Source organism: Mycobacterium sp. Aquia_213 (genome assembly GCF_026625985.1).
Taxonomy (GTDB): Bacteria; Actinomycetota; Actinomycetes; order Mycobacteriales; family Mycobacteriaceae; genus Mycobacterium.
In genome coordinates, this window is the sequence record NZ_CP113116.1 from 5,547,554 (window position 1) to 5,605,030 (window position 57,477).

The following is a 57,477-nucleotide window of genomic DNA, read 5'->3' on the forward strand; positions in this document are numbered from 1 at the left end:
TCGGCGAGATCTACATGCGGCCCGCCCCGGGCAGCGCGCCGACATACCGGTACCTCGGCTCGACGGCGAAGACCCGCGACGGCTGGGACTCGCTGGGCGATCTCGGTTACTTCGACACCGACGGGTTCCTGTATCTGTCCGACCGGCGGGTCGACATGTTCACCGTCGGCGGCCGCAACGTCTACCCCGCGGAGATCGAGAGTGCGCTGTCGGCGCACCCGGATGTGTTGTCCTGCTTGGTCGTTGGCGTCCCCGACCCGAACGCCGGCGATCTGGGCCAGGTGCCCTACGCGCTGGTGCAGGCGAGCGACGACTCCACGCTGGATGCCGCGGGGGTGCAGGAGTTCCTGCGCGCCAACATCGCCGGTTACAAGGTGCCGCCCTCCCCCAACTTCATTGAATTCGTCGACACTGCCCTGCGCGACGACGCCGGCAAGGCTCGGCGATCGGCGGTCCGGGCCGAGATCATGGCGCGGTTGCCCGCCGCCGAGGCCAGCTGAACCCAGAAGGCATCAAGAATTCTCCAAGCGCCCGGCACCACGATCATGGCTATGCAGATCGAGCCATTGAGTACGGAGCTGATCGAACGTTATCTGCGATCGCGCCACTTGCGATTTTTCCGCAGCGACGACGGCGCGGAATTCATGTTGGTGCTGTCCAGCTACGAGCGGGGCAAGCTGCACGTGAACCTGCGGATCAACGGGTTGCGGCCCGACATCTTCGAGATCTCGGTCAGCCCCGCGGGCTACTACCAAGCCAGCGAGCGCCCGCGCCTGATGGAAGTGGTGAACGACTGGAATCGCGACAACCATTGGCCCAAGGCGTTTGTGCGGGAAACCGCGCAGCCCAGCCACGTCAGTGTGGTCGGCGAGAATGCGTACCTGCTGACCGACGGCATCCACCTGGCGGGGTTGGGGCACTTCATCAAGTCCACCGTCGAGTACGGCACCGACCTGATCGAGAAGATCGAGCAGGCCGTCAGCCTGCCGTCCGCGGACACGCTGGAAGAATGGATGGACCGCACCGGCTAGGGCGCTATCGCGTCCGCCTCGGCATCTATCTCCTGAGCAGCCGGCTTCTCGCGTTTCTCCCAGCGGCGCAACGCCTCTCGGCACGGCGACTCGACCAGGGCGTAGCTCACCGCCGCGATCGCGAAACCGAAGATCAGCGTCAGCACCAACACCGTCGGCATGTTGCCGGTGAACGGGAACGTCCCCACCACCGGGAACACCATGGCCAGGGTGGCCAGGTGCCAGATGAACAGGCCGTAGGACCAGCGGCCCAGGGTGACCATGCCGGCATTGCCCAACAGCCGATGCCCGGTGTCGATCCGGTCCAGCACCAACGGCGCGACCAATGCGAACGCGACCACCGAGCCCATCGAGGTCTTGACCGCGAACTGTGTCGCGGTCCCCGGAATCAATCCCTCCGGACCCGCCACCGGGGACGCGGCCACCAGAAACGCGGCCAGTGCGATGACGGCCATCAACACCCGCCGCCGCGCCAACCGGTGTGGCAGCCCGATCGGGCTGTGCACCCACTCGGCCAGCAGCATGCCCGCGGCGAACCAGGAGAAGAAGGCCGGCGGCCAGTTCATTGGGTTGCCGGATTCCGAATGTAACGGCAGCCAACCCCACGCCCAGCTGAGCACCGCCAGCGCGGCGATCGCCGGGACCCGGGCGCGCACGGGGATGCGGCGGGCCAGTAACGCCAGAATCGGCAACGCCAGATAGAAACTGACCTCGACCGAGAGGCTCCACATCTGGGTCAGGCCGCCGGTCAGGGTGAGCGGCACATAAATCTGGGTGAGTGTCAGGTTTGCCAGCCACACCGTCGGGCTGGCGTGATCCGCGTCGGGCAGCAGGGTGAGGATCACGACGACGGCCACCAGATAGGCCGGCATGATGCGGACCACCCGCGATCGCAGGTAGTGGCCGGTGAGCGGACGCGGTCCCAGATCCCGGGCCGCCGCCGCGTGGCCACGCCACAGCAGGAACCCCGACAACGCGAAGAACACCGCCACGGCGAGGCCGAAGCGGCCGAAAAGCCGGCCGTCGACCCCGCTGGAGTGTCCGGTCTGAAAGGCCACATGCGTAATGACGACACCCATGGCCGCGCAGGCGCGCATACCCTCGACAGCGGGCAGGAAGCTGCGGGTTCCGCCCGCCTGGTGGCTATCGGTCACGATCTCAGTCTGCCTGCGCTCTGTTACCTGCCTAATCGGGTACTGCTGTTAGGGTCGAACGGATTTGCCTAGAGCATTAGGGAGGGCATGGCCACGTGAACCGAGCGGTTATGTTGCGGTTCGCCGCATGCGGCATCATCGGACTCGGGGCCGCCCTGCTGATTGCCGCGCTGCTGCTGTCGACCTACACCACCAGCAGGATCACCAAGATCCCGCTCAACATCGACACCATGCTGGTCAGCGACGGCACCGGAACCGCACTCGACTCGGCGTCGCTGTCCACCGACCACGTCGTCGTCAACCAGAACGTGCCCCTGGTTTCCCAGCAGCAGATCAGCGTCGAGTCGCCGGCCAACGCCGACGTGGTCACGCTGCAGGTCGGCACCTCGCTTCGGCGCACCGACAAACAGAAGGACACCGGGCTGCTGCTGGCGATCGTCGACACCGTCACGCTCAACCGCAAGACCGCGATGGCCGTCTCCGACGACACCCACACCGGCGGCGCCGTTCAGAAGCCGCGCACTTTCGGCGACGAGAACCCGCCCACCACGATTCCGGTGCGCCACGACGGCCTGTCCTACCGGTTCCCCTTCCACACCGAGAAGAAGACCTATCCGTACTTCGACCCGGTCGCGCAGAAGACCTATGACGTCAACTACGACACCCAAGAGGACGTCAACGGCCTGACCGCCTACAAGTTCACCCAGAACATCGGTTACAGCGCCGACGGAAAGTTGGTGGCACCGGTGAAGTACCCGTCGCTGTACGCCGGCGACGAGGACGGCAAGGTGACGACGTCCGCGGCGATGTGGGGCCTGAAGGACGTGGACCCGGCCGAGCAGATCACGATGACCCGCTACTACGCGGCGCAGCGGACCTTCTGGGTGGACCCGGTCTCGGGCACCATCGTCAAGCAGACCGAGCACGCCAACCACTTCTTCGCCCGCGATCCGCTCAAGCCCGAGCTGACGCTGGCCGATTACAAGGTCACCTCCAACGAAGACACGGTGGAATCCCAGGTGAACGCGGCCCGCGACGAGCGCGACCGGCTCGCCCTGTGGTCGCGGGTACTGCCGATCACGTTCACCGCGGTCGGCCTGATCGCGCTGATCGGCGGTGGCTTGTTCGCGGCGTTCGGCCTGCGCACCGAGAGCGCGCTGACCGACCCCGGGCTGGACCGCGGCGACGAGGAATTCTTCGGGCGCAGCGGGCTCGAGGAACGGGTGCCCGGCGCCGAAGCCGAGACGGAGAAGCTGCCCGCGCAGCACTCCGAATCGCATGACGATCCGCCCGGGTCCGATCCGCCGCGCGGCGAGGCGCCCGAGCCGTCCGAACCGAATCCGCCCGGCCCGGCCGACCGGGACTAGCCCGCGGTTGCGCCGACGGTGACCGCACCATGGCGCCGGGCGGTGCAGTGGTCTCTTCCCGGATATGCGTTGGCCCTGGCGCTGCTGGTGGTTGCGCCGGTGCTGCGGCCGGGCTACCTGCTATTGCGCGACGCGGTGTCCACGCCGCGTTCGTACCTGTCGGATACCGCCCTGGGGTTGACCGCACCGCCGCGGGCGACGCCGCAGGATTTCGCGGTGGCGCTGGCCTCACACCTGATCGACGGCGGCGTCGTGGTGAAGGTACTGCTGGTCCTGGGGGTGTGGCTGGCGGGTTGGGGTGCGGCGCGACTCGTGGCCGCCGCGCTGCCCTGCGCCGGGACGCCCGGCCAGTTTGTGGCGATCACGCTGGCGATCTGGAATCCCTATGTCGCAGAACGACTTCTGCAGGGTCACTGGAGTCTGCTGGTCGGCTACGGCTGCCTGCCCTGGGTGGCGACGACGGTAGTGAGGCTGCGCACGGGTGAGGCCGGCTTTTTCGCGTTGGTGTTCTGGATCGCCCTGGCCGGACTGACCCCGACCGGGCTGATGCTGGCCGCGACGGTGGCGCTGGTCTGTGTCGCCGCCCCGGGTACCGGCCGGCCCCGATGGCTGTGCGCGGCAGCGGCGTTGGGTGCCGCGCTGGTCGCGGCGCTGCCGTGGTTGGTGGCCGCGGCGACGGGCTCGTCGTTGTCCACCCCCAAGGCGGCGAGCACGCTCGGTGTTCTTGCGTTCGCGCCGCGCGCCGAGCCCGGCCTGGGGACGCTGGCCAGCCTGGCCAGCCTGGGCGGCATCTGGAACGGCGAGGCCGTACCCAGTTCGCGGGCAACGCTTTTCGCGGTGATCTCGGCACTGGTGTTGCTGGGCGTGGTAGCGGCCGGGCTGCCGACGGTGCTACGCCGCCCGGCGTCGGTGCCGCTGTTGGCGCTCGCGGCGGTTTCGGTGGTGACACCGGCCGTGCTGGCCACCGGGCCCGGCCTGCATGTGCTGGCCGCCGTGGTCGACGCCGCACCGGGCCTGGGGGTGTTGCGCGACGGGCAGAAGTGGGTTGCGCTGGCGGTGCCGGGCTACGCCCTCGCGGGCGCCGGCGCGGTGGTGACGCTGCGGCGGTGGCTGCCCCCTCCGGCGGACTTCGCCATGGCGCTGGTCGGCTGTCTGGCGCTGATCGCGGTGTTGCCCGACTTGGCGTGGGGGGTGGGCGGCAAGGTCGCGCCGAGGCACTATCCGCCGGGGTGGGCGGCCGTGGCGGCGGCGATCAACCGCGCGCCCGCGCCGGTCGCGGTGCTGCCCGCGGGCTCGATGCGGCGCTTCGCCTGGTCGGGTCCGGCGCCGGTGCTCGATCCGCTGCCCCGCTGGCTGCGCGCCGACGTCCTGAGCACCGGAGATTTGGCGATTTCCGGGCTGGTCGTGCCCGGGGAGGGCAACCGTGTCCGCGCGATCCAGGAGATGCTGCTGTCCGGGCCCGATCCGTCCACGCTGGCGCCGGCCGGCATCGGATGGCTGGTCGTCGAATCGGACAGCGCGGGTGACATGGGCTCGGCCGCACGCACCGTGGGCGCGCTCACGCCGGTGTTCCACGACGAGGAATTGACGCTCTACCGGGTCGGCGGCAACGCCGCCGGGGCGCCGTCGGCTCGGCGTCAAGCCACCGTGGTCGCACACCTGGCGTGGCTGGGGCTGCTGCTCGTGGGCGGCGCCGGCGCGCTGGTCGCCGCGGTACGGCGCCTGGTTAGACCACGCCGCTGACGAACTCGCCGGCTTGGACGCCTTCGAGCACGGCGCGCATCGCGTCGGCGCTTTGCGTCCAGGAGAACTCGCCGCTGCGCGTCTGCGCCTTGACCCCGAGTTGATCGCGCAGCACCGGATCGCACAGCAGCTCTTCGAGGCGATCCACCAGCTCGGCGCGGTTGTCCACCAATACCCCGGTCACGCCGTCGACGATCGAGTCGGACAGTCCGCCCGACGATCGGTAGCCGATAGTCGGCACCCGGTGCTGTGCGGCCTCGACGACCGCCAGACCCCAGCCCTCCTTGCGCGACGGCAGCACATGCACCCAAGCACCTTGCAGCACATGGTGTTTGGTCACGTCGTCGACATGGCCGTGGAAGGTCACCGCGTCGCTGATGCCGAGGCTGCGGACATGGTCGACGAGCCGCTGGCGCCACCAGCCGTCGCCGACGATGTCCAGATGCAGTTCCGGCAGCCGCGGGCGCAGCTCGGCGACCGTTTCCAGGGCATCCTCAATCTGCTTGTGCGGCACCAGCCGCGAGAGCACCACCACTCGAGGCACGGCCGAACGCGGGCCGCACAGCGACTGGGCCGGCGCCTCGTCAAGGCCGTTGCGTACCACCGCGATCCGCTCGTTGTCCGCGCCCAGGGCGACCAGGTCGCGCGCCGACGGCAGCGACACCGTCAGGTACTGATTGCGCCGGTGCAGCCGCGGCGACAGCCACGACTCGACAAACCAGCCCAGCCGGCCGAACACCGGCCCGGCCACCGGCCACTGCTCGCGGTGGCAGTGGTGTACCAGCACCACCACGCGGCGCCCGTAAAGCAGCCGGGCGCAAAACGGCAAACCGTTCTGCGAGTCGACGACCACGTCGGGCCGCACGCGCCGCAGCGGTCCAAGCCCGAGCCGGGCCCCGGCCATCGCCAGCAGGGCCCACACATAAACCGAGTAACGCCCACCCGAGCGGCTGATCCGCACGCCGTCGACGACCTCGCGGCGCGGTGCGCCCGAATAGCGGGCGGTGCGCAGGGTGACCGTGACGCCGGACGCGGCCAGCTGCGCGCCGATGCGCTGCAAGTAGGCCTCGCTGCCGCCGCCCTGCGGGTGGCCGGTGTCGCGCCAGCACAACAGCAGTACCGAGCGCAGACCAGACATGAATAATCAGCCTAGCCCGGCGACAACAGGCACCCTGGGCATGGCGACGGTTTCGGTCACATTCGCCACACCAGCCTCTGCCTCGGGGATCGTTCGTTGTGCCCGCCTCCGAGCGACAGATCGATGGCCCAGGAGCGCGGGTCACACATTGTCGCTATGAGGCGGGCACTTTGGGTAGCTTCCGGCGACGACGCGGGCCGGCACTGCGTAGGGTTGCCCGGTGGCGGTGACCGACGTTTTTGCGCGACGGGCCACGCTGTCGCGCTCGGTGCGGCTGCTGTCGGAGTTCCGCTACGAGCAGCCGGACCCGGCCAGGTTCTACGGCGCGCTGGCGACCGATACCGCGGCGATGGTCGGCGATCTCTGGCTGGCCGCCCGCGGCGAACCGCCGGCCGGCCGCACGCTGCTCGACGTCGGCGGTGGGCCCGGGTATTTCGCGCAAGCGTTCACCGCCGCCGGGGTGCACTACCTGGGCGTCGAGCCCGATCCGAGCGAAATGCATGCCGCCGGACCCACCCCGGACCCAGCGACAGACTCGTTCGTCCGGGCGTCGGGCATGGCGTTGCCGTTCGCCGATGACTCGGTGGACATCTGCCTGTCGTCAAACGTCGCCGAACACGTGCCACGGCCGTGGCAGCTCGGCGCCGAGATGCTGCGGGTGACCAAGCCGGGCGGGCTGGCCGTGCTGTCCTACACCGTCTGGTTGGGCCCTTTCGGTGGGCACGAGATGGGCTTGACGCACTACCTGGGCGGCAAGCGCGCCGCCGCGCGATATGCCCGCAAACACGGCCATCGCGCGAAGAACGACTACGGGTCGTCGTTGTTCGCGGTGTCCGCCGCGGCGGGGCTGAGCTGGGCCGAGAACACCGGGGCGCTGCTGACCGCATTCCCGCGCTACCACCCGCGATGGGCCTGGTGGCTGACGTCGGTGCCGGTGCTCCGCGAGTTCGGGGTGAGCAATCTCGTACTGGTGCTCCAACCGCAAGAATGAAACATGTTCTCGTTTTGCGTCGGCTTGGGTAGGGTGGCGCCATGGGTGAGATTAAGACCGAATACGACAAGCTTTTCATCGGCGGCAAGTGGACCGAGCCGTCGACCTCTGAGGTGATCGAGGTGCACTGTCCGGCCACCGGCGAGTACTTCGGCAAGGCACCGCTGGCAGCGGCGGCCGACGTCGACGCCGCGGTCGCTGCGGCCCGCGCCGCTTTCGACAGTGGTCCGTGGCCCACGACTCCGCCGAAGGAACGTGCGGCCGTCATCGCCAACGTGGTCAAGCTGATGGAGGAGCGCAAGGAGCTGCTGAGCGCCCTGCTCGCCGGTGAGACCGGCCAGCCACCGACCACCATCGAGACGATGCACTGGATGGGCTCGATGGGCGCGATGAACTTCTTCGCCGGCCCGGCCGTCGACCAGGTCAAGTGGCGCGAGATCCGCAACGGCTCCTACGGGCAGACCATCGTGCACCGCGAGCCGATCGGCGTGGTCGGCGCGATCGTCGCCTGGAACGTGCCGCTGTTCCTGGCCGTCAACAAGCTGGGGCCAGCGCTGCTGGCCGGCTGCACCGTGGTGCTCAAGCCGGCTGCCGAAACCCCGCTCACCACAAACGCTTTGGCGGAGATCTTCGCCGAGGCCGGCCTGCCCGAGGGCGTGCTCTCGGTGGTGCCCGGCGGCATCGAGACCGGCCAGGCCCTGACGTCGAACCCGGACGTCGACCTGTTCACCTTCACCGGCAGCTCGGGTGTCGGCAAGGAGATCGGCCGTCGCGCCGCCGAGATGCTCAAGCCGTGCACGCTCGAGCTCGGTGGTAAGTCGGCAGCCATCCTGCTCGAGGACGTCGACCTGGCGTCTGCAATTCCGATGCTGGTGTTCTCCGGGATCATGAACACCGGCCAGGCCTGTGTCGGTCAGACTCGCATCCTGGCGCCGCGCTCGCGCTACGACGAAATCGTGGACGCGATAAGCACATTCGTGCAGGCACTGCCGGTCGGACCGCCGTCGGACCCGGCCGCCCAGATCGGGTCGCTGATCTCGGAGAAGCAGCGCGCCCGCGTCGAGGGCTACATCGCCAAGGGCATCGAGGAGGGCGCCCGGCTGGTGTGCGGCGGCGGCCGTCCCGAGGGCCTGGACAACGGATTCTTCGTCCAGCCCACGGTGTTCGCCGACGTCGACAACAAGATGACGATCGCCCAGGAGGAGATCTTCGGGCCGGTGCTGAGCATCATCCCATTCGACACCGAAGAGGACGCGATCAAGATCGCCAACGACTCCGCATACGGTCTAGCCGGCAGCGTGTGGACCAGCGACATCGCCAAGGGCATCGAGATCTCGGAGAAGATCCGCACCGGGACGTACGCGATCAACTGGTACGCCTTCGACCCGTGCTGCCCGTTCGGCGGCTACAAGAACTCCGGCATCGGCCGCGAGAACGGGCCGGAGGGCGTCGAGCACTTCACGCAGCAGAAGAGCGTGCTGATGCCGATGGGTTACACCATCGACGCCTGAGTTCTTTACGCCGAGCGTGCAGTTAGTTTCACGCTGGGCCGCGACCGTGAAGTTAGTTTCACGCTCGGCGACTAGCGGTCAGGTGGTCGCCGTGGGCATCGCGTGGGCGAACGAGTTGCGTTTATGCGGTCTATTCAGGCCGATCAGCAAAACGTGGCCGTCGCGTTCCAGGGTCACGGTGTCGAGAGCGGGAAGGATTTGCGCGGCAGGGCTGTTGTACGTGTGTGCCATCGCCTCAGCGAATCCCAGAACCCAGAATTATGCAATACACCATAATACTTATGGTTTGCTCAGCTTGGTGTTAGCCAAGATCAATGACCTAGGTCACACATTTGCCTGGTCTGCGAGTTTAGCTCCACTAATAAGTTGCTTAGTAGACCGTTGTCTTATATGATCCTCAGCATAATCATGAGCCGCCGGCTTCGGCGCATGAGAGCAGCACTAGGCCGGGAGAAATACCATGTGGATTATCGAACTCAATGTCGCCGGCTACCAATTCACGCGCGAGGTGCGCGACCTGAAACGCCCGTCATTCCGGTTCAGCCCGCGTAACATGCACTGGCCGGTATCGCGGCATTCGCACGCTGCATGACGTCCGCCCTAGGAGGTACGAGAGTGCCGACCACGAGCGACGTTCAGCCGGAACCGACGTCGACGAAGCGCGTCGGCACCCGCGCCAAGATGCTGGTCAGCGCCGCCGAGGTGATGCGTGAGCGCGGAGCCGCCGGCGTCACCATCGATGCCGTGCTGGCGCGCAGCGGCGCCCCGCGCGGTTCGGTCTACTACCACTTCCCCGATGGCCGCAATCAAATCCTGAGCGAGGCGCTGCGGTATTCGGGGGATTCCATCACCGCCACGATCGACGCCGCCGCCGATAAAGGCGCCCGCACGTTGCTGCGCGAGTTCATCGAACTCTGGGAGCGCCTGCTGACCGACGGCGACTTCCTCGCCGGCTGCCCGGTGGTCGCGGCCGCGATCAGCTCGGACGAAAGCGATCAGGACCTGACCAGCGAAGCCGGCCTGATCCTGGGCCGGTGGTGTACGGCATTGACCCGAGCGTTCGCGAAAGACGGCTTCGACGACGACGATGCCGCCTCGCTGGCGGTGATGTCGATTTCGGCGCTGGAGGGTGCGATCGTGCTGGCTCGCTCGACCCGCTCGGTCCGCCCGCTCGGCCAGGTCGGCGAACAGCTCGAATTCCTAATCAAGGCAAGGGAATTCGTTACCCGCAATGGGATGCCAGGCAAGCAGGACGGCTAATAGCCCCGGTTGAATCTCAGTCGCTCGCCGGAAGCGGCTTGACCTCTTTGAGCGCAAGCGCGGTCGCACCGATGCTCAGGCTGCCCGCGCCCGGCTTGGTCACCAGCACCTCGGCGCCGGCCTCGTCGACATAGCGCTTGCCCATCACGGTGCCCCCGGCGAAGGCCGGGTCGAGTTCGCCCGAGCGCTCACCACCGATCGGCACCATCGGCACACCACCGCAGCGCAGGTCGTCGAGGCTGTCGGAGCTCCTGACGACGATCACCTGGGTGTCACACACCTGGCTGGTGAGGCGGGTTCCGTTCTTGATCATGATTTTTCGTCCTCTGCTTACTGCTCGGCCGCTGCGGCCTGCAATCCTTCGATGATCTCCCGGCGAAGCACCTTGCCCGTGGGTGTGGTCGGCAGCTCGTCGCGAAACACTACGCGGTCGGGCGTACGCGAACCGCGCAAAGTTTTGCGTACGTGCTCCCGCAATTCCTCGGGATCGGGTTCGGCGCCGGGCCGCGGGACCACCACGGCAACGATCGCCTGCCCCCACTGCGCGTCTTCGACACCGACCACGGCGACGTCGCGCACATGCGGATGCTCGACCAGCACCTCCTCCAGCTCGGCGGGCGCGATGTTCTCGCCGCCGCGGATGATGGTGTCGTCACTGCGTCCGCCGATGAACAGGTAGCCCTCTTCATCCAGCATCGCGATGTCTTTGGTTGGGAACCAACCGTTTTCGTCGAGCACCGAGCCGATCCCGGTGTAGCGGCCGGAGACCTGCTCACCACGCACGAAGAGCTCGCCGGTCTCCCCGGCCGCCAGCACCTTGCCCTCGTCGTCGCGGATCTCGATCTCGATGCCGGGCACCGGACGGCCCACCGAACCGAGCCGCTTGACCGCGGCCACTTCCGACGCTGCCTGCGCCGCGCGGTGGTCGTCGGGCGTCAGCACCGCGATCGTCGAGCTCGTCTCGGTCAGCCCGTAGGCGTTGACGAAGCCCACCCCGGGCAACAACTCGAGCGCCCGGCGGACCAACGGCAGGCCGACCTTCGAGCCGCCGTAGGCCAGGTTGCGCAGCGACGTCAGCTCGTGGCCGCCCGCCTCGAGCACGGTGACCACGCGGTCCAGCATGGTGGGCACCAGCGTCGCGGTCGTCACGTGTTCGGCGCCGATCAGCCGCACCCATTCGCCCGCATCGAAGTTCGGCAGGTAGACCATCTTGCGGCCGGCGTACAGATTCGACAGCGCGGCGCCGACCCCGGCGATGTGATACGGCGGCACGCAGATCAGGGCCGCGTCTTGTTCTGCGGCCGAGTCGAATTCGACGGTTCCGGTGACGTAGCTGGTCAGGTTGTTGTGCGAGAGTTCGACGGCCTTGGGCTGCGACGTGGTGCCGGAGGTGAACAGCACGATCGCGACGGACTCCGGGTCGGGAAACGCGAGACCCTCAGTGGCGGGCTCGGCGCTGCGGGCGGCGGTCAGGAAGTCGTCGGAATCGATCACCCGCTTGGACGAATCGCCGACCATGTCCTGGTAGCGGCTGTCGACGATGACCAGGGGTTCGGGCAGTCGCCCGATCAGCGTCTGGATGCCCTCGGCGGACAGCCGGTAGTTGAGCGGGGTGAAGGGCAGCCCGGCGCGGGCCGCAGCGAAGATCAGCACCGGCAGCATCGCGCCGCCGACACCTACGTAGGCCACGTGCTGGGCACCCGATTCCGCGATGACACCCGCGCCGCCGTCCGCCAGATCGCTGAGCTCCTGCGTCGTCAGCCGGGTCTCCCCCGAGACGACGGCGGTGCGATCGGGGTTGCTCGACGCAGCCATCTCGAGAAGCAACGAAACGCTCATACTCGATCCCTCTGAATCCCAACCCTTTTGCGCCCTGATACGGACTCTACGAACATAGCGTATTACATCTGGTCTTAGGTGCCGGTCCACTGGGGAGCGCGCTTCTCGGCGAATGCGATCGCGCCCTCCTTCGCGTCGTTCGAGCCGAACACGGGAGCCAGCAGCTTGCCCTGCTCGGCAAAGAAGTCCTTCGGGTTCCAGCTGCGGGACTCGACGATGATCTGCTTGGTGACCGCCACCGCGAGCGGCCCGTTGGCGGCGATCTTTTCGGCCAGCTCGATCGCGGCATCCAGCGCCGACCCGGGCTCGGCCAACACGTTCACCATGCCGAGCGCGTGGGCACGCTCCGCGCTGAGGTTCTCCCCGGTCAGCGCCAGCTCCATCGCGATGGCCGACGGAATGCGCTGGGGCAGGCGCAGCAGTCCGCCGCCACCGGCGACCAGACCGCGCCTGACCTCGGGGATACCGAAGGCCGAGTCCTTGGACGCCACGATCAGATCGGTGGCCAGCGCAAGCTCGGTGCCACCGGCCAGGGCGTAGCCCTCGACCGCCGCGATCAGCGGTTTGGTCGGTGGACGCTCGGTGAAGCCCATGCCGCGGCCCTCAACGATGGGAAATTCGCCCCGGGCAAACGCCTTGAGGTCCATGCCCGCGCAGAAGGAGCCGCCGGCGCCGGTCAGGATGCCCACCGAAAGACCTGCATCGCCGTCGAGCCGGTCGACCGCTTCGGCCAGGCCTTTGGCCACCGCGAGGTTGACCGCGTTCTTGGCCTTGGGCCGGTTAATCGTGATGATCAGGATCCGGCCGCGTTGTTCGACCAGAACTTCGGGCTCGTTGGCTTCGTCAGTGCTCACGGTAGCTGCCCATCTCCTTCCAAATCGGTGGCATCGGTGGCATCGGTGCAAACCAGTGGCTGTTACCGATTGATGGTAGCGGCCGACGGAAATGCCATTGGCACCAGGAGAGAGTCGCGTTACCAAAAGTCGGGGTCGTCGCGGCAGCCGGACCGGTCAGGCCGGCGCCATCGCCGCCTCGACGGGCGTCAGCACTTCGGAAAGCCCTGCAGCCCTGCGTAATTCGATGAAGTCGGCGACCATCGCCTCGGTCACCTCGTGCGGGTCCTTGACGGTGGCCCCATCGGACAGCACCGAGATGTTGAGCTGATCGACGTAACTCCACACGGTGATGTTGAGCCCACTGCCTGCGGTCAACGGCCCCACCGAGTAAATCTCGGTGACCTGAGCACCGCCGACGCGGCCGCGCTCGCGCGGTCCGGGCACGTTCGAGATCGGAAGGTTGAGCACCTTGTTCTGGCCGTCGCGGCTGGAAGCCCAACGGAAAAACGACTCGGTGGCCAGCGGCGGCATGTAGTTCGACCATCGGCTGATCAATTCCGGTCCGACCAGGTGGAACGCCTCCTTGGCGGAGTTGGCGTTGTCGTGGCAGGCCGCCAGACGGGCCAACGGGTCGTCGAGGTCGGCCGGCAGCGCCACCATCATCCCGGTGAAGTAATTGCCCGAAATCCGATCCGGCGAGAAGTTGAAACTCGCCGGGACGGAGGCCAGCAGCGGTTCGGCCGTGCCGTCGTAGCGCAACAGCAAGGTGCGCAGCGCCCCAGTGGAGATGGCCAGCACCACGTCGTTGATCTTGACGCCTCGCTTTTTGCCGGTCTCTTTGACGTCGGCAAGCGCCAGGGTGGCCGTCGCGAAACGGCGTTCCGGGGTGATCCGGTGATTGAGGAAGGTGGGCGGCGGGGTGAAGGGCATGGTCAGCTCCGGCGAGAGCTTGCGTGAGCTGTGCCGGACCCGATTGACACCGCGCGCGGTGTAGCCGAACGTCCCCGGCAGCTTGCGGGCCTGGCGGAGGTGATCGAAGAATGCCGTGCGCACCAGTTGCGACTTGGTGGGTGCGGGGTCGGTGATCTGCGGACCGCTTTCCGGTGTGGGCAGCAGGTCCATGCCCCGGGCCATCAGGTTGGCCGACGCGACGCCGTCGGCGAGCGCGTGGTGGATCTTGCCGACGACCGCGACGCGGTTGTTGGCCAGGCCTTCGATGAAGTACATCTCCCACAGCGGACGGTCGCGGTCCAGTGGGGTGCTGGCAATGCGTCCGATCGCTTCGTCCAACTCGCGGCGACCGCCCGGCTCGGGCAACCGCATCTGGCGGATGTGGTACTCGAGGTCGACCTCGCAGTGCTCGCGCCACATCGGATGGTGGAACTTCCACGGGATGTCGACGAGCTGATAGGTGAAGGGCTCGAGCTTGTTCAACCTGGCCCCGATGACCTGGCGAAACGAATCGATGGCGAAGTCTCGGCGATCCGGGTCGATCTCGACGACTGCGACCTTGATCGTGTGCATATGCACGTTAGGGGTCTCGCTGTACAGCAGTACCGAGTCCCAGCCGCTCAGCCGTTTCATCGCTGCCCCTTCCCCTCAAGGGGGACCTTACTCAGCGACCGAGCTAGATGACCTCTTTTGACCTGATCTGCACCTTGGTGCGGTAGATCTGGTTGAGGAACAGCGAAGTCGCGTGGGCAGCCACCCCGGCGCGCTCGCCGTCGATCATGTCGAAGCCGTGTCCGGCGCCGGGCAACTCCAGGTACCCGACCATCGAATGCGACACCGCCCGCAGCCGCTCCACGAAGCTGCGCGCCTGTTCGACGGGGATGACGCTGTCCTTGCTGCCGTGAATCACCAAGAACGGCGGGGCATTCCGGTGTACACGCGCGATCGGCGACGCGTCCCGGTACAGCTCGGGGTGACGGCCGATGGACTTCTTGACCACCACCCGCTCCAGGAATTCGACGAACCGGTCACGCTCGGGGGTCGAGCGGTCCTCCCAGTCGTAGCGGCCGTAGATGCCGACCACCGCGTCCACCGAGCTGTCCGCGCCCTCCGGCAGCCTCCGCTCGAAGTCCGGGTCGTCGGGCGTGAGGCCGGCCAGCGCGGACAAGTGCCCGCCCGCCGAACAGCCTGCCACCGCAACGAAATCGCGATCACCGCCGAACTTGTCGACGTTGGCACGCGCCCACGCGATCGCGGTCTTGACGTCGGTGATGTGACGCGGCCACCGGTGATAGGGCGCGACGCGGTAGTCGATCGCCAGGCACACCCAGCCCTGCTCGGCCAGTCGCGACATCAGGGCGGTGCCCTGCATCATCGCGCGCCCGTGCACCCAGGCGCCGCCCGGGACGAAGATCAGCACCGGCGCGGGCTGGGCCGGCAGATCCTTGCGCCGCCAGACATCGAGCACCTGCGCCGGGTGGTCGCCGTAGTGCACCGCCCGGCGGTACAGATAGCGGCGCTGCCGCAACGCCTCCCAGATCGGCGGCGTCTTCTCGGCGACCGGCCATTCGGCGTCGAGGTCCGCGGCGGACACGACTCCGCGCAAGGCCGCGACGGACACGTCGTGCGTGCTTTCCCGGTCCCGGCGGCGTGTGTCGTTGATCCCCGGTGTCAGCAAGTCCTTCTTCAGGGCAGAGAAAGCCTCTGGCGCATGTCGCGCGCCCCAGACACCCATCGCGGTCACACCACCCAGTGGTTCCAGGTGCTTACCCACCACCGGTAGCGAAGCGCTGGCAACGCTTAATGCCAGCGCATAGTCGGCGGGACGGGCCCGCAGCAACCATTTCAAACAGGGTGTCATGCTTGGAACCCTTGCCGTCATGTAGGGGACTGTACCCCGAGCGCGTCAGGGGAAACTGACGTTTGCGTAGAAGTGCCGGAGATGGCCGGAAATCGCCCGGACAAATGTTTGCTAAATTGCCGGATTTACTTCCCTAGACAGGGTTCTTGGCTTCGCTGGGCGAGGCGCGCCGACGCGCCGCGACGAGCCGGATCATGTAGCAGATAGCGCTCATCCCGAACATCGCCGCGGTCAGCAGCAGCCACCTGCCCAGGAAGGGTTGCTGAGTTTGGCCGGTCGCCGCCAGGTAGGTGGGCCCGCCCTGCTCGATGATGCCGGGCAAAAAGATCAGTAGCGTCAGCCCAGCCCCCAAGGCCGGCACCCGAATGTAGTTGCGGGCGAGCACCTTTGGACGGCCGCGACCGGAATGCCGGCGCACCGACAACACCCGGTCGGCCAGAGCGTAGAGCGGGAAGAACAGCAGATCATGGACGACCACGGCGGCGGCGAACCAGACGGCGATGGACTGCCACCAGGTGCCGGGGTTCCACAGCGTCGCCGGTTTGAAGGTGGCCAGAATGTAGCCCATCAGTGCGAACCCGGACAGCATCGTCAGCAGATGCAGCGGATGCGATCCGTAGACCGCGGCGAAACGTGTTGAGAGTCTTGACATCTCAACCGCCTTCGAATTCGATGGCAGCCACCCATTTGGTGTTGTGCACACCCGGCAGCGCGGGCACGATGATCCGGGCCGGATAGCCGTGGTCCAGGGACAAGTCGGCGCCGTTGACCCGCAGCGCCAACAGCGCCTCCGGATCACGAATCTGGTTGGCCTGCAACGTCGCCTGCCCGAAGGCACCGCCTTGCTGCAGTGAGACAACCCGCGCCGAGCGCGGCGTGGGTACGCCCGCGATGCGGGCCAGCTCGGCCAGCCGGACGCCGCTCCAGGTCTGGACGGTCGACCACCCTTCGACGCAGGCGATCGGCAGGCGCGCGGTGGTCTGCGGCATACCGGCCAGCGTGGCGCGGTCCAGCATGACGTCGGCATGACCCCCGCGCAGGGCCAATGACCAACTCTCGCCGACACTTTCGCGGCTGATGCCCGCGGCGACGGCGGTCTTGTTGACCGGGAAATCACCCCGGCCCCGCCCGCGCGGCAGCAGCAGGGCGGCGCCGCGGGCCGCCCCGCCGACGGTCTGGCCGACGGTGAGAGCCGCGATCAGCAACACGCCGCTGCCGACCAGCGCCAGGGCGCCGCGCCTGCTCATTGTCGGTTCGGCCGGATCCGTGGCCACCAGGCCGTCGGGATCGGCCGGCTCCGGACGGGTGTCGGCACGGCTGGTGCGCAACACGTCGCGCAGCGCCAGCGACCGTAGTCCGGTGACCAGGCGAGGCAGCTTGACCGCGATGTGCATCAGGAATCCGGTGATGAAGACCCAGGCTCCGAAGTAGTGCGCGTCGTAGAAGCTGAACCCGAATATGTAGTCGTACTGGATGTTCAGCACTCCGGTGACGATCTCGAACAGGATCCCGCCGACGAGCAGCACCAGCGACCCTCGCTCCAGCAGCTGGGCGACCGATCGCGCCGGCGGCCAGACGAACAGCCGCGGGATCACCGACCACAACTTGGCCAGCACCACCGGGATGATCACCAGCCCAAGCCCGACGTGCAGGCCCTGGGTCAGCCGGTACAGCCAGGACGGGCGGGTGGGCCAGTCGAACAACGGCAGTCGCAGCCAGCCGACCTCCGCGGGGATGGCCTGGCCGAATTGCGGGGCGTAGGCGATGTAGGACAGCAGCCCCGTGATCGTGACGATCGGCAGTGCCACCAGTAGCACCAGCCCGAACACGGACGTCAGCCACGGGCCGCGCAGCGGGCTGCGGAACCGGGCACCCAGGCCGCTCACGGCGCCGCCAGACTCGCGATCACCCGGCCGCCGATAAGGCTCACGCTGGTCAACGTTAGACCGACTTGCGCCGCGAGGGTGGCCGCACTGTCCACCCCGACCGACGCCCAGCGGAACCAGGGCCCGACATCGCACGCCGACTCCAGGCGCACCCAGCGCGCGCGAATACCGATGGCGTCGGCGTCGAACTCTGCCACGCAGCGCCCACCGCGGCGCAGCAACTCCGCGGCGCGCGCCAGAATCCGCCCCGGGTCCCCGCCGAGGCCGACATTACCGTCGACCAGCAGCACCGTCTGCCACCGCCCCATGCCGGGCAGCGGCTCGAACACGTCGCTCAACAGGGCCGGCGCGCCGCCGCGCCCGGCCAGCCGGATCGCCGTCGCGGACCGGTCGATGCCGAGTGCGGGTATGCCGCGCTCAAACAGCCGCGCCACCAACCGCCCCGGTCCGCAGCCGAGCTCGATCGTCGGTCCGCTGCACATCTGGGTGACGGCTTCGTCGAAGACCTCGTCGAGGGCATCGACCAATCCGCCGTTCGGGGAGCACCGGGCGCCCAGCCAGCGATGCGCGGGCAGTACCCGAACCTCGCCGTCATCATGACGAATCCAACATCGCTCGCCGCCGAGCGCCCGATCGTAGAGATGCCCCAGCAATTCACGCCTTTCGCATCGCGTCCGACCAGGAAGTTGAAACCGCGCCCGCGCCACCCGCATGCTCATATGCACGGGTTACGCCAGCGTTTGGATCACTCCGATCGATACCCTCATCCGCTGTCCGCTAACCAAGCCGATCAAGCCCCGACGACTCGACGGGGCCTCACGGGGTTATTCGGAGCCGGGGCTGGCCGGGACGGGTACGGCGGCCGACGTTTCGGTGCGGCGGCTAGCTGTACTGCCCTGAGAGGTTAGGTACGCGGCTAGCGGGTGGTTGGCCGCCGAGTGCGGTGTGGCCGCGGTGGTGATTGTAGTTGTGGAGCCAGTCGGTGAAGGCGGCGCAGCGTTCAGTGTCGGTGCGGTAGGGGCGGGCGTAGGCCCATTCGTCGGCCAGGGTGCGGTGGTATCTCTCCACTTTTCCGTTCGTCTGTGGCCGGTAGGGGCGAGTCCATTTGTGGGTCACTGGTCCTAGGGCGTGGGCAAAAGGTGTTGAGCGGTAACACCCACCGCGGTCCGTCAAAACAGCGCTCACGGTAATGCCGGCTTCAGCGAACCAGGCCTGGGCGCGTAGCCAAAAGGCCGCCGCGGTCTCTTTGCGTTCATTGGCTAGCAATTCGGTGTAGGCCAGGCGGGAGTGGTCGTCGAGAGCGGTGTGCAGGTAGTGATAGCCGATCACGGGGTGATTGTTGCGACGAATGGGTGTGTGGGCCAGGGAGTTTCGTTTGCCGATGCTGCGCCCGTGGATGCGCCAGCCACCGCCATCAGGGATCTTGCCCAGTTTCTTGACATCAAGGTGCACGAGGTCACCGGGCCGTCGATGTTCGTAGCGTCTGATGACCCGGCCGGTAGCTCGGTCCAGCCAGCACAGTTTGGCCAGCCCGTAGCGGGTCAAAACCCGATGCACCGTCGAAACGTTCAGGCCCAGCAGGTAAGCGATCCGAGCCGGTCCCCACCGGCGGATCACGCGGACCTTGATGATCCGCCGCTCGGTGCGTGGCGGCGTCCGATGCGGACTGCGGTGGGGTCGTGAACTGCGATCGGCCATCCCGGCCTCGCCCAATTCCCGGTAGCGGCTAGCCCACCGGGCTGCAGTGGTGGCCGATACCTGGAACCGTTCGGCTGCCCGCCGCAACGGCCAACCGTTCTCAACGACGCAACGAGCCAGCCGCAGCCGACCGGTTTCTGACAAAGGGGCATTACGGTGGGACACGAAGACCTCCGAGGTGAGCAGTGCGTTCCTTAGACAGCTCGCACTTCACCCGGAGGTCTTCGTCATGTCACCACGCCACGCCGTCACCAACGTCCGTGGTCAGTACAGCTAGCCGTCGAACAAGAACCGTTCGAGCAACTCGTTCACGCGGGCCGGATGTTCCAGCGCCGCGAGGTGGCCGACCCCGTCGAGCACGGTGAAGGACGAACCGGGAATGGATTCGGCCATCGCGCGCGTCTCGGCCACCGGGAAGGTGGCATCTTCGACGCCGGCAACCACGTGCACCGGCGCGGCGATGCGCCGCAGCAGCGCGTGCTGATCGGGGCGAGCGGGCACCACGCTGCGCACCGCCCAGCTGCTCGAGCTGAGGTCGACACGTTGCAAGCTCGCACGTATCGTCTCGACGACTTCGGGTCGGGTGCGCAGTGACGTCGGCCCGAGGAAGCCGCGGACTACCGACCGCGTGAGCGGCGGTCGCACGCCCCCGAGCATCCCGGCCAACCGCAACATGGCCGCGTACTTGACCTTTTGGGGGAAACCGGCTTTCGACGCGGTGCAGTTCATCAGGACTGCGCGGTCGATGCGGTCTGGATGCTGAGCGGCGAAGGTGGCCCCGATCATCCCGCCCCAGGAGTTGCCGACGAAATGCGCCTTGTCGATGTCAAGGCCATCCATCAGGTCGACGACGCAGCGGGCGCATTCGGTAAAGCTGAACATCGCGCGCAGCGGCTCGCTGCCACCGTGGCCAGGGGGGTCGATGAGCACCAGGCGGTTGCTCGCACCGAACCGGGCCGCTTGGCCGGCCCACAAGTCGCCGGTCATCAACAGGCTCGGCCACAGCAGCACCGCGGGCCCGGTTCCCGGGCTGACCTGCACGCGGATCTTGCCGAGGACGGTGTCGACAAACCGCGGAACCAACGTCGTCACTTCGCCTCCATATCCATCGGCAAGCCTAGGCGCCGGCACGGCGCCGACCTTGCCGTACCGGCGGCCGACAACGCCGCTTTCCTTTCGGTAATACTGAACCGGTGCCGAACAGCGACGTTCACCCAGATTTGCGCCGGACCGCGCGCCTGGTCCCCCGCCGGATGGTCAGTCCCAGGACGTTGCGGATGATCCGTACCGCGCTGGCGCTGCAGGACCGTCGCGCATCCGGCTCCGCCGGCGACGTCGAGGTCATCACGCTGAGTTCGGGTGCCGGCGTTCGGCTGTTCCGTCCCGCCGGCGTCACCGAGCCGGCGCCGGCACTGCTGTGGATACACGGCGGCGGGTACGTGATCGGCAGCGCACAAATGGACGATCGGCTGTGTCGCGGGTTCTGCAGGAGATTGGGCATCACCGTCGCCTCGGTCGAGTACCGGCTGGCGCCCGAACATCCGTATCCCGCCCCGCTCGAGGACTGCTATTCGGCGCTGACCTGGCTGGCCGGGCTGCCCGCGGTGGACCGGACGCGAGTGGCGATCGGCGGCGCGAGTGCCGGCGGCGGCCTTGCGGCGGCGCTGGCGTTGCTGGCCCGGGATCGCGGCGAAGTCGCGCCCTTTTTCCAGGTGCTTGCCTACCCGATGCTCGACGACCGTAGTTCGGAGACCGCCGCAAACCCGAACTATCGCCTCTGGGACACCCGCAGTAATCAGTTCGGCTGGACCGCGTATCTGGGCGACGCCGATCCGGCGGTTGCCGTGCCGGCCCGCCGCGACGACCTCGGCGGTCTGGCGCCGGCGTGGATCGGCGTGGGGACACACGACCTGTTCCACGACGAAGACCTCGCCTACGCCGAACGTCTGCGGGCCGCCGGGGTCCCGTGCCAGGTCGACGTGATCCCGGGAGCCTTCCACGGTTTCGACATGATCGCACCGAAAGAGCAAGTGTCGCAGCGCTTTTTCGACAGCCAATGCGAGAATCTGCGGACCGCGCTGGCGCAGGCGCGCTAGTTCGCTGGGTAGGCGATAGCGCCGGCGATGATCGTCGCCGCCACCAGCCCGGCGTCCAGCTCGGCCAGCACCGTCGCCGGCGGCGCGGCCAACACGCATAGGTCACCCGGCTGTCCGACGTCGACGGACCTGGGCCGGCCCGGCCGATCGGCATAGCCCAGAAACATCGTCAAAGCTTCTGGCGCCGAGACACATTCGTCGCCACCGAGCACCACGCCGCTGGGCGTGGTGCGATACACCGCGGCCCGCATCGCCGCCCACGGGTCACCCCGACCGAATGGCATGTCGGTCGACAGCGCCACCCGTACCTTGGCTTTTCGCAGCGACGCCACCCGCCACAGCGCGGCGTGCTCGGCGGCGGGAATCTCGGCGAGGTATTGATCGCCGCGCTCGGCAACGAAGTTGGGCTGTGTCACCACGGTGACTCCGAGGTCGGCGAGGTCGGTCAGGTTGTCGTCGTCGACGACCGCGGCATGCTCGATGCGATCCAGTGGGTGGCTACCCGCGGCGCGCAACCCCGCGATGGTCACCACCAATTGAGCCGCGGTCACGCAATGCACGGCAACCGGCTGACCGGCGGCGTGGCGATCGGCGATCCATCCGGTCAGCGACTCCAAGTCGAGACGATCATCGTGCAGGATCTTCTTGCCCGGGGCCAGGAAAGACAGCTGCGGCCGGAACTCGCCGTGCCGATGCGCCACCAACAGCGACACCATGTCATGCGCGTCGAGATCCGGTGTGGCGTCGGTGACTCCAGTGACGCCGACCGCGGTGAGGCGCCGGCTGAGTTCGGTGAAGTCGCTATGGTGACGCTGCAGCGCCTCCGACCAGCGGTCGCTGGCGCGCAGCCGCCCGTCAGGGTGCTCGGCCATTCCGAGCAGCCGCAGTGCCGCCGAATTGAGGATCCACAAGGCGCCGCTGCGGTGCTGCACGCGGACCGGAACGCCGGGCACCATCGCGTCGAGCGCGGCCCGATCCAGCTCACCGGCAACGGATTCGTGGTAGCCGATCGCCCGGATCCATCCGTCGACGTTCGGTCTTGACTTCGATAGTTCTTGTGCTAGTTGGTCTTTCGTGTGGATTCGAGGCGGGCCCAGCATCAGCGAATCCATCGCGGAGGCGGCCGAACGCAGGTGCACATGGTGGTCGTGCAGACCGGGCAACACGGTCCCGCCGTGCGCGTCGAGCACGGTCTCCCCTCGTCGGGGTTCCAGGTGTTCGCCCATGTCCTCGATCCGCGCGCCGACACGAATGTCGGTCACCGTGCCGGCCAGCAACGTCGCTCGCTGAATCAGCATGAGAAAGAACGTCTTTCGGCGACCAAACGGCGTACGGCGTCGCTATCCGCGCTCAATTCGGCAGCGCGGCGGTGTGACGGCGGAGCCTGGGGCGGTGGCGCCGGGCATTCCGAGGGCGCCGCCGTCGTGGGCAGGCTCGCGTAGCCCGCGGCGATCCCCGCCATCGACACCTGGATCAACTCGCCGCCGCCCCGGGCCAGCGATTCGGCCACGGCCGAGGTTGCCTCCAGACCGGTGAGGGGATCGGCGATGGCATCCCCGCAGAACACCGGGCCCGCACCGACCAGGCCGCCGGCCACCGCGGCGTCGTCCCCGAAGGCGGACCGGGTGGGGTCCTGGTCATAACCGCTGATACGCAACCAGATTCGGCCCGCTCGCGGCGCGATGTGATCCACCCCCAGCCTGCGCCGGGCCAGCGCCGCGGGCCGCGAGCCCTCGATCACGATGTCGGCTACCGCGAGCAACTCACGCAGCTCGTCGGCCTGATGATCGAAATCCAGGCAGTAGGACAGCTTTTCGCCGTTCATCCAGTCGAAGAATTCGCGATTGCCCGCCCGGGTGCCGTCCGGGCGTTGCGGGCTTTCGACTTTGACGACGGTGGCTCCGGCGCGAGCCAGCAGCTGCCCGCACAGCGGACCGGCCCACATCGACGACAGGTCGGCCACCAGCAGCCCAGTGACGCCGGGCACGGGGCCGGGGGTGCACAATCGCTGTATCCGCGGTGGCGCGGGGGCGGCCTCGCCCAGGCCGGCCGCCGGAATGTCGAGCAGATTCGCCCGCTCAGTGATCGCGGACACCAGACGTGTTGCGGCCCAATGCTGCAGCGCCGGCCAGGGTTCGGCGGGCACCTCGTCGACTTCCAATAACGCCGGCACGGCGGCGATGTCGTCGGGGCGCGACAACGTGAGCGCGCACCAGCCGTCGCGCGCCGAAAGCAGCCGAGTGCCACCACCGGCCGCAATCCGCCCGCCGCGGCTCAGTCCGAGCAATCCAGCCCGCCCGGCCAGCAGCGTGGCGGCATCGACGGCGATACCGAGCTGACCTCCCACCGCCGTCGCGACCTGTTCGGCGCGGGCCAGCACCTCGGCGCGAGAGAAGTCCGGCGGCCCGTCGGGCTGGCCGGTCAGGCAGGCCAGCCCGCTGCTGCCCCACCGGGACGCCGCGTTGCTCACCTGAACCATTCTCCTCCGGGCTAGAAGTGCAGTGCGCGCAGTCGCCAGTCCAGCACGGCCCGGTCGCGCTCGTCGGCACCGTCACCGATCGCGTAGACCAGCGACCGAAGCCCCAGCACACCCCCATAGTCGGTGGACTCGGCCGACTCGACATGCAGCTCGCTGTACAGAGTGTCGCCCTCGTACACCGGCCCGGTGTGATCGCAGGACTCCCAGCCCAGCACCGTCCCCAGATTCGGCACCAGCCGGTTGGCCTGCGCGAAGGCCAGCCCGATAGTGTGACCGCCGTACACCAGCCGGCGCCCGCCGGCCCGCGAATCATGGTGTGCCGCGGCGATGTTCAAGGTCAGCCGGGCCAGTTCGGGCGCACTGCTGACGACGTCACCGGTGCTGTGCAGCACCGCGGGAGCCATGGCGGCGTCGAAATGCGGTCCGGGCACCCGCTTTCGGAAGACCTCGCCGTCCCAGTGCGCGGCCGGGGGAACAGCCGGCGGCGCCGCATCGGCACCGATGGTGGACAGATCGTCGGCCGGCGCGTTATCGGGATTGAAGTCCGGGCCGGCGGGCAACATGGCACAGCGGTAGAAATCGAGCACCAATCGATCGGCCTGGTCGATCGTGGTCATCCGCAACGCCGCCAGCCCGGTCGGCGCGCGGCCGGGCTTGGCCGAGTTGGCCCGCAGCCCAACGACTTCGGAGCGGGTGTAGAGGGAATCGCCGATGACCGGAAATCGATGGAAAGTCAGCCCGCGGTAGAACAGGTTGGCTTTGACCCGCTGGGTGACCAGCGTGCTTTGCCCGATGGCGACGTCGCAGACCAGCCCCGGATGCGCCAGTGGCCCGGCCGCGCCGGTCACCGCGGCACACAGGTCGGCGTCCAGGGCCAGGCGCAACCGGTCCCCCACGATCGCCTGATGAGCGGCGGCCATGCCCGCCGAGAGCGTCGCCACCGGTGCCCAGTCGAAGACCTGACCTCTCGACAGATCGTCGAAGTACGGCCCGCCTTCGCGAATCCCCGCATACCCGTTACCCGTCACAACGCAACATGCTGGCAGGCTGTCGAATCGGGGGTCAATGCAGGAGGGTGGTCACAGGTGGACGACGACGAAGACATGCTGGTCGCCACGGTGCGGGCGTTCATCGACCGGGAGGTCAAACCGACGGTCCGCGAGGTCGAGCACGCCAACACCTACCCCGAGGCGTGGATCGAACAGATGAAGCGGATCGGCATCTACGGCCTCGCCATTCCCGAGGAATACGGCGGATCGCCGGTCTCGATGCCGGGCTATGTACGAGTCACCCAGGAGCTGGCCCGCGGGTGGATGAGCCTGGCCGGCGCGATGGGCGGGCACACCGTGGTCGCCAAGCTGCTGACGCTGTTCGGCACCGAGGAGCAGAAGCGGACTTACCTGCCGCGAATGGCCACCGGCGAGGTGCGGGCCACGATGGCGCTGACCGAACCCGGTGGCGGTTCCGACCTACAGAACATGTCGACCACCGCACTGCCGGACGGCTCCGGCGGCTTGCGGATCAACGGCGCCAAAACCTGGATCAGCAACGCGCGTCATTCCGGACTGATCGCGCTGCTGTGCAAGACCGACCCGAATGCCACACCGCGCCATAAGGGCATCTCGATTGTGCTCGTCGAGCAGGGACCGGGTCTGACGATCTCCAGGGATCTCCCCAAGCTCGGCTACAAGGGCGTCGAATCGTGCGAGCTGTCCTTCGACAACTTCTCGGCACCCGCGTCGGCCGTACTGGGAGACCTTATGGGCGAAGGCTTTTCGCAAATGATGAAGGGACTCGAGACCGGGCGCATCCAGGTGGCATCGCGCGCCCTGGGCGTGGCCACCGCGGCGCTCGAGGATGCGCTGGCTTATGCCCAGCAACGAGAGAGTTTCGGAAAGCCGATCTGGAAGCATCAGGCCGTGGGCAATTACCTGGCCGACATGGCCACCAAGCTCACCGCCGCCCGTCAGCTCACCCGTTACGCCGCTGAGCGTTACGACAGCGGCGAGCGCTGCGACATGGAAGCCGGGATGGCCAAACTGTTCGCCTCCGAGATCGCGATGGAGATCGCCCTGAACGCGGTACGCATTCACGGCGGCTACGGCTACTCCACGGAGTACGACGTCGAGCGCTACTTTCGCGATGCGCCCCTGATGATCGTCGGCGAAGGCACGAATGAGATCCAGCGCAATGTGATTGCCGGGCAGCTGGTGGCCCGGGGCGGGATTTGAGCGCGGCACAATCTAGCGCTTGACCTCCGCTGGTGCGCTATATTTGCCTGACTTACGCACCAGCAAAGCGGCGCGGGAGTAAACCTGTTTGGACCGGAGGAACCCCAAGGAAGGCAGCTGCCATGAGTTATCCCCCAGGGCCGTACGAAGGTTCCCCCGAGTGGCAGGGCCAACAACCCGAATGGCAGGGCCAACCGCAGCAACCGGAGTGGCAGGGCCAGCCGCAGCAACCGGGCTGGCAGCAGCCGCAACAGCCAGGGGGTTGGCCGGCCCAGCAGCCGGCCGCGTGGCCGGGCCAGCAGGAACCGGATAACTACCTCGTCTGGGCGATTCTGTGCACGGTGCTGTGCTGCCTCCCGTTCGGCATTGTCTCGCTTGTCTACTCGAACAAGGTCTCCGGATTGTGGGCCCAGGGACGGGCCGCCGAGGCGCAGGAAGCGTCGAGCAACGCCAAGAAGTGGGCCATCATCGGCGCCATCGCGGGTGCTGTCACGTATGCGATCATCGTGATCCTGTACATCGTCATCGCCGTGGTGGCCGTGTCGAGTATTCCGTCGACGACCACAACCACCTTCGGCGGTTACTGAGCAATCGGCTGCGCGCCAACGTAAGTCGCATCGATTAGTCCCCAGCGCAGCGCGGTATCGACGCCGACCGTCCGACCGGACAACACCAGATAGGCCGTGCGCCAGCGGCCGATGCGCCGCGTCACGCTGACGGTGCCGCCCGCACCCGGGATCAAGCCCAGACTCAGTTCCGGTAGCCCGAAGAGCGAATCCTCCTGCGCCTCAACCCATCCGCAGAATGCGGCCATCTCCAAGCCGCTGCCCAGCACCCTCCCGTGGACCTCGGCGCGGCATGACCGGCCAAGCCTGGCGGTCAGCGCGTCGAGCGCCAGGGCGGGGCTGTGTCGAGTGCGGGCCAGGTGTGCGCTCGCGGGATCGACGAACGTGCCGAATTCGGCGAGGTCTCCGCCGCTGCAAAACGATGGGCCGTTGCCGCTCAACACAATCCCGGTCACCGACGGGTCTAGTTGCGCGACGGTCAGCGCCTCCAGCAGTGCGGCGCGCGCGTCGGTGGAAAACGCGTTGTGACGAAGTGGGCGGTTGAACCTGATCCTCAGGGTGTCGCCGTCGCGCTCCGCCTGCACCGGGTCGGCGATCTCGGGCATGCGGGCCGGACCGCGTTCGGCGAGCCAACGCGCGAACTCCGGGCCGGCCTGCAAGGTGGAGTAGGCGAGCGATTCGGTCACCACGCCGGGCAGCGCCGGGCCGTCGGCCACAACGGCGCGTAGCACGTCGTCGCAGACGCTGCTGGCCTGCGGCCAGTGCTCGCACCTGTTACGCAACTCGGCGAGCGTCTCGGGAACCGAATCGACGGTGATTGCCCGACGGTCGGCGCAGGGCTCCTCGGTCAGCGTGAAAGTCGCTGTTTCCAACCAGGATTGGCCCTGTGCGATCTCGGCGGCCGAACCGACGCCGACAATCACGCCGGGCGGGGATGGCAGCCCCGCCTCCGGTGCGTTCGACAGGTCGACCACGCGGAACATCGGTCAGACCGAATACTTCTCGATCAGCCCGTTCTTGTACAGCTTGCCGGTGTCGGTGCGCGGGAGCTGCTCCTCGAACGCTATAGAACGCGGGCATTTGAAGTGCGACAAGCGGTCTCGTAGCCACGTCATCAGCTCGTCGGCGAACTGGTCGGTGGCATCGGCTTGATCGACGGTCTGGACGGCCGCCACGACCCGCTGGCCCATCTCGTCGTCCGGCACTCCAAACACCGCGGCGTCCAGCACCTTCGGGTGAGTGACCAGAAGGTTCTCGGCTTCTTGCGGGTAGATGTTCACCCCACCGGAGATGATCATGTGGTGGCGCCGGTCGGTTAGGTACAGGTAACCCTCGTCGTCGAGGTAGCCGATGTCTCCGACGGTGGCCCAACCGTGCCGGTCCCGGGAGGAGGCGGTTTTTGTTGGGTCGTTGAGATATTCGAACGAAGACCCGCCTTCGAAGTAGATCTCGCCGGCCTGCCCGGGCGGCAACTCGTTGCCGTTCTCGTCGAGGATGTGCACGGCGCCCCCCATGGGTTTGCCGACCGAACCCGGATGCGCCAGCCAGTCTTCGGCGAAGATCAGCGTCGACCCGTGCGCTTCCGAAGACGCGTAGTACTCGTCGACGATCGGTCCCCACCAGTCGATCATCTGCTTCTTGATCTGGACCGGGCACGGCGCGGCGGCGTGCATCACCCGCTTCAGGCTGGACAGGTCGTACGAATCACGAACGTCTTGGGGCAGTTTCAGCATCCGGATGAACATCGCCGGCACGAACTGACCGTGCGTGATCTTATGCCGCTGGATCGCGTCCAGCGTCCCTTCGGCATCGAACTTCTCCATTACCACCGTGGTGAGACCCGCGCCCTGCACTGTCATCGACCAGACCGACGGCGCGGTGTGGTAGAGCGGCGCCGGACTCAGATACACCGTTTCGGTGTCCATCCAGAATCCGACCAGAGCCGACATCATGCCCGGCACCTGATCCGGTGGGAGGTGCGGCAATTCGCGTTTGATCCCCTTGGGCCGGCCGGTGGTGCCCGAAGAGTACTGCAGCAGGTCTCCCTCGATCTCGTCGTCGATCGGGGTATCCGGTTGATCCGCAACACATTCCGGGTACCGCTCCCACCCCGGTAGGTCGTCGTCGGCGATCAGCAGCAGCTCCGGTAGCCCGTTCGGTAAATGCTCGGCCAGGCCGGCGCAGGTGTCGCGCAGCGGCGCCGAGCCGATAATCGCCTTGGCGCCGCTGTTGTCGATGATGTAGGCCGCCTCCGCCGCGGTCAGGTGAGTGTTGATCGGCACGTAGTACAAACCGCTGCGCCGAGCCGCCCACATGACGGCGTGCATGTGCTGGTTGTTCTCCATCAGGATCGCGACGCTGTCGCCCTCGCGCAGGCCCGCCTGGCGGAACCGGTGCGCCAGCCGGTTGGCCCGTGCTTCCAGCTCGTCGAAGGTGACGACCGTTCCCGAGGGGTACAAAATGATCGCCGGTTTGTTGGCGCCGAGATAGGGGCGGATCTGCATGCGACGACTGTACCGCCGCCGAATTTGACGGGTGTCAAGTGGCCCGCCGACGGGGCCGCCGGCCGAAACTACCCGGCGTTCAACGCAGAAATTCCCGTACGGCCGACAAGAACGCGGCCGGTGTTTCCAGATGCGGCACATGGCCGGTGTCAGGCACCCCGACGAACCGGGCAGCGGGCATCCTGGTCGCGAATCCCTGGGCCATCGCGGCGATATTCCCTTTGGCGGCTTGCTCGTTGGGCGCGGTGTACTTCGCGCCCACATAGGTGCGGTCGGACAAACCGCAGACGAATAACGTGCGAGCGGACAGCGACGCGACGAAATCCACTGCGGGCTCGTTGAGCAGCATGTCGGTGGCCGCCGCCGAGCTTTGCACCCAGCGCTCGAACTCGGGCGAGGCTCCAATGGCGGTCCGCACCGCGACGAACGGCTCGATCAGCCGGGGATCCTTGTTCACGAAATAGTGCGCGAGGTACTGCCGGATCTGATCGGCCGTCGAGGACCGTTCGTCGGCCGCCCAGTCCTCATGCCCGACCTGCCGAATGAGGCCGCGCCGGTAGTCTTCGAGTCCCATCGGGTTCTCCAGCACCAGCGACGCCACCCGCGCGGGTAGCGCCCGGGCCATGTGCATGGCCACCAGTCCCCCGGTCGAATGCCCAATGACGGCAACAGAATTCACGTTGAGCGCACCGAGTAGCGAGTCCAGATGTGCCACCAGCGATTCCGCGGTCAAGGTCGATGGCTTGGTGGACTTACCCCAGCCGACCAGGTCGGGAACGATTGTCCGGTAACCCTGCTGGCGCAGCGCCTGGATCACGTCCTTCCAGTACGCGCCGAAGAAGTTCTTGCCGTGCACCAGCAGGACCTCGCCCCTTGGCTGCCCGCTCTCGGGCGCAATATCCATGTACGCCAGCCGCGCCCGCCGCTCCCACTCCGGTGCCTGACGATCGATCCACGTCGCCTGCGCGACGTGCGTGACGTCGAGATAGTGCACGGGGTACGGATACGAATAGCCCTCCAAGCCGATACCGAGGGTGTCGGCACCGGGCCACGGCACTGCTGGCTGCGCGTCGCGCGTCCCCGCGGGCGTGGTGTGGCAGCCGGAACCAAGCAGCCCCGCCGCCGCCACGGCCAGCGCACGCCGCCGATCAAAGATCACAATCCGATGATCTGCAGCGGGGCCCCCACCGTGCAACTCGCGCCGGTAGACGGGTCGGCCGAACTACCTCAGGCGGCGTCAGCCGTGCGGTGCCTCGGAGATCTTGCTGTCCGGCTTACCCAACGTTTGGCAGTAGGTCTGAGCCGACAGTCGCGTCGCGGAGATCTCCAAATTGGTCGGGTCCTGGCCGCTCTTGTCCTTCAGCATTTTGCTGATCTCGTCGTTCTGCTTCTTCTCGTCCTGGGTGGTGAAGTCCTTGCACTTGGTGTCGCCGCCGGTGTTGATCACCTGCGATGCCGAGCATCCGCTGAACAGAATTCCCGCCGCGGCAACCACAATCGTGAGCGCGGAAGTTGTCGTTGACTTCATCGTCGGCCTTCCCGGATTCCAGTGTTAGCTATCTATACACCGGAGCGGGCGGTTCCAAACAATCGTTTGCCCACCAGCCTGGCGAAAAGAAATCGGGCTGACGCGTCTTGCGCGCCAGCCCGATTCGACGTTGTTAGCCCCGCCTTAGTCGGACTCCGCCAGCCGCTGCTTGAGCGCCTCGAACTCGTCCTTGACGCCGGTGGGCAGCTTGTCGCCGACGAACTCGAACCACTCCTCGATCAGGGGCAGTTCCTCGCGCCACTCGGCCGCGTTGACCGCCAGCGCCTTGGCCACGTCGCCGCCCGCAACCTCGAGCCCGTCCAGGTCCAGGTCGTCCGCGGTCGGCACGATGCCGATCGGGGTGTCCTGGCCACCGGCCTGGTGCTCGATGCGGTCGACGATCCACTTCAGCACCCGGCTGTTCTCGCCGAAGCCCGGCCACAGGAACTCGCCCTTGTCGCCGCGACGGAACCAGTTGACGAAGAACACCTTTGGCAGCTTGGACTCGTCGGAGTTCTTGCCCAGGTCGATCCAGTGCTGGAAGTAGTCACCGACGTGGTAGCCCAGGAACGGCAGCATGGCCATCGGGTCGCGGCGCACGGTGCCGACCTTGCCCTCGGCGGCGGCGGTCTGCTCGCTACCCATGGTGGCGCCCATGAAGACGCCGTGCTGCCAGTCGCGCGCCTGCGTCACCAGCGGCACCGTCGTCTTGCGGCGGGCGCCGAACAGGATGCCGGAGATCGGCACACCCTGCGGGTCGTCCCACTCGGGCGCCAGGATCGGGCACTGCGACATCGGGGTGCAGTACCGCGAATTCGGGTGCGCCGCTTTGGTGTCCGTCTCGCGCAGGACCCAGTCGTTGCCCTTCCAGTCGATCAGGTGGTCGGGCTCGCCTTCCAGGCCTTCCCACCACACGTCGTTGTCGTCGGTCAGCGCCACGTTGGTGAAGACGGTGTTGCCGGCCTCCATGGTGCGCATCGCGTTCGGGTTGGACTTCCAGTTGGTGCCCGGCGCGACGCCGAAGAAGCCGAACTCCGGGTTGACCGCGTAGAGCCGGCCGTCCTTGCCGAAGCGCATCCAGGCGATGTCGTCACCGAGAGTCTCGGCGCGCCAGCCCGGGATGGTCGGCTGCAGCATCGCGAGGTTGGTCTTGCCGCACGCCGACGGGAAGGCCGCGGCGAAGTAGTACGCCTTGTTCTCCGGCGAGATCAGCTTGAGGATCAGCATGTGCTCGGCCAGCCAGCCCTCGTCGTGCGCCATCGCGGAGGCGATACGCAGCGAGTAGCACTTCTTGCCCAGCAGCGCGTTACCGCCGTAGCCCGAGCCGTAGCTCATGATCTCGCGGGTCTCCGGGAAGTGGGTGATGTACTTGGTGTCGTTGCACGGCCACGGCACGTCCTTTTGGCCCGGCTCCAGCGGGGCACCCACGGAGTGCAGCGCCTTGACGAAGAATCCGTCGTCGCCCATCTTCTCCAGGGCCGCCTTGCCCATCCGGGTCATCACCTTCATCGAGATGACGACGTACTCGGAGTCGGTGATCTCCACACCCAGCTTGGGGTCGTCGGCGCCCAGCGGTCCCATGCAGAACGGCACCACCCACATGGTGCGGCCCCGCATGCAGCCGCGGTACAGCTCGGTCATGGTCGACCGCATCTCGGCCGGGTCCATCCAGTTGTTGGTCGGCCCGGCGTCGATCTCGCGCTCGGAACAGATGAAGGTCCGCGACTCGACCCGCGCCACGTCGGACGGGTCCGACAGCGCGAGGTAGGAGTTGGGGCGCTTCTCCTCGTTCAGCTTCTTCAGGGTGCCGGCCTCGACCAGCTGCGCGGCCAGCCGGTTGAACTCCTCGTCGGAGCCGTCAGCGAACACAACCCGGTCGGGCTGGGTCAGCTCGGCGACCTCCTCTACCCACGCCAGCAGCCCCCGATGATTCGTGGGTGCGGTGTCCAGACCGGGAATGGTCGCTGAGGTCATCGAACTCTCCTGAATTCATATCCGTACGTGTGGGCATATCGTGATTGCGTATGCAGTCGCCCACACAAATATTGACATGGCGGCGTTAGCTACAGGTTATCGTGATCGCCTTGCTGGGGAAGGCCCGGGCGGGTATAAGCCTTCTCACAACAACGATTCAGAAGCGGTTAAACGGTCAGGAATTGTCCTCATCCGCGCTCCCCGAGCCCGATTTTGTGTTTTCTGCCCCTCCAGGGTTCTCGGCGGGGCCGTCGGGATCGGGTATACCCGGTTCTCCGAGTTCCGCGCGTACCGCGTCCAGCGCGGCCTGAACCGTGGGCATTTCCCGGTCCCGTGCGGCGGTGGCCCGCGCCGCGGCGATGGCGTGTTCGCGCAGTTCGGTGTCGATGGCATTGACCTGCTCTGCCACCTGCGTGTTCTCGACCTCGTCGTGAGCCAGCAGCTCGGAGTTGAGCAGCGACTCGGCGGCCAGCACGCGGGTGGCGACCAGCTCCTCGGTCACCGATCGCAGCGACGACGTCAGATCACCCGTCCAGCGGTCCAGCAACGAGCGGTCCCGCAGCAGGGCGCGCAGCTTGACCACCAGGACGGTGACCGCCAGACCGACCGCCACACACACCGCGGCGCCGGCGATCTCCAGTGCCGGATTCAGCCGGTGGGCCACGCCGGCCACCAGCCGGGACAGCGCCACCGCGACGCCCACCCCGAACCCGACGCCCAGCAGCAGCATCAGCCAGGTCTCCTGGCGCCGAGATTTCAGCGGCGGGGGCGCGACGTCGACGGTGGGCAGCCGCTCGACGGGCGGTAGCTCCATCGGCAGATCCAGCTCGCGCGCGACGTCGTCGAGCTGGGTGGTGGTGCCCTCGTTCACCTCGCTGACCACCGCGGCGGCCCGGTCGCGCGCGTGCGCCTCGAATCCGGCCATGTCGCGCCGGGGCAAGTGCGCGGCGTCGGATTGCAGCTCGCTGCGCACCGACGAGCATCGGTTGAGCGCGAGGTGCGACAGCTGGACCCGGGCCTGCTGGGTCTGGCCGCGCATCCGGATGGTGCGCTCTGATTTGGCTTGCCGGCGCTCTCGCAGGGCGGTGCTGCGCTCCTCGCGCAGCGCGTCGACCCGGGCCCGCCGGCCGGCTCCGTCCGCGTCGCGGTCGAACCGCTGCGCGACCGTCTGGAGCCGAGATTCCCAGGTCCGCAATCGATTTCGCCGCGCGACATCCGTAGCGGCGAGTTGCGCCGAGACCGTCTCGACCAGTTCGTCCAGCTGTGGCTCACCCAGCTCGGGTGCGGCGGCCGCACCTATCCATGGCACCTGGGAGTAGCGCGACGCATGTGCGGCGAGCACGTCGCGGTTGGTGCTCAGTACGTCGCGCCACGCGCGGTACACGTCGATCTTCGACACCACGGCGACCACCACGTCGGTGTGCTCGCAGGCGGCATCGAGCAGGGCGCAGTCCGATGCGGTCAGTTCGGCGGCCGCGGAGACGACGAACACCACCGCCGTCGGAGCCTCGCCGGGTTGCAAATCCGTCGACTCGACGAACTTGTGCTCGGGCAGCCGTTCGCCCAGCGCGGCGGCCACCCCGGTCACGCCGGCCATCCACGGCCCGGTCACCAAGACCGCGTCGCTGCGACTGATGGCGGGCGACTCCAGCCGCGGCCCGATCGCCGCCACCAGTTCGTCGACCTGGGCCGCCGGATCGCCGGACGTCTTGGGGCTCATGCCGACCCCCGGGTCCGTGACCACAGCCGCAGCGATCCTCGGACGATGTCCGCGGCGCAGGCCCGGTGCAGGTCACTTGCCGATCCGCGGCTGTGCCGCTGCCACCGCGCCGCCCGGGGCAGGTGTCCGGCCGGGTCGTCGCAGCCGCCCACCTGCAGCCCCGCCGCCTCGGCCACGTCGACGGCGGCGGCCATCCGCGCGAGCACGGTGTCGTCGCGGGACAGGAATCCGCCGACCTGCTCGCCGATCGTCGCCCGGCCGACGGCCAGGGCCTCCAGTTCCGCAGTCGCCTCGAGCACCCGCCGGTAGCGCACCTGCGCACCGAGGGCCGACAACCGGGCGACCACGTCGTCGATGCCACTGACCCGGCGCAGCAGGGCCTGGAACTGCGGCAGCGTGCCGCCCCGGCGGACCACGGCAATGCCCAGCGCCGTGCCGAACAGGTCCAGGGTGTCCAGCAGCCGCAGCCGCGCATGCGTCGGCACGGGGTTATCGGCCGCGACGAAGTCCTCGAAGGAGCCGTCCAGGCAAGCGGGGTGGGCGGCCAGCGTCCGCACCGCCGCCCACGACGTGCCGTCCAATCCCTCGAACGCGGCGACGGCCAGCAACGCGATCAGTGGTTCGGTCGCATCGCCGGCGAGCTCCGCGAGATGTACGCATCGGGTGCGGGCGGCCCCCAGCGGCCCGTCCCCGGTGCGACCCGACAGGGAGCCGACCAGGTCCGCCTTGTTCAGCACCGTCAGCACCGGGCAACCGGCGGTCGCGATCGCGTCGGCGTCCTCGGGTTTGACCACTTCAGCGATCGCCTGGACGACCACGTCGGCCTCGCCCTCGGCTGGCATCACCGTGATTCCCGACGCGGGCCCGGCGTGCGCCAGGGCGCGTGCCACGGTGCCGCGACCGACCCCGGCTCGTCCACGCACCGCCACGCGCAGCGGTGCGCCGGCCTTCGCGGCGATCGCGGTCACGCGCCCGTCGTCACATCCGGCAGCAAATCGCGCCAGCTCCTCGACGAAAACCTGGTTCCCCCGTATCTTCATTTCTCGCCTGCTCGATCCGATCGGCCGGACACCCGACGCCGGCGTTGCTCCCGTCGCATGCGGGGTCGTCGCCGCTGCCGGGCGTGTTTGCCCGGGAGACGATCGAGCCCCACCGCATAGTGGCACTTGCGTCTTCGAGTTGCGAGCCACCGTTTATCTGTTACCAGTTGAAGGCAACTGTTGGGTATCAATCTGGACCAGGGGCGGCTACAACGGGGATTAATGGGCCACCATGGACAAATGCACGCGCAACCCGGGGTCGGGACGTGTCCCGATGCACCGGTGGAGGTGGGAGCCGGCCTGGATACCGAAGAAGGCATGACGCCAGCGTCGGAGTCGCAGCGTTCGAGCACCCCCGAGCGGGGCTATCTGCCGGCCACCAGCTTCCGTTCGAGGCGTTCCACCCTGTCCGGCGGCCAGCGCGAGGCCTGGGATCGGCTGTGGCCGACGGTGGGCCTCTCCGAGATACCGAGCCGCTTCGAGCCGCTGGACACCCGGTCCTGGTTTGGCCGCCAGGCGCCGCTGGTGCTCGAGATCGGCTGTGGCAGCGGCACTTCGACGCTGGCGATGGCGCGCGATGAACCCGATATCGATGTGATCGCGGTGGAGGTCTACAAGCGGGGCCTGGCCCAGCTGCTGTGTGCGATCGACCGCGAGCAGGTCACCAACATCCGGTTGATCCGCGGCAACGGGATCGACGTGCTGCAGCATCTGATCGCCCCGGGCTCGCTGACCGGGTTTCGCCTCTACTTCCCCGACCCGTGGCCGAAGGCGCGCCACCACAAGCGTCGCTTCCTGCAACCGGCCACGGTGGCACTGATCGCCGACCGGCTACTGCCCGGCGGTGTCCTGCACGCCGCAACGGACCACCCCGGCTACGCCGAGCAGATGGCCGAAGTAGGCGATGCCGAACCCCAGCTCAGTCGCGTCGATCCCGGTAGCCGACTGCCGATCTCGACCGTGCGACCCACGACCAAATACGAGATGAAAGCCCAAGAAGTGGGCAGCTACGTATCCGAGTTCATCTGGAAAAGACGATGAGTATGAGCCTCGCAGAAGAAACGACCGCGGAAACCGCCGCTGCGCCGGCGGCGCCGTCCGCAGACCTGGGCACCCTCGATGCGCCGCCGCGGCGCGTGCTGCTGGTGTGGGACGCGCCCAACCTCGACATGGGGCTCGGCTCGATCCTGGGCCGGCGCCCGACCGCGCTGGAACGCCCCCGGTTCGACGCCCTCGGTCGTTGGCTGCTGGCGCGTACGGCCGAGGTCAGCGCCGGGCGGCCCGGCGTCGTCGTCGAACCCGAGGCCACCGTGTTCACCAACATCGCCCCGGGCAGCGCCGACGTCGTTCGACCGTGGGTGGATGCTTTGCGTAACGTGGGGTTTGCGGTCTTCGCCAAGCCGAAAATAGATGAAGACAGCGATGTCGACCAGGACATGCTCCAGCACATCGAACTGCGGCGCCAAGAAGGGCTCGCGGCGCTGGTTGTGGCGTCCGCCGACGGTCAGGCGTTCCGTCAGCCGCTGGAAGAAATCGCACGCACCGGGGTCAGTGGCACGACCCCTGTCCAAGTGATCGGATTTCGCGAACATGCGAGTTGGGCACTAGCGTCGGATACCTTGGACTTCGTTGATCTGGAGGACATCGAAGGTGTTTTCCGGGAACCGCTGCCGCGGATCGGCCTAGATTCGCTGCCCGACCAGGGCGCATGGCTGCAGCCGTTCCGGCCGCTGTCCGCGCTATTGACCACGCGTGTGTGACACTGGAAAACCAATGCGCGGGTCGCTGTTAGTGATCCAGTAAGGAGCTTACGTGTTCGCCTGGTGGGGTCGAACCGTGTACCGCTACCGGTACATCGTGATCGGGGTCATGGTGGCTCTTTGCGCCGGCGGCGGCATCTTCGGGATGAGCCTGGGCAAACATGTCACACAGAGCGGTTTCTACGACGACGGCAGCCAGTCCGTCAAAGCCTCGATCATCGGCGACAAGACCTACGGCCGCGACCGCACCAGCCAGATCGTGGCGACCTTCACCGCTCCGGACGGCAAGACCGTCGACGATCCGGCATGGCGACAGCAAACCGTCGACGACCTGAACAAGTTCGTCAAGGACCATCCCAGCCAGGTACTCGGCTGGGCCGGCTATCTGGCGTTGGCGCCGGGCGCCGAGCCCCCCAACGCTCAAATCAAGGGCATGGCGACCGAGGACAAAAAGCACACCTTCGTCACCGTTCCGCTGAAGGGCGACGACGACGACACCATCCTCAACAACTACAAGGACATCGCCCCCGACCTGCAGAAGCTCAATGGCGGCAAGATCGAACTCGCCGGCCTGGAGCCGATCGCCAACGCACTGACCGGCACCATCGCCACCGACCAGAAACTCCTGGAGTATTTCGGGCTACCCGTCGTCGCCGTGGTGCTGTTCTTTGTGTTCGGCGGGGTGATCGCCGCCGGCCTGCCGGTCATGGTGGGCGGGCTCAGCATTGCCGGGGCTACTGGCATCCTGCGGCTGGTCGCCATGTTCGGCCCGGTGCACTTTTTCGCCCAACCGGTGATCTCGCTGATCGGCTTCGGTATCGCGATCGACTACGGGCTTTTCATCGTGAGCCGGTTCCGTGAAGAAATCGCCGAAGGCTACGACACCGAGGCCGCCGTGCGGCGCACGGTGATGACGGCCGGGCGCACCATCGCGTTCTCCGCGGTGCTGATCATCGCCTCCAGCGCCGCGCTGCTCGTGCTGCCGCAGGGCTTCGTGCATTCGTTGACCTACGCGATCTTCGCCGCGGTGGGGCTCGCGGCAATACTGTCCGTCACGCTGCTGCCGGCCTGCCTTGCGGTGCTGGGCAACAACGTCGACGCGCTGGGCGTGCGGACCCTGTTCCGGGTGTCCTTCCTCCGCAACTGGGAGGTATCGCGGACGGCCATCAATTGGTTCGCCGAGCGGTTGCAGAAGACCAAGACCCGCGAAGAGGTCGAGGCCGGCTTCTGGGGCAAGCTCGTCAACCGGGTGATGAAACGGCCGCTGCTCTTTGCCATTCCGATCGCCGTCGGCATGATTCTGCTGTGGATTCCGCTGGGCAACCTGTCCCTTGGCGGTATGAGCGAGAAGTACCTGCCGCCGGACAACGCCGTACGCCTGGCCCAGGAGCACTTCGACAAACAGTTCCCCGGGTACCGGACCGAGCAGCTGACCGTGGTGATCGAGAGCAACAACCACAGCAAGGTCACCGACCAGCAGGTTGCCGACATCCGCAACAGGATCTCGGGAATCAGCGGGTTTACCGACAAGACGTGGGAAGAGCGGCCGTGCCCGGACATCGCCGGCAATCCCTGCGCCCCCGGCCCGAACGGGACCACACGGCCCAGGGACGACTCGGTGCGGGTGATCCAGAACGGCCTGGTCAACAAGCACGACGCCGCCAAGAAGATCCATGAGCTGCGCGCGATAAGCCCACCGAAGGGCATCACGCTGCTGGTCGGCGGTACGCCGGCCCTCGAGCAAGACAGCATCCAAGCCCTGATCGACCGGGCCCCGCTGATGGTGGTGGTGCTGCTCAGCGCCACCCTGGTGCTGATGTTCTTGGCCTTCGGATCGGTGGTGTTGCCGATCAAGGCCGTGTTGATGAGCGCGCTGACGCTGGGGTCGACGATGGGCATCCTGACCTGGATCTTCGTCGACGGACACTTCTCGAAGTGGCTGAATTTCACGCCGACGCCGCTGATGGTGGTGCTGATCGCGCTGGTCGTCTGTGTGGGCTTCGGCCTGGCCACCGACTACGAGGTGTTCCTGGTGTCCCGGATGGTCGAGGCCCGCGAGCGCGGCATGTCGACCGCCGAGGCCATCCGTATCGGTACCGCGACCACCGGACGTTTGATCACCGCCGCCGCGCTGATCCTGGCCGTGGTCGCCGGCTCGTTCGTGTTCTCCGATCTGGTGATGATGAAAACCCTCGCCTTCGGGCTGATGGCGGCGCTGCTGCTGGACGCGACCGTGGTCCGGATGTTCCTGGTGCCGTCGGTGATGAAGCTGCTGGGCGACGACTGCTGGTGGGCGCCGCGCTGGGCCCGTCGCCTGCAAAACAGCATCGGCCTGGGCGAGATCGACCTGCCCGACGAGCGCAAGCGCAGTGCCGTCAACGGCCGGGCGATCCGGCCGCCGGTCGCGGCCAGCCTGGTCGCCGCGAAACCGCGGGCACCGCACGACCCCACGCACCCCGGCGCTCCCCCGGAGCCATCCCGGCCGCAGCCGTCCGGCCAGCCCGAGCTACGGCCCGGCGCTGAGCCGCCACCGGGTCCAACCGCGGCCCGCGCCCCGTCCCGACCCAGCCAGCCGACGGAAGCCAAGACGACACGCTTCTCGGCTCAAGGTAACTCCGACGCGCGACCCCCGGCCCCGGCCGCGCCACCCGCACCGCCGCCCTCGGCCGGTCAGACCCGCGCCATGCCGGTTCCGGGGAACCACGAGAACACGGCCGACCCGGCCGAACCGACCACCGCGCTTCCCACGATGCGGCCGGAGGACAACGACTCCGATGCCGCCACCGAGAAGATGAACGCCCGCGGCCCCGGCGATAACGGCGACAATTCGCGTCCGCGACGCCGCGCGGGCGGCGGTCTGTCCGCGCAGGATTTGCTGCGCCGCGAGGGACGGCTCTAGACCCGCCGGAGTCCTAGCCGGGCCGTTTTTGCGGATGGTCCGGTGTGGCGTGCATAACCGCCGTGCCTTCGGAGCTTTCGGACAGCTTTTCGGCTTCGGCCTCCGGATCAGGGGCGAGTAGCACCTGGATCGCGTTGTTGAGGAACGCCACCGTCGGGACCGCCAGCAGGGCGCCGACGATCCCGGCGAGCACACCGCCGGTGGAAATCGCCAGCACCACCCCGAGCGGGTGAATCGACACCGCGCGCCCCATCACCAGCGGTTGCAGCAGATGCGACTCGATCTGGTTGATCACGACCAGCAAGCCGAGCGTGAGCAGCGCGTACACGATCCCCTTGGTCAGCAATGCGACCACGACCGCGACCAATCCCGAGATCAGGGCACCGATCAGCGGGATGAAAGCACCGAGAAACACCAGCGACGCCAACGGGAGCGCCAGCGGGACACCCATGATGGCCAGCCCGGCACCCACCCCGGCCGCGTCGGTAAAGGCCACCAGGAAGGTGGCCCGGACGTAGGCGATCAGGGACCCGTATCCGGCGCGGCCCGCTTCCATCACCCGATCGCGCACGCCGACCGGGACGATCTTGGCCACGTATCCGAAGATGTTGCGGCCGCCGTAGAGAAAGAAAATCAGGGTGAACAGCACCAGCACCGCGGCCGTGAGCAGTTCGGTGAGGGTGGCCGCGGTGGACAGCGCGCCGCTGGTCAACTTCGACTGATTGTTGTGCAGCGCCTGGATCGCGGCATTGCCCGCGTTGGTGATCTGTTCGCTGCGCAGATGCACCGGCCCTTCGATCAGCCATCGCCGGGTGGTGTCGATGCTGCGAGTGACCTGCTCGGTCAGATCGGGCAAGCCGACGATGAATTGGGTGATGACGAACGTGAGAATGCCGCCCAGCAGCGCGAATCCGCCCAGCAACACCAGCGCGACGGCGCCGCCGCGCGGCAAGCCGTGCCGGTCCAGCCAGTCCACCACCGGTACCAGCAGCGCGCTGACCATCAATGCCAGCAGCACCGGGACGACGATGATCTCGAGCTTCGCCACCACCCAGAAAAAGGCGAGCGCGGCGGCGAAGATAGCCAGCAAACGCCACGCCCAGGCGGCGGTGTTGCGGACCAGGGGCGTGACCGAGGCGTCGTCGGAGTTTGCCAGCATCCGGTCAGCCTATCGGGCGCTCCCGAGTTGGGTAGTGGCGTCAGCACGATCCGGTTACGACGGCGACACGCTCGGAGTTGCGTCTCGATTGCCGTGCCACCTGCGCGGTTACCCTAAATCACGTGCCGTACGACGCACCCATCCGCAACCTCCGCCTCCCGGGCGGCGGCGTATTCGCCCACGAGGGTGAATCGCTGGCGCCCGCGCGCGGTGGCGCGACGTCGCGGGGCAAGTACTGGTGGGTGCGATGGGCGGTGCTGGGCCTGGTCGCGATCGTGCTCGGCGTCGAGGTCGCGCTGGGCTGGGATCAGCTGGCCAAGGCGTGGACGAGCCTGTTTGCGGCCAACTGGTGGTGGCTGCTGGCGGCGGTGGCCGCGGCGGCCGCGTCGATGCACAGCTTCGCCCAGATCCAGCGCACGTTGCTGAAGTCCGCCGGGGTGCACGTCAAGCAGCTGCGCTCCGAGGCCGCCTTCTACGCCGCCAACTCGCTGAGCACCACGCTGCCCGGCGGCCCGGTGCTGTCGGCGACGTTTTTGCTTCGCCAGCAACGCATTTGGGGTGCCTCGACCGTCGTGGCGTCCTGGCAGCTGGTCATGTCGGGTGTGCTGCAGGCGGTGGGGTTGGCGCTGCTCGGGTTGGGCGGCGCCTTCTTCCTGGGTGCGAAGAACAATCCCTTCTCGTTGTTGTTCACCCTCGGCGGCTTCATCGCGCTGCTGCTGCTCGCCCAGGCGGTGGCGTCGCGGCCGGAGCTGATCGAGGGCATCGGCACCCGCATCCTGACGTGGTTCAACTCGGTGCGCGGCAGGCCAGCCGACACACACCTGGCCAAGTGGCGCGAGATCCTGATGCAGCTCGAATCGGTCAGCCTGGGCCGGCGCGACCTCGGGGTGGCCTTCAGCTGGTCGATGTTCAACTGGATCGCCGACGTCGCCTGCCTCGCCTTCGCCGCCTACGCGGCCGGCGACCATGCGTCGATCGCCGGCCTGACGGTGGCCTACGCGGCCGCACGCGCCGTCGGCACGATTCCGCTGATGCCGGGCGGCTTGCTGGTCGTCGAGGCGGTGCTGGTGCCCGGTCTGGTGTCCAGCGGTATGTCGCTGCCCAACGCGATCTCGGCGATGCTGCTCTACCGGCTGATCAGCTGGCTGCTGATCTCCGCTATCGGCTGGGTGGTGTTCTTCTTCGTGTTCCGCACCGAAAACCCCGGCGGCTCCGACGACGACGACGCGCCGACCGGTCCGCTGCCCCTGATCGAGCCGCAGCTGCGGCACTGGAACGACCCAGCCACCGACCCGACCGGCAGCGCGTTGCAGGGTCCGTTACCGCCACCCGAACCGGGCTAGCAAGCTAGCCGACGTTGTTCTGCCGCGACGGGCCGGGCAGCGTGCCACCCGCCGTGGACGGAATCGGGGCGGTCGCCGCGGGCGGGGTGCCCGGCGCTGCGCCCACCGGCAGCGTGCCCAGGCCGGCGGCGGGCGAGGCGGGCAACCCACCCGGCAGGCCGCCGGCGCCCTGCGCCTGCTGCATCAGGCCCATCGCCTGGGGAATGCTGATCGGCAGCTTGCACTGCATCGACAGGTTGGTCAGCGGCTGCGCGATCCCGGCCATATCGGCGGCCACCTTGGGGTTGCCCTCGAAGTAGGACTTCAGCGAGGCGGCCGACTGCGGGCCGGCCTGCTGCTGCAGCATCGTGGTCATCGTCTGGTTGGTCTCCGGATGCGAGTCCAGGTAGTCACCCATCGACTTGGAGACCGAGCCGATCGTCCGGGCGACTTCACTGGCCGCGCACGGGTCGTTGGCGCCGGTCGCCGGCGGCCCGGCCATCAGTGCCACGGCCGCGGCGGGCACTGCGGCGGCGATCAACCCGGCAACCAGCGTGCGCCGTCCGGTCACAATGCCTGTCTTCATGCTTGAACTCCATCCCCCGCACGGCCCAGCGACATCCTGCCATCCGGGTCCATGCCCTGCCAGCTGGTGTGACCGAGATCCCGCTTGGTCACCGGTTCGCAACGACTGGGCCGCGACTTGGCCACGGAGCCGTCTGCGCAGCTCACGAATTCGTTAAGCCGAACTAATGCACAGGCGGCTGCGGTATCGTCGCCCTCACGCGTAAGCGAGATATTCGGGGAGCCTGAAATCCAGCAGTTTATGATGCGCCTCAGTCGCAGCCTGCGCAGATACCGCTGGTTGGTCTTCGCAGGCTGGTTGCTGGCATTGGTCCCGGCGATCTATTTGGCGTTGACGCAGTCCGGGAATCTCACCGGCGGTGGTTTCGAAGTGGCCGGCTCGCAGTCGTTGAAGGTCCACGATCAGCTCGAGGACCAGTACCACGACCTGGGCGCTTCGTCGTTGGCCTTGGTGGCCGCGCCCCGCCCCGACGCCAGCTATGACGACATGAACAATGCCGTGGCGCAGCTGCGGCAGATCGCCGGCGAATTCCCCGGCGTCACCGAGAAAACCAACCCCACGCAGCGCCCGCCGCAGCCCGACCGGCCCTACGTGCTCACCCTGCGGCTCGACGCCCGCAACGCCGGCACCAGCGACATCGCCAAACGGCTCCGGCAAAAGGTGGGTGTCAAGGGCGACCAGTCCGGACAAACCGCGGATGGCCGGGTTCGGCTCTACGTGATCGGGCAAGGCGCGCTGTCCGCGGCCGCGGCGGAGAACACCAAACACGACATCGCCAAAGCCGAACAATGGAACCTGCCGATCATCCTGATCGTGCTGCTCGCGGTGTTCGGCTCGCTGGCCGCCGCGGCCATACCGCTGGCCCTCGGCGTCTGCACGGTCGTGGTGACCATGGGACTGGTCTATTTCCTGTCGGCCTACACCACGATGTCGGTGTTCGTGACTTCGACGGTGTCGATGTTCGGCATCGCGCTGGCCGTGGACTATTCGCTTTTCATCTTGATGCGATTCCGCGAGGAATTGCGGGCCGGGCGCCAGCACCGCGAAGCGGTGGACGCCGCGATGGCCACCTCCGGGCTGGCGGTGGTGCTGTCCGGGTTGACGGTCGTCGCCTCGCTCACCGGGATCTACCTGATCAACACCCCGGCGCTGAAATCGATGGCTACCGGGGCGATTATGGCCGTCGCGGTCGCAATGCTGACCTCGACGACCTTGACGCCCGCGGCATTGGCGACGTTCGGCCGGGCGGCCGCGAAACGCTCGATGCTGCTGCACTGGTCACGGCGACCGGAAAGCACCCAGTCCCGGTTCTGGAACCGCTGGGTCGCATCGGTGATGCGACGGCCATGGATCTCCTCCATCGCAGCGGCGACGGTGCTGCTGGTGATGGCGGCTCCCGCCGCGTCGATGGTGCTGGGCAACAGCCTGCTGCGGCAGTTCGACTCCGCGCACGAGATCCGGGCCGGCGTCGCCGGGGCATCCCAGGCCCTCGGCCCGGGCGCGCTCGGTCCCATCCAGGTCATGGTGAGCTTTCCCGACGGCGGCGCGTCCGCACCCGAACACAGCCAGACGCTGGCCGCCATCCGGCAGCGCATGACGGAGGCCCCGCACATTGTCTCGGTGACCCCGCCGCAATTCGCCGACGACAACAGCGGTGCTTTGCTGTCCGCGGTGTTGTCGGTCGATCCCGAGGACATGGGTGCCCGGCAATCCGTCGACTGGATGCGTGCCCAGCTACCGAAGGTTCCCAGCGAGGGAACCGCGCGTGTCGACGTCGGCGGACCGACGGCGTTGATCAAGGACTTCGACGACCGGGTGTCGGCGACCGAGCCCCTGGTGCTGCTGTTCGTCGCGGCGATCGCGTTCGTGATGCTGTTGCTCTCGATTCACTCGGTGTTCCTGGCCTTCAAGGGCGTGCTGATGACACTGCTGTCGGTCGCCGCCGCCTACGGCAGCCTGGTCATGGTTTTCCAGTGGGGCTGGTTGCGGGATCTCGGGTTCGCCCACATCACGTCGATCGACAGCACCGTTCCGCCGCTGGTCCTGGCGATGACGTTCGGGTTGTCGATGGACTACGAGATCTTCCTGCTCACCCGCATCCGGGAACGCTTCCTGCACACCGGCAACACCCGCGATGCCGTCGCATACGGCGTCAGCACCAGCGCCCGCACTATCACCAGCGCCGCCCTGATCATGATCGCGGTGTTCATCGGCTTCGCGTTCGCCGGCATGCCACTGGTCGCCGAGATCGGGGTGGCGTGCGCCGTCGCGATCGCGGTCGACGCCACCGTGGTCCGGCTGGTGCTGGTCCCGGCGCTGATGGCGATGTTCGCCCAGTGGAATTGGTGGCTGCCGAGTTGGCTGCGCCGCGTCTTGCCGTCGGTCGACTTCGACCGGCCGCTGCCCGAGGTCGACCTCGGCGACGTCGTCGTCATTCCCGACGACATCTCGGCGCTGACCGCGCCCAGCGCGGACCTGCGGATGGTGCTCAAGTCGGCGGCGAAGCTCAGGCAATTGGCGCCCGATGCGATCACCGTGGCCGATCCGCTGGCCTTCACCGGCTGTGGGCGTAACTGCAAGGACCCCGAGGAACCGCGCGGCCAGGGCCCCGGACAGATTCCGCACCAGGTCAACATCGCCGACGAAGACGCCGTCGCGATCACGCTCGGCGCCGAGAAGAACGGCAGCAACGGGCAGACCAGGGCCGCGTCCGGAGCCAAGAAGCTGGTCGACGGCCTGTCCCCGCGCAACGGCATTTCCCGGGCCATGCCGTGGGGCGGGCGGCCGGTGCACCCGGTCACCCTGTGGCGGGGGCGGTTGTCGGTTGCCATCGACGCGCTCGAGACCGGTGCTCGCAGCCGCGACCAGCCGCAATACGAACGTCGCAGCCCGGTCGAAACCACCCATGTGCAATTGCCCACCGGCGATCGGCTGCAGGTCCCGACCGGTGCCGAGACCCTGCGTCTCAAGGGCTACCTGATCATGTCCCGTAACAGCAGCCGCGATTTTGCCGAATTTGCTGACATGGTCGACACATTAGAACCTGAAACGGCCGCGGTGGTGCTCGCCGGAATGGACAGGTATTACTGTTGTCAGCCGCCCAGGCAGCAATGGGTCACCTCCCAGTTGGTCCGTCAACTCGCGGATCCGAATCCTTCCGATCTGTCTGGCGAGCATTGGTCTGAACCGGACGCCAAGGCAGACTGGGATGAGGTCAGGCAGCGCTGCCTGTCGGTGGCCGTCGCGATGCTGGAGGAGGCGAGGTGACGTTGGCAGCCGATCGACGACGCGTGCCGCCACCCCAGCAGCCCGCCGCCGAAGCTCGTCCCCATGATTTCGATCAGCCGGTCGAGTTCTGGCCGACCGCCGCCATTCGCTCGGCGCTGCAGGGCGGTGACATCGACACCTGGAAGCGGATCGCCGCCGCGCTCAAGCGCGACCCGTTCGGCCGCACCGCCCGTCAGGTGGAGGAAGTTCTGGAGGGCACCCGCCCGTATGGCATCTCCAAAGCGCTGTGGGAAGTGCTGGAGCGCGCCCGCATCCACCTGGAGGCCAACGAACGCGCCGAGGTGGCCCGCCATGTGGCGCTGTTGATCGAGCGGTCCGGCCTGGCCCAGCAGGAATTCGCTGCCCGCATCGGGGTGGCGGCCGAGGAGCTGGCCAGCTACCTCGACGGCAGCGTCAGCCCGTCGGCCTCGCTGATGATCCGGATACGCCGGCTCTCGGACCGGTTCGTGAAGTCGAAGCCAACCCCCTCGGCCGACTCCGACTGAGCCGTCAGCGGGCGTTGATCGGCAGCACGTCGGTCACCAGCCAGTCGCCGCCCCGCTTGACCAGTGCCACCCGCAATGCCGGTGCCGCCCGGCTGGGCGGCTGACCGGGCGTGTTCTGGGTTACCCGCAGGATGACCGCCACACTGGCCGCGGTGGGCCCGAGCGCCTCGACGCCAGCCGCCAGTGTCGAGGCCTGCGCCGAGACATTGCGGTGGGCGAGATCGGCACTGGACTTCTGGTACTCCTGCTTGAACGCGTCCGCGCGCTCGGGCACCATCATCGCCGCGGCCCGGTCGATCGAGCTGGTCGGAGCGCTCGGGGTGAACGACGCCATCGCCTCGGCCATCCCGCTGGCGACCTGGGCCACGTCGTGGGAGTCCTTTTTGAAGTCGCGGTCGGTACTCGTCCAGTGGGTGTATCCGGTCAGCACGGCGGCCACCAGGGCGGCCGTGCACAAGAAGACGACGGCCAGGCGCAACCCCGGTGCTTCGTCGTCGGTGCCGAGGCTGACCGAATCGCGGCGCAGCAGCCAGAAATTGCCCCCCACCCCCTCGACGATCAGCACCAGCAGCACCGAGCACACCGACACCCACCACAACGGCCAGTCGAGGATGACGCCGATCATCAGCAGCGCGGCGACCGTGGCCAACGGCGCCAGGATGTCGAAGGCCAGCAGCCGCCAGAGGTTTCTCATCGGATCGACTCCAGGTGAGAGATCAGCAGCTTGCCGTCGACGTTGGAGACGTCGAGGCGCAGGCTCCAGTGCACCGTCTGCGGCTTGGCGCCGACGTTCTCGCTGACCGACGTCGCGACCAGCATCACCGAATCCGTCCGGCTGGCGAACGGTGGCAGCTTGGTGGTGACCACCGGCCGCGCCACACCGGGTTGGCTGTCCAGGTCGTGATGCACCGTCTCGATCGCCACCGACTCGATCCGCCCGCTGCTCTGCGACTGCAGTTTCTCCACCACCTGCCGGTAGGGCTGCACCGTCGCGTCGAAGTCGGTGTTCAGCTCGCCGACCGTCCCGTCATGCAGGTGCTGCAGGCTGGCGTCGACGTTGGTGCTGTTCATGTTGATCAGCACGCCGGTCCAGTCGGCGGCGGTCTGCATCACCCGGCTCAGGTAGGTGCGTTCGGCCGAATCCGCACGGTGGTCGGACCAGATGATCGCGACGAGCACCACCGCGGCGACCGACAGTACGCCGAGAACCGCCGAGGCGATGCCGTACGGAGAAAAGATCACGCCGTCGGAATCGTCGGGGTCGTCGGCTTCCGCCGCGCTGGCCTCGGCGTCCTGCTCGTCTGCGTCGGTCGCCGGCTCCGTCTGTTCGCCCCCAGGCATGGGCGCGAGGTTACCCCGCCGCCGGTCGCGGTCGGCGCAACAGGCGCCCGGCACGCGGAAGATGGTAAGGATGGCAGGGTGACTTATGCGGCCACCCGCTCGGGCCTCGACCTGAGCCACATCGACGAAAATGCCCGTCCCCAAGACGACCTGTTCGGCTACGTGAACGGTCGCTGGCTGGCCGACTACGAGATTCCCCCGGACCGCGCCACCGACGGGGCCTTCCGCACCCTGTTCGACCAGGCCGAGGAGCAGGTCCGCGACCTGATCATCGAAGCGAGCGACAGCGGCGCAGCACCTGGCAGCGACCAGCAACGCATCGGCGACCTGTACGCCAGCTTCCTCGACGAGGCCGCCGTCGAGCGCCGGGGCATCCAACCGCTGCACGACGAGCTGGCCACCATCGACGGCGCGGCCGATTCGGCGGCGCTGGCCGCGGTCGTCGGCACCCTGCAACGCACCGGGGTGGGCGGCGGCGTCGGCGTCTACGTCGACACCGACTCGAAGAACTCGACCCGCTACCTGGTGCACGTCAACCAATCCGGCATCGGGTTGCCCGACGAGTCGTATTACCGCGACGAGCAGCACGCCCAGGTGCTCGCGGCCTACCCCGGACACATCGCGCGGATGTTCGCCCTGGTGTACGGCGGGGAGGCGAAAGACCACGCCGACACCGCGGCCCGCATCGTGGCACTGGAGACCAAACTCGCTGCCGCGCACTGGGATGTGGTCAAGCGCCGCGACGCCGATCTGACCTACAACCTGCGCACCTTCGCGCAGCTGCAGACCGAAGGCGCGGGTTTCGACTGGACCGGCTGGGTCACCGCGCTGGGCAGCACTGTCCAAGCTGTCGCGGAAGTCATTGTGCGCCAGCCTGATTACCTCACCGCCTTCGCGTCGCTATGGGATAGCGAAGACCTCGACGACTGGAAGCGCTGGGCGCGTTGGCGGTTGATCCGCGCCCGCGCCTCGTGGCTGACCGACGCGGTGGTCGCCGCGGACTTCGACTTCTACGGCCGCCTGCTGACCGGGACCGAACAGATCCGGGACCGGTGGAAGCGCGGGGTTTCGCTGGTCGAAAGCCTGATGGGCGACTCCGTCGGAAAGCTCTATGCCCAAAGGCATTTCCCGCAGGATGCCAAGTCGCGCATCGACACGTTGGTGGACAACCTGCAGGAGGCCTACCGGAGCAGCATCACCAACCTGGACTGGATGACGCCGCAGACCCGGGAGCGCGCGCTGACCAAGTTGGGTAAGTTCACCGCCAAGGTCGGCTACCCGGCGAAGTGGCGCGACTACTCTGCCCTGGTGATCGACCGCGACGACCTGTACGGCAACTACCGGCGCGGGCACGCGGTCAATCACGACCGCGAGCTGGCCAAGCTGGGTGGGCCGGTGGACCGTGACGAATGGTTCATGACCCCGCAGACCGTAAACGCGTACTACAACCCGGGGATGAACGAGATCGTCTTTCCCGCAGCTATTTTGCAGCCGCCGTTCTTCGACGCCCAGGCCGACGACGCCGCCAACTATGGCGGTATCGGGGCGGTGATCGGGCACGAGATCGGGCATGGCTTCGACGATCAGGGCGCCAAGTACGACGGCGACGGCAATCTCGTCGACTGGTGGACCGACGACGACCGCAGCGAGTTCGGCGCCCGCACCAAGGCACTGATCGAGCAGTACGAGGCCTACGTTCCCCGCGAACTCGACCGCGCCCACCACGTCAACGGTGCCTTCACCGTCGGTGAGAACATCGGCGACCTGGGCGGGCTGACCATCGCGCTGTTGGCCTACCAGCTGTCGCTTAACGGCGAGCCGGCGCCGGTAATCGACGGCCTGACCGGCGTGCAGCGGGTGTTCTATGGGTGGGCCCAGGTGTGGCGCACCAAATCCCGTGCAGCAGAAGCAATCCGGCGACTGGCCGTGGACCCCCACTCGCCGCCGGAGTTCCGGTGCAACGGCGTCATCCGCAACGTCGACGCCTTCTACGAGGCCTTCGACGTCGCCGAGGAGGACGCGCTGTTCCTGGAGCCGCAGCGCCGGGTCAGGATCTGGAACTGACCCCGGCCAACGCCTCGATGCGCGCCGGCACGTGCTTGTGCCATGGCGTTCCGGCGTAGGAGTCACGCCACCCGGTAGAGGTCAGCGTGTTCGGGGCGACGCCCGGGATGATGGTCTGCCCATCCTCCGCGACGTAGTCGAGCCCAAAACCGTTGGGCAGGGCCGCATGTCCGGGAAGCATCGTCTCGGTGATCTCGATGGTCGCCTCGGCGCTGCCGGCCGCGGTGGTGATGCGCGCCCGAGCGCCGTCGACGAGTCCGAGGTCCTGGGCATCCTCGACGCTGACGCGCAATGCTCCGTCGGCGTCGCGTTTACGCCAGGACGGGTCGCGGAAAATGTCGTTGGCGGTGTAAGCGCGCCGCTCGCCCACCGACAACACGATGGGCAGTTCCGCCGTGGTCAGTCGCGGCGGCGCGGCGGCCAACGCCCGCAAATCGTCGAGCATCTCCGGGATTTCGAGCGCGATCTTGTGATCGGAGTGGGTGATCAGCGCGAAGTCGTCCACATAGTCGTGCGCGGTGAATACCACCCCCGACGGGTTGTTCAGGATGGCGTCGAACAGCGCGTTGCCGTCGGCGTGGCCGGCCCGCCGCACGGCCTCGGGATAGGTCATCGCCGTCTTCTGCGCCAGCCCCCACACCGCGGCGGCCCCGGCCATACCGTCGGGCAGCGTCGGCCCGAGCGTTTCGTAGAGCACATACGGAACCAGCCGCGCCATCGTCGGATTGCCCGCTACGGCGTTCAGGAATGCCTCGGCGTAAGCCTCGCGGCCCTGGTCGGCGGCCTCGCGCAGCGGCCGCAGGTCAGCGTCGTCGAGCACGCCGAGCGCGCGCACCAGCCGAGTCCAGATCTCCGGCTCGGGCAGCGTTCCCGGCCGCGGCTTGAGCAGCGGTCGGCGCAAGTGAAAGCCGTTGTGCGGGAACTCGAAATTGAAGAACGTGGCCTCAGTCTTCTCGTATTGAGATGCGGCGGGTAATACGTAGTGAGCCAGTCGCGCGGTCTCGGTCATCGCGACGTCGACGACCACCATCAGTTCCAGCGATTGAAAAGCCTCCCGGCACGCCGTCGAGTCGGCCAGCGAGTGCGCGGGATTGGCGCTTTCCACGATCATCGCCCGGAACCGATCCGGGTGGTCGGTGAGTATCTCTTCGGGAACGGCGTTGGAAGGGATCAGGCCCGCAATGATCGGCGCGCCGGTGACGGGGGTGCGGCCCGACACCGTGCTGAACAGCGGCGCCAGCGACGAATGTAGGTGCTGGCCACCCTTTTTCGCGAAGTTGCCGGTGAAGATCCAGAGCAGCTTGTTCAAGTAGGAACTCAGGGTGCTGTTGGGCGCCTGCTGAACACCGAGGTCTTCGAACACCGAGACGCTCTCCGCGGTGCCGATGCGCCGGGCCGCGGTCCGCAATAGCTCCTCGTCCACCCCGCAGCGCTGCGCGTAGTCGGCGACCGAGATGTCGCGCAGCGCGTCACGCACGGTATCGACGCCGTGCACGTGCTCGGCGAGAAATGCTTCGTTACAAAGGTTTTCCTGCACCAGTACCGCGGCCAGGGCGGCCAGGCACCAGGCGTCGGTACCCGGTCGCACCCGCAGGTGGAAGTCGGACATCTTGGCGGTGTCGGTGACGACGGGGTCGATCACGATCATCGATCGCTTCGGGTCTTTGGCGATCTCGTTGAGCACCACCCGGGCCCGGGGAAAGCTTTGCGACATCCACGGATTCTTGCCGACGAACACCGCGACTTCGGCGTGCTCGAATTCGCCGCGGGTGTGCCCGCCGTACAGCTGCCCGTCGACCCAGGCTTCACCGGTCTTCTCTTGCGCCAGCGCGTTCGACCGGTACTTCGACCCCAGGGCCTTCAGGAAGGCGCCGCTGTATGCCCCGCCGAGATGGTTACCCTGCCCGCCGCCGCCGTAGTAGAAGATCTTGTCGCCGCCGTAGGCGTCACGGATGTGCTTGAATCCCTCGGCGATCTCGACAATCGCGGTTTCCCAATCGATTTCCTCGTAACTGCCATCGGCCCGGCGGCGCATCGGGGAGGTCAGTCGAGCGCGGTTGTTCTGGTAGTGGTCCAGCCGCAGCGCCTTATTGCAGGTGTAGCCCTGCGACGCCGGGTGGTCTTTGTCGCCGCGGATGCGCGACAGCGTGCGATCTTCGACTTGTACGACGATGCCGCAGTTGCATTCGCAGAGGATGCATGCGGTCGACTGCCACTCAGCGGCCATCGCGGGACTTCCTTTCGGACTACTTCTTCAAGGCGGTCAGCAGCGCGTTGCGCAGCTGACGGTGAGTGAGATCCAGCGGCGCCACATCGCGCCGCACCCGGGCCAACACGATGGCACCCTCGAGCGCCGACGTGGTCAGCACCGATAGTTCGCTGGCCTGCGCGGGCGGTATGCCGTCGGCGATGAGGCGCTGTGCGACCTGGCCGTTCCAGCGATCGAACACCGCTGCGGCCCGCTCGACGACGGGGGCCATCCGCTCGCGGTCCTGCTCGTCCCCGGATTCGACGGAAACCGCCACGACGGGACAGCCGGCGCGAAAATCGCTGTCCAGCAACTGGCGCCGGTACTTATCGAACAGGGTGTCCAGCAGGTCGAGGCCGCTATAGGCCTCGTCGATGACCGCGCCGACGTGCTCGCCGGCGTAATCGACCGCCTCGCAAAGCAGTTGGGTCCGACCGCCGGGGAAGTAGTGATAGGCCGACCCGCGCGGCGCGCCGCTGTGCTCCAGCACGTCCGAAATCGCGGTGGCGCGGGCGCCCCGTTCCCGGATCAACAGCGCAGCAGAGATCACCATCCGCTCGCGTGGACTTCGCATCGCACCCCTCTCGGCTATGTATGATGCTATACATAATCGTCGGCAGGCGGAAGTTCTCGGCGCGACATCGGCGGATGTCAGCTATTTCCGCAGTTACAAGGCGGCGCGCGCGGGCGAATCTTCAGCGGCGACGGCCCACAGCACCTCGAACAAGTTGCGGTGCATCTCGGCGTACTCGAGGCTCTCGACCACCAGCGCAAAGTTCTCGCGCTGGGACGAAATCATCGCCGCCGACATGTCGCCGATGATCATCGACATCGTGAAGAGGTATTCCGCGGGCACATAACGGGTGCGGCGATAGTCGTCTTGGCTGGTGGGCCAGCCGCCGGGCAGATCCTTCTCGGGCGACCTCAACACATGCAGCCACAGCTGACGCGCACGGCGCCCGGCGATGTACTCCTGCATCGCCTCGACTCCCGGCACGCTCAACAAGTCGCGCATCGACAAAACGCCGCGCAGCGGCGAAGGCCAGTCCAAGGTCTCGAACAACGCTGTCCTGATACCGGTCGCGCCCTCCAGATACCGCACCCGCGGAGCCGTGCCGGCCTTGGCATGAAAGGCACGTAGTTGTGGCACTACCGAATCCAGCACCCGGCGCCGCTGACTCCATTCGTCCAGCAGGCGTTGCGGATCTGCGGCTCGCACAACAGTTCTGGGGCGTCCGCCGGCTTTCGGGTCGTCGCGATGGCTGCCACCTTCGATCAGTGAAACCAGCCCACGCTGGGCGAGGCGTTTGGCGATGTCGTATGCGTTGGTGCGGCTGATCCGGGACGCCTGGGCGAGCTGGGCAATGGTTGCCGAGTCCGTGTTGAGCGCCGCCAGATAGAACCGAGCCTCCTTCGGTTCAAGCCCGGCTTCGACGAGCTCTGCCCACATTGCGTGTCTCTCCCGTCAAGCTCTGGGAAGCGTCAATGGGCGAGGGCCTTCTCCACGCCGACGCCGGTCAACGATCGAACCTCCATCTCCGCTTGCTTGGCCGGGTCCTCGGGCCGGCGCCGCCCGACGTAGGTTCCGATGACGCCGAGCGCGAACGCCAGCGGAATGCTGACGATGCCCGGGTTCGACAGCGGGAACCACGCGAAGTCGGCGTGCGGGAACATTGCCGAGCGATTTCCGGAAACCGCGGGCGAGAAGACGATGAGGACCAGACAACTGATCAGCCCGCCGTAGATGCTGAACAGGGCGCCGGCGGTGTTGAAGTTCTTCCAGAACAACGAATACAGCAGGGTCGGCAGGTTCGCGGAGGCGGCGACGGCAAATGCCAGAGCCACCAGGAACGCCACATTCTGGCCCATCGCAAGGATTCCGAGAACGATGGCCAGGATGCCGATCACCACGACCATGATCCGCGACACCCGAACTTGTTGTTCCTCGGAGGCCGCACCCCGTTTGATCACACCGGCGTAGATATCGTGGGCGAACGACGTGGCCGCCGTGATCGCTAGTCCGGCCACCACCGCCAGGATCGTCGCGAACGCGACGGCGGCGATCACGCCGAGGAAGATCGTTCCGCCCAACTTGAATGCGAGTAACGGCGCCGCGGAGTTCTCTTTCCCGGCGGTCGCCAGTATCACGTCGGGGCCGACCAACCACGCCGCGCCGTAGCCGATGGCCAACGAGAACAGGTAGAAAGTTCCGATCGCGCCGATCGCCCAGGTGACCGAGCGACGTGCCTGGATGGCGGTGGGGACCGTGTAGAAGCGCATCAGCGCGTGCGGCAGTCCGGCGGTGCCCAACACCAGGGCGATACCCAACGACAGGAAGTCCAGCTTGGTGATGTGGTTCGAGCCGTACTTCGCACCCGGTTCCAGGATGTTGTGACCGGCCACGGCATGGTTCTTCGAATGATCCACCACGCCTTGGGCATTGGCGAGCAGTTGGGAGAAGTTGCCCCGCACCGCGATCACGACCAGCAGGAAGATGATCGCCGCGCCCGTCACCAGCAGAACGGCCTTCACCATCTGCACGTACGTGGTGCCCTTCATCCCGCCGATGAGCACGTAGGCGATCATCAGGGCGCCGACGATCGCAACCACAGTCGACTGGCCCACTTCACTTTTGACGTCGAGCAACAAGGCGACCAGTCCGCCCGCGCCCGCCATCTGTGCGAGGAGATAGAACAGCGAGACCGTGAGGGTCGACACCGCGGCGGCCATCCGGACGGGGCGTTCCCGCAGCCGGAAGCTCAACACGTCGGCCATCGTGAAGCGGCCGGTATTGCGCAGCATCTCGGCAACCAGCAGCAGTGCTACCAGCCACGCCACCAAGAAGCCGATCGAGTAGAGGAACCCGTCGTAGCCGTAGACCGCGATGGCGCCGGACACGCCGAGGAACGACGCGGCCGAAAGGTAGTCGCCGGCGATCGCGAATCCGTTTTGCGCCCCCGTGAATTCGCCGCCGCCGGTGTAGAAATCGCTGGGCTTCTTGGTACTACGGCCGGCCCAGATCACCAACGCCATGGTGCCGATCACGAACACCGCGAAGACGGAGATGTTGATCACCGGATTCCCGACGTTGGCTGCCGCGAGGGTGGCGGTCACGCGCCCGCTCCTTCGAAGTCAGCACGGATCTTCGCGGCCCGCGGATCCAGCGTTCGGGCGGCGAACCTCACGTAGAGCGCGGTGATCCCGAAGGTCGTGACGAATTGGCCAAAGCCAAGCACCACACCAAGATTGATGTGGCCCAACACCTTTGTGGCCATCAAGGCGTGCGCGTACGTGGCGAGCAGCATGTAGGCCAGGTACCAGATCAGGAAGAATGCCGTCATCGGAAAGACGAACCGGCGCAACCGGTGGCGCAGGTCCTGAAACTCCGGGGTGGCTTGCATTCGCACGAAGTCGTCAAGATTCGGCGCGTGGCGTTCCTCACCCGGGCCGGCATCGAGGCCTGCTGGAGTCGAATTGCTTGCTGAATGGCCATTACTGGACGCCTGCAGCGGGGCGATGGGCGGGGTCGGACCGCGTTGCTGTTGGCTACCCGTTGTTGGCTGTGACACGTGAACCTCCGAAATCAGCAAAAAGTGGCGCGTCGGAAAGGCGCCGACTTTCTCACTGCGCGGCGCATCGAAAAGTGTTGTGCATCACTATAAGCGGCGCTACACCATCGGCAACCTAACGCTGAAAGTCTTTACCTACTACGGTGTCGACTGATTTCGACAACCTCTTACCGGCCCGCATCGTTGTCGAGAATTGTCGACAGTCGAGCCGGAATCCGGGACAGCACAATCCGATTGACAGTCGATCGGCGGTGAATAGAGTGGGATCCGCGGATCGACCGGAACCCGAACCATTGTCGATGGATCAGAACAATCTCGAGAAGGGCAACGACATGTCATCGCTCGACCTCCCGAAAGTGGCTGTTGCCGCCGTGAATGCGGCGCCCGTCTTTCTCGACCTACCGGCCAGCCTCGACAAGATGGAGGACCTGATCGCAACCGCTGCTCGAGACGGCGCGCAGTTGGTCGTTTTCGGTGAGGCGTTTCTTCCCGGATTCCCGGTCTGGAACGCTGTTCTGCCCCCGATCGATCAGCATGAATGGCACGAGCGCCTCGTTGCCGAGTCGATCGTCGTGCCCAGTCCGGCGACGGAGCGGCTCGGCCGCATTGCCCGCGCGCACGGGGTGACATTGTCCGTTGGGGTAAACGAACGCAACCCCGACAGCCTGGGCCAACTCTGGAACTCGAACCTGGTGTTCGACCCGAGCGGCCGGCTGGTGAATCACCGTCGCAAGCTCGTGGCCACCTGGTACGAACGCCTCACCTGGTCACACGGAGACGCGCACGACCTGCGGCCGGTCGAACTCGGCGGGTGGCGCCTCGGCGCGCTCATCTGCGGCGAAAACACAAACACGCTAGCGAGATTCACCCTGCTCGCCCAGGGCGAACGGCTGCATATCGCGACCTACCCACCGGCGTGGCCGTTCGACGGCCGGTCCGACGAGTTCGGCTACGACCTCGCCGAGTTCATCCGGCTGCGCAGCGCCGCCCACGCGTTTGAGGGCAAGGTGTTCGTCGTCGTCGCGGCGACGACCCTGGACGAGACGGCCATCCGCGAGGTCGCCCGCGGCGACTCCCGCGTCGAAAAGGCGTTGACGGCAACTCCTCCCGCCGCGATGGTGATCGGCCCCGACGGTCAGGTCGTCGCCGGACCGATGACTCAGCCGGAAGGAGTCCTGCACGCCGAGGTCGACTTGCAGCGGGAGGTCATCGCCAAGCAGGCCCACGACATCGTCGGCACCTACAACCGGGCGGACATCTTCAGCCTGTCAGTCGACATGAGCCGGCCGGTGATTCTGCGCGCGAATCAGCATGGGAGCGAACCGAATCGGGCCGACTCATCCGCATCGACG

50 protein-coding genes (2 of these 50 only partly in view) are annotated in these 57,477 nt (G+C 67.2%); 18 read left to right on the plus strand and 32 right to left on the minus strand.

Translation table 11 applies throughout. The features are described from left to right. Together LMQ14_RS25935 and LMQ14_RS25940 are read left to right on the plus strand one after the other, a co-directional pair. Positions 1–500: the 3' end of an AMP-binding protein gene (locus LMQ14_RS25935; RefSeq protein ID WP_267732459.1), read on the plus strand. It extends 997 nt beyond the left edge of the window; 500 of the gene's 1,497 nt are visible here — the last part of the coding sequence; its start codon lies off the left edge, out of view; the stop codon is at positions 498–500. A 51-nt stretch (positions 501–551) separates the two neighbouring features. After that, positions 552–1,031 (plus strand): YbjN domain-containing protein, encoded by a 480-nt coding sequence (locus tag LMQ14_RS25940; RefSeq protein WP_267732460.1) that lies wholly within the window; start codon positions 552–554, stop codon positions 1,029–1,031. On the opposite strand, the gene LMQ14_RS25945 is transcribed toward LMQ14_RS25940, so the two are convergent. Further along, the gene (locus tag LMQ14_RS25945; protein ID WP_267735683.1) at positions 1,028–2,128 is read right to left on the minus strand and encodes an acyltransferase family protein; all 1,101 of its coding nucleotides are present in this window, start codon (positions 2,126–2,128) and stop codon (positions 1,028–1,030) included. The two genes, LMQ14_RS25940 and LMQ14_RS25945, sit on opposite strands and share 4 nt — an antisense overlap. 152 nt (positions 2,129–2,280) lie before the next feature. Between LMQ14_RS25945 and LMQ14_RS25950 the strand changes: the two genes are divergently transcribed. Continuing rightward, the gene (locus LMQ14_RS25950) at positions 2,281–3,552 is read left to right on the plus strand and encodes a DUF3068 domain-containing protein (RefSeq protein WP_267732461.1); all 1,272 of its coding nucleotides are present in this window, start codon (positions 2,281–2,283) and stop codon (positions 3,550–3,552) included. Positions 3,553–3,594: 42 nt separating this feature from the next. Beyond that, positions 3,595–5,295 carry a hypothetical protein gene (locus LMQ14_RS25955; protein WP_267735684.1) on the plus strand — a complete coding sequence of 567 codons (1,701 nt, stop codon included), beginning with the start codon at positions 3,595–3,597 and terminating at the stop codon, positions 5,293–5,295. Here the strand turns inward: LMQ14_RS25955 and LMQ14_RS25960 are convergent. Next, a complete protein-coding gene (locus LMQ14_RS25960; protein WP_267732462.1) occupies positions 5,279–6,433 on the minus strand; it encodes a glycosyltransferase family 4 protein in 1,155 nt (384 codons plus the stop codon). The two genes, LMQ14_RS25955 and LMQ14_RS25960, sit on opposite strands and share 17 nt — an antisense overlap. A 220-nt stretch (positions 6,434–6,653) precedes the next feature. Between LMQ14_RS25960 and LMQ14_RS25965 the strand changes: the two genes are divergently transcribed. Together LMQ14_RS25965 and LMQ14_RS25970 are read left to right on the plus strand one after the other, a co-directional pair. After that, positions 6,654–7,424, plus strand: a complete 771-nt coding sequence (locus LMQ14_RS25965; RefSeq protein ID WP_267732463.1) for a class I SAM-dependent methyltransferase — start codon at positions 6,654–6,656, stop codon at positions 7,422–7,424. A gap of 41 nt (positions 7,425–7,465) precedes the next feature. Beyond that, the gene (locus tag LMQ14_RS25970) at positions 7,466–8,935 is read left to right on the plus strand and encodes an aldehyde dehydrogenase (RefSeq protein ID WP_267732464.1); all 1,470 of its coding nucleotides are present in this window, start codon (positions 7,466–7,468) and stop codon (positions 8,933–8,935) included. Between the two features lie 78 nt (positions 8,936–9,013). Here the strand turns inward: LMQ14_RS25970 and LMQ14_RS25975 are convergent, their stop codons facing one another. Beyond that, on the minus strand, positions 9,014–9,166 hold the full coding sequence (locus LMQ14_RS25975) for a hypothetical protein (protein ID WP_267735740.1): 153 nt from the start codon (positions 9,164–9,166) through the stop codon (positions 9,014–9,016). 450 nt (positions 9,167–9,616) lie between these two features. Between LMQ14_RS25975 and LMQ14_RS25980 the strand changes: the two genes are divergently transcribed. Next, positions 9,617–10,195: a TetR/AcrR family transcriptional regulator gene (locus LMQ14_RS25980; RefSeq protein WP_267735685.1), complete on the plus strand. Its 579-nt coding sequence runs from the start codon at positions 9,617–9,619 to the stop codon at positions 10,193–10,195. A 16-nt stretch (positions 10,196–10,211) separates the two neighbouring features. Here LMQ14_RS25980 and LMQ14_RS25985 read toward each other — a convergent pair whose 3' ends face one another. The 10 genes from LMQ14_RS25985 to LMQ14_RS26030 form a co-directional block, all read right to left on the minus strand. Then, positions 10,212–10,508 carry a hypothetical protein gene (locus LMQ14_RS25985; protein ID WP_267732465.1) on the minus strand — a complete coding sequence of 99 codons (297 nt, stop codon included), beginning with the start codon at positions 10,506–10,508 and terminating at the stop codon, positions 10,212–10,214. A 17-nt stretch (positions 10,509–10,525) separates the two neighbouring features. Beyond that, positions 10,526–12,034, minus strand: coding sequence for a class I adenylate-forming enzyme family protein (locus LMQ14_RS25990; protein WP_267732466.1), 1,509 nt, complete (start codon positions 12,032–12,034; stop codon positions 10,526–10,528). 74 nt (positions 12,035–12,108) lie between these two features. Then, positions 12,109–12,888 (minus strand): crotonase/enoyl-CoA hydratase family protein, encoded by a 780-nt coding sequence (locus tag LMQ14_RS25995; protein ID WP_267732467.1) that lies wholly within the window; start codon positions 12,886–12,888, stop codon positions 12,109–12,111. 156 nt (positions 12,889–13,044) lie between these two features. Further along, on the minus strand, positions 13,045–14,454 hold the full coding sequence (locus LMQ14_RS26000; protein WP_267732468.1) for a WS/DGAT/MGAT family O-acyltransferase: 1,410 nt from the start codon (positions 14,452–14,454) through the stop codon (positions 13,045–13,047). 43 nt (positions 14,455–14,497) lie between these two features. After that, complete coding sequence (locus tag LMQ14_RS26005; protein WP_267732469.1) at positions 14,498–15,703, minus strand: alpha/beta hydrolase; 1,206 nt, start codon at positions 15,701–15,703, stop codon at positions 14,498–14,500. A 112-nt stretch (positions 15,704–15,815) separates the two neighbouring features. Next, positions 15,816–16,334: a hypothetical protein gene (locus tag LMQ14_RS26010; protein ID WP_267732470.1), complete on the minus strand. Its 519-nt coding sequence runs from the start codon at positions 16,332–16,334 to the stop codon at positions 15,816–15,818. Between the two features lies 1 nt (position 16,335). Beyond that, positions 16,336–17,568: a molybdopterin-dependent oxidoreductase gene (locus LMQ14_RS26015; RefSeq protein WP_267732471.1), complete on the minus strand. Its 1,233-nt coding sequence runs from the start codon at positions 17,566–17,568 to the stop codon at positions 16,336–16,338. Beyond that, entirely contained in the window at positions 17,565–18,221 is a 657-nt protein-coding gene (locus LMQ14_RS26020; RefSeq protein WP_267732472.1) for an SAM-dependent methyltransferase, read from the minus strand. Before LMQ14_RS26020 ends, LMQ14_RS26015 begins: the two co-directional genes overlap by 4 nt. Before the next feature lie 229 nt (positions 18,222–18,450). Next, positions 18,451–19,431 carry an IS481 family transposase gene (locus LMQ14_RS26025; protein WP_267732473.1) on the minus strand — a complete coding sequence of 327 codons (981 nt, stop codon included), beginning with the start codon at positions 19,429–19,431 and terminating at the stop codon, positions 18,451–18,453. 108 nt (positions 19,432–19,539) lie between these two features. Continuing rightward, positions 19,540–20,271: an alpha/beta fold hydrolase gene (locus LMQ14_RS26030; RefSeq protein WP_267735686.1), complete on the minus strand. Its 732-nt coding sequence runs from the start codon at positions 20,269–20,271 to the stop codon at positions 19,540–19,542. Between the two features lie 248 nt (positions 20,272–20,519). On the opposite strand from LMQ14_RS26030, the gene LMQ14_RS26035 reads away from it, so the two are divergent. After that, positions 20,520–21,362, plus strand: a complete 843-nt coding sequence (locus tag LMQ14_RS26035) for an alpha/beta hydrolase (protein WP_420714721.1) — start codon at positions 20,520–20,522, stop codon at positions 21,360–21,362. Here LMQ14_RS26035 and LMQ14_RS26040 read toward each other — a convergent pair. From LMQ14_RS26040 to LMQ14_RS26050, 3 genes are read right to left on the minus strand one after another with little or no spacing between them, the layout of a single operon-like run. Further along, the gene (locus LMQ14_RS26040) at positions 21,359–22,660 is read right to left on the minus strand and encodes an amidohydrolase family protein (protein WP_267732475.1); all 1,302 of its coding nucleotides are present in this window, start codon (positions 22,658–22,660) and stop codon (positions 21,359–21,361) included. The genes LMQ14_RS26035 and LMQ14_RS26040 overlap by 4 nt on opposite strands. Then, complete coding sequence (locus LMQ14_RS26045; protein WP_267732476.1) at positions 22,654–23,841, minus strand: CoA transferase; 1,188 nt, start codon at positions 23,839–23,841, stop codon at positions 22,654–22,656. Before LMQ14_RS26045 ends, LMQ14_RS26040 begins: the two co-directional genes overlap by 7 nt. A gap of 11 nt (positions 23,842–23,852) precedes the next feature. Beyond that, complete coding sequence (locus LMQ14_RS26050; protein ID WP_267732477.1) at positions 23,853–24,869, minus strand: MaoC family dehydratase; 1,017 nt, start codon at positions 24,867–24,869, stop codon at positions 23,853–23,855. A gap of 75 nt (positions 24,870–24,944) precedes the next feature. On the opposite strand from LMQ14_RS26050, the gene LMQ14_RS26055 reads away from it, so the two are divergent. Both LMQ14_RS26055 and LMQ14_RS26060 read left to right on the plus strand, forming a co-directional pair. Next, positions 24,945–26,072: an acyl-CoA dehydrogenase family protein gene (locus tag LMQ14_RS26055; protein WP_267735687.1), complete on the plus strand. Its 1,128-nt coding sequence runs from the start codon at positions 24,945–24,947 to the stop codon at positions 26,070–26,072. A gap of 122 nt (positions 26,073–26,194) precedes the next feature. Beyond that, positions 26,195–26,659 (plus strand): CD225/dispanin family protein, encoded by a 465-nt coding sequence (locus LMQ14_RS26060; protein WP_267732478.1) that lies wholly within the window; start codon positions 26,195–26,197, stop codon positions 26,657–26,659. Here the strand turns inward: LMQ14_RS26060 and LMQ14_RS26065 are convergent. From LMQ14_RS26065 to LMQ14_RS26095, 7 genes are all read right to left on the minus strand, one after another. Then, positions 26,653–27,621: an enoyl-CoA hydratase/isomerase family protein gene (locus LMQ14_RS26065; protein WP_267732479.1), complete on the minus strand. Its 969-nt coding sequence runs from the start codon at positions 27,619–27,621 to the stop codon at positions 26,653–26,655. The two genes, LMQ14_RS26060 and LMQ14_RS26065, sit on opposite strands and share 7 nt — an antisense overlap. 3 nt (positions 27,622–27,624) lie before the next feature. Next, on the minus strand, positions 27,625–29,142 hold the full coding sequence (gene fadD4, locus LMQ14_RS26070; protein ID WP_267732480.1) for a fatty-acid--CoA ligase FadD4: 1,518 nt from the start codon (positions 29,140–29,142) through the stop codon (positions 27,625–27,627). A gap of 79 nt (positions 29,143–29,221) precedes the next feature. Further along, complete coding sequence (locus LMQ14_RS26075) at positions 29,222–30,301, minus strand: alpha/beta fold hydrolase (RefSeq protein ID WP_267732481.1); 1,080 nt, start codon at positions 30,299–30,301, stop codon at positions 29,222–29,224. A 78-nt stretch (positions 30,302–30,379) separates the two neighbouring features. Further along, on the minus strand, positions 30,380–30,670 hold the full coding sequence (locus LMQ14_RS26080; RefSeq protein ID WP_267732482.1) for a hypothetical protein: 291 nt from the start codon (positions 30,668–30,670) through the stop codon (positions 30,380–30,382). A gap of 144 nt (positions 30,671–30,814) precedes the next feature. Then, entirely contained in the window at positions 30,815–32,644 is a 1,830-nt protein-coding gene (locus LMQ14_RS26085; RefSeq protein ID WP_267732483.1) for a phosphoenolpyruvate carboxykinase (GTP), read from the minus strand. A 175-nt stretch (positions 32,645–32,819) separates the two neighbouring features. Beyond that, positions 32,820–34,364, minus strand: coding sequence for a hypothetical protein (locus LMQ14_RS26090; protein WP_267735688.1), 1,545 nt, complete (start codon positions 34,362–34,364; stop codon positions 32,820–32,822). Continuing rightward, positions 34,361–35,404, minus strand: a complete 1,044-nt coding sequence (locus LMQ14_RS26095; RefSeq protein WP_267732484.1) for a hypothetical protein — start codon at positions 35,402–35,404, stop codon at positions 34,361–34,363. The genes LMQ14_RS26090 and LMQ14_RS26095 overlap by 4 nt, the downstream gene beginning before the upstream one ends. Positions 35,405–35,626: 222 nt before the next feature. Between LMQ14_RS26095 and trmB the strand changes: the two genes are divergently transcribed. The 3 genes from trmB to LMQ14_RS26110 are packed head-to-tail and all read left to right on the plus strand — an operon-like array spanning position 35,627 to position 40,063. Then, on the plus strand, positions 35,627–36,445 hold the full coding sequence (gene trmB, locus LMQ14_RS26100; protein WP_267732485.1) for a tRNA (guanosine(46)-N7)-methyltransferase TrmB: 819 nt from the start codon (positions 35,627–35,629) through the stop codon (positions 36,443–36,445). A gap of 2 nt (positions 36,446–36,447) precedes the next feature. Next, entirely contained in the window at positions 36,448–37,164 is a 717-nt protein-coding gene (locus LMQ14_RS26105; protein ID WP_267732486.1) for an NYN domain-containing protein, read from the plus strand. 52 nt (positions 37,165–37,216) lie between these two features. Continuing rightward, positions 37,217–40,063, plus strand: coding sequence for an MMPL family transporter (locus tag LMQ14_RS26110; RefSeq protein ID WP_267732487.1), 2,847 nt, complete (start codon positions 37,217–37,219; stop codon positions 40,061–40,063). A gap of 13 nt (positions 40,064–40,076) precedes the next feature. On the opposite strand, the gene LMQ14_RS26115 is transcribed toward LMQ14_RS26110, so the two are convergent. Beyond that, complete coding sequence (locus LMQ14_RS26115; RefSeq protein WP_267732488.1) at positions 40,077–41,222, minus strand: AI-2E family transporter; 1,146 nt, start codon at positions 41,220–41,222, stop codon at positions 40,077–40,079. Between the two features lie 122 nt (positions 41,223–41,344). Between LMQ14_RS26115 and LMQ14_RS26120 the strand changes: the two genes are divergently transcribed. Beyond that, complete coding sequence (locus tag LMQ14_RS26120; RefSeq protein ID WP_420714577.1) at positions 41,345–42,565, plus strand: lysylphosphatidylglycerol synthase transmembrane domain-containing protein; 1,221 nt, start codon at positions 41,345–41,347, stop codon at positions 42,563–42,565. Positions 42,566–42,569: 4 nt separating this feature from the next. On the opposite strand, the gene LMQ14_RS26125 is transcribed toward LMQ14_RS26120, so the two are convergent. Then, a complete protein-coding gene (locus LMQ14_RS26125; protein ID WP_267732489.1) occupies positions 42,570–43,130 on the minus strand; it encodes a hemophore in 561 nt (186 codons plus the stop codon). A 240-nt stretch (positions 43,131–43,370) separates the two neighbouring features. Between LMQ14_RS26125 and LMQ14_RS26130 the strand changes: the two genes are divergently transcribed. Beyond that, positions 43,371–46,397 carry an MMPL family transporter gene (locus LMQ14_RS26130; protein WP_267732490.1) on the plus strand — a complete coding sequence of 1,009 codons (3,027 nt, stop codon included), beginning with the start codon at positions 43,371–43,373 and terminating at the stop codon, positions 46,395–46,397. Further along, positions 46,394–46,903 (plus strand): XRE family transcriptional regulator, encoded by a 510-nt coding sequence (locus LMQ14_RS26135; protein ID WP_267732491.1) that lies wholly within the window; start codon positions 46,394–46,396, stop codon positions 46,901–46,903. The genes LMQ14_RS26130 and LMQ14_RS26135 overlap by 4 nt, the downstream gene beginning before the upstream one ends. Positions 46,904–46,907: 4 nt before the next feature. Here the strand turns inward: LMQ14_RS26135 and LMQ14_RS26140 are convergent, their stop codons facing one another. Both LMQ14_RS26140 and LMQ14_RS26145 read right to left on the minus strand, forming a co-directional pair. After that, the gene (locus LMQ14_RS26140) at positions 46,908–47,597 is read right to left on the minus strand and encodes a hypothetical protein (protein ID WP_267732492.1); all 690 of its coding nucleotides are present in this window, start codon (positions 47,595–47,597) and stop codon (positions 46,908–46,910) included. Then, positions 47,594–48,244 (minus strand): hypothetical protein, encoded by a 651-nt coding sequence (locus LMQ14_RS26145; protein ID WP_267732493.1) that lies wholly within the window; start codon positions 48,242–48,244, stop codon positions 47,594–47,596. Before LMQ14_RS26145 ends, LMQ14_RS26140 begins: the two co-directional genes overlap by 4 nt. Positions 48,245–48,322: 78 nt before the next feature. Between LMQ14_RS26145 and LMQ14_RS26150 the strand changes: the two genes are divergently transcribed. Beyond that, positions 48,323–50,308 carry a M13 family metallopeptidase gene (locus LMQ14_RS26150; protein WP_267732494.1) on the plus strand — a complete coding sequence of 662 codons (1,986 nt, stop codon included), beginning with the start codon at positions 48,323–48,325 and terminating at the stop codon, positions 50,306–50,308. Here the strand turns inward: LMQ14_RS26150 and LMQ14_RS26155 are convergent. The 5 genes from LMQ14_RS26155 to LMQ14_RS28340 form a co-directional block, all read right to left on the minus strand. Continuing rightward, positions 50,292–52,535, minus strand: a complete 2,244-nt coding sequence (locus LMQ14_RS26155) for a molybdopterin-dependent oxidoreductase (protein WP_267732495.1) — start codon at positions 52,533–52,535, stop codon at positions 50,292–50,294. The genes LMQ14_RS26150 and LMQ14_RS26155 overlap by 17 nt on opposite strands. Positions 52,536–52,554: 19 nt before the next feature. Then, the gene (locus tag LMQ14_RS26160) at positions 52,555–53,130 is read right to left on the minus strand and encodes a TetR/AcrR family transcriptional regulator (RefSeq protein WP_267732496.1); all 576 of its coding nucleotides are present in this window, start codon (positions 53,128–53,130) and stop codon (positions 52,555–52,557) included. A gap of 93 nt (positions 53,131–53,223) precedes the next feature. Then, positions 53,224–54,006 (minus strand): TrmB family transcriptional regulator, encoded by a 783-nt coding sequence (locus tag LMQ14_RS26165; RefSeq protein WP_267732497.1) that lies wholly within the window; start codon positions 54,004–54,006, stop codon positions 53,224–53,226. 32 nt (positions 54,007–54,038) lie between these two features. Next, on the minus strand, positions 54,039–55,670 hold the full coding sequence (locus tag LMQ14_RS26170; protein ID WP_267732498.1) for a cation acetate symporter: 1,632 nt from the start codon (positions 55,668–55,670) through the stop codon (positions 54,039–54,041). After that, complete coding sequence (locus LMQ14_RS28340; protein WP_420714722.1) at positions 55,667–55,957, minus strand: DUF485 domain-containing protein; 291 nt, start codon at positions 55,955–55,957, stop codon at positions 55,667–55,669. The genes LMQ14_RS26170 and LMQ14_RS28340 overlap by 4 nt, the downstream gene beginning before the upstream one ends. Before the next feature lie 467 nt (positions 55,958–56,424). Here LMQ14_RS28340 and LMQ14_RS26180 point away from each other — a divergent pair, with 467 nt between their 5' ends. Further along, positions 56,425–57,477, plus strand: partial view of a carbon-nitrogen hydrolase family protein gene (locus LMQ14_RS26180; protein WP_267732500.1) — the 5' portion only. The gene runs 39 nt beyond the window's last position; 1,053 of the gene's 1,092 nt are visible here — the first part of the coding sequence; the start codon lies at positions 56,425–56,427; its stop codon lies off the right edge, out of view.

Excerpts from the sequence above, each read along its gene's own strand:
- LMQ14_RS26055 (WP_267735687.1), top strand. The coding sequence starts at position 24,945 with ATGCTGGTCGCCACGGTGCGGGCGTTCATCGACCGGGAGGTCAAACCG.
- LMQ14_RS26105 (WP_267732486.1), top strand. The coding sequence starts at position 36,448 with ATGAGCCTCGCAGAAGAAACGACCGCGGAAACCGCCGCTGCGCCGGCG.
- LMQ14_RS26045 (WP_267732476.1), bottom strand. The coding sequence starts at position 23,841 with ATGGTTCAGGTGAGCAACGCGGCGTCCCGGTGGGGCAGCAGCGGGCTG.
- LMQ14_RS25975 (WP_267735740.1), bottom strand. The coding sequence starts at position 9,166 with ATGGCACACACGTACAACAGCCCTGCCGCGCAAATCCTTCCCGCTCTC.
- LMQ14_RS26125 (WP_267732489.1), bottom strand. The coding sequence starts at position 43,130 with ATGAAGACAGGCATTGTGACCGGACGGCGCACGCTGGTTGCCGGGTTG.
- LMQ14_RS26145 (WP_267732493.1), bottom strand. The coding sequence starts at position 48,244 with ATGCCTGGGGGCGAACAGACGGAGCCGGCGACCGACGCAGACGAGCAG.
- LMQ14_RS26000 (WP_267732468.1), bottom strand. The coding sequence starts at position 14,454 with ATGAAACGGCTGAGCGGCTGGGACTCGGTACTGCTGTACAGCGAGACC.
- fadD4 (WP_267732480.1), bottom strand. The coding sequence starts at position 29,142 with ATGCAGATCCGCCCCTATCTCGGCGCCAACAAACCGGCGATCATTTTG.
- LMQ14_RS26160 (WP_267732496.1), bottom strand. The coding sequence starts at position 53,130 with ATGCGAAGTCCACGCGAGCGGATGGTGATCTCTGCTGCGCTGTTGATC.
- LMQ14_RS26010 (WP_267732470.1), bottom strand. The coding sequence starts at position 16,334 with ATGTCAAGACTCTCAACACGTTTCGCCGCGGTCTACGGATCGCATCCG.
- LMQ14_RS25985 (WP_267732465.1), bottom strand. The coding sequence starts at position 10,508 with ATGATCAAGAACGGAACCCGCCTCACCAGCCAGGTGTGTGACACCCAG.
- LMQ14_RS26140 (WP_267732492.1), bottom strand. The coding sequence starts at position 47,597 with ATGAGAAACCTCTGGCGGCTGCTGGCCTTCGACATCCTGGCGCCGTTG.
- LMQ14_RS26060 (WP_267732478.1), top strand. The coding sequence starts at position 26,195 with ATGAGTTATCCCCCAGGGCCGTACGAAGGTTCCCCCGAGTGGCAGGGC.
- LMQ14_RS26090 (WP_267735688.1), bottom strand. The coding sequence starts at position 34,364 with ATGAGCCCCAAGACGTCCGGCGATCCGGCGGCCCAGGTCGACGAACTG.
- LMQ14_RS25940 (WP_267732460.1), top strand. The coding sequence starts at position 552 with ATGCAGATCGAGCCATTGAGTACGGAGCTGATCGAACGTTATCTGCGA.
- LMQ14_RS25990 (WP_267732466.1), bottom strand. The coding sequence starts at position 12,034 with ATGAGCGTTTCGTTGCTTCTCGAGATGGCTGCGTCGAGCAACCCCGAT.
- LMQ14_RS26155 (WP_267732495.1), bottom strand. The coding sequence starts at position 52,535 with ATGGCCGCTGAGTGGCAGTCGACCGCATGCATCCTCTGCGAATGCAAC.
- LMQ14_RS26040 (WP_267732475.1), bottom strand. The coding sequence starts at position 22,660 with ATGCTGATTCAGCGAGCGACGTTGCTGGCCGGCACGGTGACCGACATT.
- LMQ14_RS26085 (WP_267732483.1), bottom strand. The coding sequence starts at position 32,644 with ATGACCTCAGCGACCATTCCCGGTCTGGACACCGCACCCACGAATCAT.
- LMQ14_RS26115 (WP_267732488.1), bottom strand. The coding sequence starts at position 41,222 with ATGCTGGCAAACTCCGACGACGCCTCGGTCACGCCCCTGGTCCGCAAC.
- LMQ14_RS26080 (WP_267732482.1), bottom strand. The coding sequence starts at position 30,670 with ATGAAGTCAACGACAACTTCCGCGCTCACGATTGTGGTTGCCGCGGCG.
- LMQ14_RS25945 (WP_267735683.1), bottom strand. The coding sequence starts at position 2,128 with ATGCGCGCCTGCGCGGCCATGGGTGTCGTCATTACGCATGTGGCCTTT.
- LMQ14_RS28340 (WP_420714722.1), bottom strand. The coding sequence starts at position 55,957 with ATGCAAGCCACCCCGGAGTTTCAGGACCTGCGCCACCGGTTGCGCCGG.
- LMQ14_RS25960 (WP_267732462.1), bottom strand. The coding sequence starts at position 6,433 with ATGTCTGGTCTGCGCTCGGTACTGCTGTTGTGCTGGCGCGACACCGGC.
- trmB (WP_267732485.1), top strand. The coding sequence starts at position 35,627 with ATGGGCCACCATGGACAAATGCACGCGCAACCCGGGGTCGGGACGTGT.
- LMQ14_RS26065 (WP_267732479.1), bottom strand. The coding sequence starts at position 27,621 with ATGTTCCGCGTGGTCGACCTGTCGAACGCACCGGAGGCGGGGCTGCCA.
- LMQ14_RS26165 (WP_267732497.1), bottom strand. The coding sequence starts at position 54,006 with ATGTGGGCAGAGCTCGTCGAAGCCGGGCTTGAACCGAAGGAGGCTCGG.
- LMQ14_RS25970 (WP_267732464.1), top strand. The coding sequence starts at position 7,466 with ATGGGTGAGATTAAGACCGAATACGACAAGCTTTTCATCGGCGGCAAG.
- LMQ14_RS26005 (WP_267732469.1), bottom strand. The coding sequence starts at position 15,703 with ATGACGGCAAGGGTTCCAAGCATGACACCCTGTTTGAAATGGTTGCTG.
- LMQ14_RS26095 (WP_267732484.1), bottom strand. The coding sequence starts at position 35,404 with ATGAAGATACGGGGGAACCAGGTTTTCGTCGAGGAGCTGGCGCGATTT.
- LMQ14_RS26035 (WP_420714721.1), top strand. The coding sequence starts at position 20,520 with ATGGTCAGTCCCAGGACGTTGCGGATGATCCGTACCGCGCTGGCGCTG.
- LMQ14_RS26130 (WP_267732490.1), top strand. The coding sequence starts at position 43,371 with ATGATGCGCCTCAGTCGCAGCCTGCGCAGATACCGCTGGTTGGTCTTC.
- LMQ14_RS25980 (WP_267735685.1), top strand. The coding sequence starts at position 9,617 with ATGCTGGTCAGCGCCGCCGAGGTGATGCGTGAGCGCGGAGCCGCCGGC.